At 54.4% G+C, this 46,413-nt stretch carries 39 protein-coding genes; 15 read left to right on the top strand and 24 right to left on the bottom strand.

The genetic code is table 11. From position 1 onward, the window contains the following. A partial coding sequence (locus AAF465_13440) for an SDR family oxidoreductase (GenBank protein ID MEM7083728.1) occupies positions 1-383 on the top strand: 383 nt, incomplete at its 5' end. A 645-nt stretch (positions 384-1,028) separates the two neighbouring features. Here the strand turns inward: AAF465_13440 and AAF465_13435 are convergent. Then, entirely contained in the window at positions 1,029-3,188 is a 2,160-nt protein-coding gene (locus tag AAF465_13435) for a hypothetical protein (protein MEM7083727.1), read from the bottom strand. Positions 3,189-3,241: 53 nt separating this feature from the next. Here AAF465_13435 and AAF465_13430 point away from each other — a divergent pair, with 53 nt between their 5' ends. Then, positions 3,242-3,556, top strand: a complete 315-nt coding sequence (locus AAF465_13430; GenBank protein ID MEM7083726.1) for a hypothetical protein — start codon at positions 3,242-3,244, stop codon at positions 3,554-3,556. Positions 3,557-4,018: 462 nt separating this feature from the next. Here AAF465_13430 and lapB read toward each other — a convergent pair whose 3' ends face one another. The 8 genes from lapB to gyrA all read right to left on the bottom strand — a co-directional run bounded on the left by lapB (position 4,019) and on the right by gyrA (position 13,767). Next, positions 4,019-5,218, bottom strand: a complete 1,200-nt coding sequence (gene lapB / locus AAF465_13425) for a lipopolysaccharide assembly protein LapB (protein ID MEM7083725.1) — start codon at positions 5,216-5,218, stop codon at positions 4,019-4,021. Further along, positions 5,208-5,504, bottom strand: coding sequence for a hypothetical protein (locus tag AAF465_13420; GenBank protein MEM7083724.1), 297 nt, complete (start codon positions 5,502-5,504; stop codon positions 5,208-5,210). The genes lapB and AAF465_13420 overlap by 11 nt, the downstream gene beginning before the upstream one ends. A 125-nt stretch (positions 5,505-5,629) precedes the next feature. Continuing rightward, a complete protein-coding gene (locus AAF465_13415; protein MEM7083723.1) occupies positions 5,630-5,932 on the bottom strand; it encodes an integration host factor subunit beta in 303 nt (100 codons plus the stop codon). 108 nt (positions 5,933-6,040) lie between these two features. Beyond that, positions 6,041-7,714 carry a 30S ribosomal protein S1 gene (gene rpsA, locus AAF465_13410; protein ID MEM7083722.1) on the bottom strand — a complete coding sequence of 558 codons (1,674 nt, stop codon included), beginning with the start codon at positions 7,712-7,714 and terminating at the stop codon, positions 6,041-6,043. 194 nt (positions 7,715-7,908) lie between these two features. Continuing rightward, complete coding sequence (gene cmk / locus AAF465_13405; GenBank protein ID MEM7083721.1) at positions 7,909-8,613, bottom strand: (d)CMP kinase; 705 nt, start codon at positions 8,611-8,613, stop codon at positions 7,909-7,911. Beyond that, positions 8,613-9,953: a 3-phosphoshikimate 1-carboxyvinyltransferase gene (gene aroA / locus AAF465_13400; protein MEM7083720.1), complete on the bottom strand. Its 1,341-nt coding sequence runs from the start codon at positions 9,951-9,953 to the stop codon at positions 8,613-8,615. Before aroA ends, cmk begins: the two co-directional genes overlap by 1 nt. A gap of 131 nt (positions 9,954-10,084) precedes the next feature. Further along, entirely contained in the window at positions 10,085-11,176 is a 1,092-nt protein-coding gene (gene pheA, locus AAF465_13395; protein MEM7083719.1) for a prephenate dehydratase, read from the bottom strand. Positions 11,177-11,181: 5 nt separating this feature from the next. Continuing rightward, a complete protein-coding gene (gyrA, locus tag AAF465_13390) occupies positions 11,182-13,767 on the bottom strand; it encodes a DNA gyrase subunit A (GenBank protein MEM7083718.1) in 2,586 nt (861 codons plus the stop codon). A 580-nt stretch (positions 13,768-14,347) separates the two neighbouring features. Between gyrA and ubiG the strand changes: the two genes are divergently transcribed. The 5 genes from ubiG (at position 14,348) to AAF465_13365 (ending at position 19,034) form a co-directional block, all read left to right on the top strand. Further along, a complete protein-coding gene (ubiG, locus tag AAF465_13385; GenBank protein ID MEM7083717.1) occupies positions 14,348-15,061 on the top strand; it encodes a bifunctional 2-polyprenyl-6-hydroxyphenol methylase/3-demethylubiquinol 3-O-methyltransferase UbiG in 714 nt (237 codons plus the stop codon). A 5-nt stretch (positions 15,062-15,066) separates the two neighbouring features. Beyond that, positions 15,067-15,753 (top strand): HAD-IA family hydrolase, encoded by a 687-nt coding sequence (locus AAF465_13380; GenBank protein MEM7083716.1) that lies wholly within the window; start codon positions 15,067-15,069, stop codon positions 15,751-15,753. Between the two features lie 290 nt (positions 15,754-16,043). Continuing rightward, positions 16,044-17,471, top strand: a complete 1,428-nt coding sequence (locus AAF465_13375; GenBank protein MEM7083715.1) for a DNA recombination protein RmuC — start codon at positions 16,044-16,046, stop codon at positions 17,469-17,471. 6 nt (positions 17,472-17,477) lie between these two features. Next, a complete protein-coding gene (locus AAF465_13370) occupies positions 17,478-18,257 on the top strand; it encodes a hypothetical protein (protein ID MEM7083714.1) in 780 nt (259 codons plus the stop codon). 15 nt (positions 18,258-18,272) lie between these two features. Further along, positions 18,273-19,034 carry a YciK family oxidoreductase gene (locus AAF465_13365; GenBank protein MEM7083713.1) on the top strand — a complete coding sequence of 254 codons (762 nt, stop codon included), beginning with the start codon at positions 18,273-18,275 and terminating at the stop codon, positions 19,032-19,034. Between the two features lie 109 nt (positions 19,035-19,143). Here AAF465_13365 and rluB read toward each other — a convergent pair whose 3' ends face one another. The 4 genes from rluB to AAF465_13345 form a co-directional block, all read right to left on the bottom strand. Further along, the gene (gene rluB, locus AAF465_13360) at positions 19,144-19,953 is read right to left on the bottom strand and encodes a 23S rRNA pseudouridine(2605) synthase RluB (protein ID MEM7083712.1); all 810 of its coding nucleotides are present in this window, start codon (positions 19,951-19,953) and stop codon (positions 19,144-19,146) included. An 8-nt stretch (positions 19,954-19,961) separates the two neighbouring features. Continuing rightward, entirely contained in the window at positions 19,962-20,795 is an 834-nt protein-coding gene (gene scpB / locus AAF465_13355) for an SMC-Scp complex subunit ScpB (GenBank protein ID MEM7083711.1), read from the bottom strand. Between the two features lie 21 nt (positions 20,796-20,816). Further along, complete coding sequence (locus AAF465_13350) at positions 20,817-21,611, bottom strand: ScpA family protein (protein ID MEM7083710.1); 795 nt, start codon at positions 21,609-21,611, stop codon at positions 20,817-20,819. Between the two features lie 950 nt (positions 21,612-22,561). Continuing rightward, positions 22,562-23,188, bottom strand: coding sequence for an L-threonylcarbamoyladenylate synthase (locus tag AAF465_13345; GenBank protein MEM7083709.1), 627 nt, complete (start codon positions 23,186-23,188; stop codon positions 22,562-22,564). A gap of 107 nt (positions 23,189-23,295) precedes the next feature. On the opposite strand from AAF465_13345, the gene AAF465_13340 reads away from it, so the two are divergent. The 4 genes from AAF465_13340 to AAF465_13325 all read left to right on the top strand — a co-directional run bounded on the left by AAF465_13340 (position 23,296) and on the right by AAF465_13325 (position 26,527). Continuing rightward, complete coding sequence (locus AAF465_13340) at positions 23,296-23,883, top strand: septation protein IspZ (GenBank protein MEM7083708.1); 588 nt, start codon at positions 23,296-23,298, stop codon at positions 23,881-23,883. Positions 23,884-23,908: 25 nt separating this feature from the next. Further along, on the top strand, positions 23,909-24,178 hold the full coding sequence (locus AAF465_13335; protein MEM7083707.1) for a BolA family protein: 270 nt from the start codon (positions 23,909-23,911) through the stop codon (positions 24,176-24,178). A gap of 46 nt (positions 24,179-24,224) precedes the next feature. After that, a complete protein-coding gene (locus tag AAF465_13330; GenBank protein MEM7083706.1) occupies positions 24,225-25,022 on the top strand; it encodes a peptidylprolyl isomerase in 798 nt (265 codons plus the stop codon). Between the two features lie 587 nt (positions 25,023-25,609). After that, positions 25,610-26,527, top strand: coding sequence for a DUF6502 family protein (locus AAF465_13325; GenBank protein ID MEM7083705.1), 918 nt, complete (start codon positions 25,610-25,612; stop codon positions 26,525-26,527). Positions 26,528-27,208: 681 nt separating this feature from the next. On the opposite strand, the gene AAF465_13320 is transcribed toward AAF465_13325, so the two are convergent. From AAF465_13320 to smc, 4 genes are all read right to left on the bottom strand, one after another. Beyond that, the gene (locus AAF465_13320; protein MEM7083704.1) at positions 27,209-28,021 is read right to left on the bottom strand and encodes a DUF6502 family protein; all 813 of its coding nucleotides are present in this window, start codon (positions 28,019-28,021) and stop codon (positions 27,209-27,211) included. A gap of 48 nt (positions 28,022-28,069) precedes the next feature. Beyond that, on the bottom strand, positions 28,070-30,106 hold the full coding sequence (gene ligA / locus AAF465_13315) for an NAD-dependent DNA ligase LigA (GenBank protein ID MEM7083703.1): 2,037 nt from the start codon (positions 30,104-30,106) through the stop codon (positions 28,070-28,072). A gap of 45 nt (positions 30,107-30,151) precedes the next feature. After that, entirely contained in the window at positions 30,152-30,952 is an 801-nt protein-coding gene (zipA, locus tag AAF465_13310; GenBank protein ID MEM7083702.1) for a cell division protein ZipA, read from the bottom strand. Positions 30,953-31,184: 232 nt separating this feature from the next. Then, positions 31,185-34,685, bottom strand: a complete 3,501-nt coding sequence (gene smc, locus AAF465_13305; protein ID MEM7083701.1) for a chromosome segregation protein SMC — start codon at positions 34,683-34,685, stop codon at positions 31,185-31,187. 113 nt (positions 34,686-34,798) lie between these two features. Between smc and queF the strand changes: the two genes are divergently transcribed. The 4 genes from queF to phaR all read left to right on the top strand — a co-directional run bounded on the left by queF (position 34,799) and on the right by phaR (position 37,665). Further along, on the top strand, positions 34,799-35,224 hold the full coding sequence (gene queF, locus AAF465_13300) for a preQ(1) synthase (GenBank protein ID MEM7083700.1): 426 nt from the start codon (positions 34,799-34,801) through the stop codon (positions 35,222-35,224). A 126-nt stretch (positions 35,225-35,350) separates the two neighbouring features. Then, positions 35,351-36,103 (top strand): RNA polymerase-binding protein DksA, encoded by a 753-nt coding sequence (dksA, locus tag AAF465_13295; protein ID MEM7083699.1) that lies wholly within the window; start codon positions 35,351-35,353, stop codon positions 36,101-36,103. Positions 36,104-36,124: 21 nt separating this feature from the next. Further along, positions 36,125-37,045 (top strand): tRNA glutamyl-Q(34) synthetase GluQRS, encoded by a 921-nt coding sequence (gene gluQRS / locus AAF465_13290; protein MEM7083698.1) that lies wholly within the window; start codon positions 36,125-36,127, stop codon positions 37,043-37,045. A gap of 137 nt (positions 37,046-37,182) precedes the next feature. Continuing rightward, positions 37,183-37,665 (top strand): polyhydroxyalkanoate synthesis repressor PhaR, encoded by a 483-nt coding sequence (phaR, locus tag AAF465_13285; protein ID MEM7083697.1) that lies wholly within the window; start codon positions 37,183-37,185, stop codon positions 37,663-37,665. A 128-nt stretch (positions 37,666-37,793) separates the two neighbouring features. On the opposite strand, the gene pnp is transcribed toward phaR, so the two are convergent. The 7 genes from pnp to rimP all read right to left on the bottom strand — a co-directional run bounded on the left by pnp (position 37,794) and on the right by rimP (position 46,295). Continuing rightward, a complete protein-coding gene (gene pnp, locus AAF465_13280) occupies positions 37,794-39,884 on the bottom strand; it encodes a polyribonucleotide nucleotidyltransferase (protein ID MEM7083696.1) in 2,091 nt (696 codons plus the stop codon). A 205-nt stretch (positions 39,885-40,089) separates the two neighbouring features. Then, positions 40,090-40,359: a 30S ribosomal protein S15 gene (gene rpsO / locus AAF465_13275; protein MEM7083695.1), complete on the bottom strand. Its 270-nt coding sequence runs from the start codon at positions 40,357-40,359 to the stop codon at positions 40,090-40,092. Between the two features lie 130 nt (positions 40,360-40,489). Next, on the bottom strand, positions 40,490-41,395 hold the full coding sequence (truB, locus tag AAF465_13270; GenBank protein MEM7083694.1) for a tRNA pseudouridine(55) synthase TruB: 906 nt from the start codon (positions 41,393-41,395) through the stop codon (positions 40,490-40,492). 15 nt (positions 41,396-41,410) lie between these two features. Next, positions 41,411-41,806 (bottom strand): 30S ribosome-binding factor RbfA, encoded by a 396-nt coding sequence (rbfA, locus tag AAF465_13265; protein ID MEM7083693.1) that lies wholly within the window; start codon positions 41,804-41,806, stop codon positions 41,411-41,413. 14 nt (positions 41,807-41,820) lie between these two features. Continuing rightward, complete coding sequence (gene infB / locus AAF465_13260) at positions 41,821-44,304, bottom strand: translation initiation factor IF-2 (GenBank protein ID MEM7083692.1); 2,484 nt, start codon at positions 44,302-44,304, stop codon at positions 41,821-41,823. A gap of 17 nt (positions 44,305-44,321) precedes the next feature. Further along, complete coding sequence (nusA, locus tag AAF465_13255; GenBank protein ID MEM7083691.1) at positions 44,322-45,818, bottom strand: transcription termination factor NusA; 1,497 nt, start codon at positions 45,816-45,818, stop codon at positions 44,322-44,324. 15 nt (positions 45,819-45,833) lie between these two features. Continuing rightward, complete coding sequence (gene rimP / locus AAF465_13250; GenBank protein MEM7083690.1) at positions 45,834-46,295, bottom strand: ribosome maturation factor RimP; 462 nt, start codon at positions 46,293-46,295, stop codon at positions 45,834-45,836. Positions 46,296-46,413: the final 118 nt, after the last annotated feature.

Genomic DNA, 46,413 nt, shown 5'->3' with positions numbered 1-46,413 from the left:
TCAGTAAGTATGCCGATGGCTTGCCGCTGTACCGGCAGGAACAGCGTCTGAAGCGTATTGGTGTGGAATTACCACGCTCAACGCTTGCTAGCTGGATGGTTAAGGCAGGATACCTCGTGCAACCGATCATCAACCTGATGCCACGCGGTATTCGCGTAAACGCCATCAGCCCCGGACCCATCGAAACGCCCATTTACGGAAAACTTGGATTGCCAGAAGAACAGGTACAGGAAATGGGTGCCGCAATGGTGGCGCAGGTACCGCTGGCGCGATTCGGACAGGCGAGTGAAATAGCCGATGCAGCCGTGTTTTTGGCGTCCAATGACAGCTCATACGTTACAGGTGTTGATCTGCCGGTGGACGGTGGGATTGCTCAGGTTTAGATACACGTCAGAGCGATTACCGTCTAACCATTGCTTGTACAGTGTCACTAATTTTTCCGCCTGTAGAACATCACAGGCGGCATTTTTAATGGCTGAATATCGGTAATCACGTAAAGTACCGATGCTCCATACTCTATCAGTGCTCGTTAACCATGAGCTAAAACGCGCCTGAATGACAAAACGCATTAATACATTGTTACTCAAGCCTCCCTATCTTGCAGATTTTGACCAATAAATATCTCGCCCAGTTAGGGAAGATTCGCTTCAACTTCGTTATAGCAATCAACCAGTAGTTTCCAGCTATTAAGCGCTCTCCCCAAGATCATAAAGTAATAGTTGCCTTTCGTTACATACAACAGTCTGTTCGTGTCGCTAATTGATTTATTATTTGAAAGCGACCAATACTATATGGAAATCCACGGCAATAGTTGGTTGCCGTAATTTCGATCCATTCACCGACACTTTCCTCGTCGGACTTTCGCGTATGATATGGCAATTGTGCGACATACTGACTTCCTAGTACCCCCAGATAAATTCTCACCGGCCACAGCGGAACCCATTTACTTTCGGCCCATAGCTTTAAGATTGGGAGTAATCTTTGGAAACTCAGTCCGTATTAAACAACCACAACATCAAAATCTGGTTTCACAATTTAACCAACTTGATTGCATCTGCAATCAAGTTACCCGTACCTGCATTTTCAATGACAATAGTAATCCTGCCATTTACCGGCGGAACACTGTTGAATAAAAGCTCCCACTTACCGGATTCATCTTCGATATCCTCCGGAACCACACGCTGATCAACGATCACCGGCATTGGAGCAGCTACGGTACCGGGATATACCAGAGAGTATCGCGCTTTGTCAGTTCGATTTTGGTGCGCCGGCCATGTTGTATAAACGGCATAGTTTCCCGCGGGAACGCTGAACTGCCATGTGGCGTTAGGCTTAACCAATAAGCTTCCCGCCTGCTCGACATCGTCATCAAAGAACCCTTCCACTAGATAGTCTGAATTCGTAAATCTCGTCCAACCCAAGCTCGGGTCACTGCTGGATGGTGAAGAACTATAACCCGGATCTCCATTATCAATAATGTACTCGGTAGGCGACCAGATCATTACGGCATCAGCGATGGTCTGCTTATCTGAGTCGTGTAGAAGCTCTACTGTGAGGTTGTTGGAGCCTGGTGGAACGGTAAAGAGTGTGTCATGCACATACCATCCCGTTTTAGGGGGTAGCTGCGTTTGATCAACAGAAAACGAACCTAGTGTTTGAGTGCCAGATCGCACGGTATATGTTGCATTTTGATTTCGGTTAGAAAATGCGGTCCATGAAACCGCCACTTTGTAGGTATCCGGCGAAACATCGAACGTCCAGTTAGCTGTTTCGATAGTTGAAGTATTGGCAACCGTCACATCACCGCCAAATCCCTGCCGGACGAAACCGGTCCAGCCCGAGGATGCTGAAAAACCCGTTGATCCATTGTCGATGGTCTGAATGTTCAGTCGTGGCTCACCATTTGGCTTCTCAAGTAAAGGAATCAAATTCCGGGCACGCCATTTGTCAGTGTCGTGTTGAGCCCCCGTATCGACGTAATTACCATCGTCCACGTATCCACACTCGAGGCGCTCGTCGGCTGATGGGAATCCATGCCCGCAGAATGTCGAATTGTGCGTACCATAGTAGCTCCCACCAATACTCGAGATGCGTGCAGTTAGAGGCCGAATGTAGGTGCGGTATCTAAGCCCGTCAAAACAACAAGTATCGAATACGTTCGAATACTGAACGTGGCTGCGGTTAAGCCCCACTCCCGCTAACCCATAGAGGTCAAGATAAGAAAGGTCCTTGTATAAAACTGTGCCCATTTCCATCTGCTCACCATCACCTTGATCAAGATTATTGCAAGGCGGTTCCCTCAAATACAATGGAAGAGTCCCAACTACCTGCATGCTTGTTCTGACGCGTCGATCCAGGGCTGCGTAGGCAGTTGAAGTCCAACCTCCGCCCGAGGCGCCAAGCATAGTAATATCAACCGGCGAGTTGTCGGGGTCTAGTTCAATGTAATTTAGGGCCACAGTGATCGGCTCCATGAAGTGACGCATCGCGTCGATCCCAGGATTCGTAGCGGCGTCAAACATCGCATTGTGCAGATCTGTATGAAGAGGCCCTGATCCACCCAGAACAGGACCTTGATTAGGAGGCATAAATGGTGAGGGCACGAACAAGACGCTATAACCTCTCCCCCCTAGATTTCTTATCATTTGGCCTAAAAGCGCATCGGGATGACCCAAAGAAGTTCCCGGATCGCCATCAATAGTCCCATGGCCCATATTGATTACAATCAAACGCCGGTTGGGTGATCTCGGCCTAAAGAAAAACGCGTGCGCGATATACCCACCACCAGTGTCAATGACCAAATCCTGAACTCTAACGTCAACATCAAGCTCGTTAAGGAAATGAACGGGCAAGTTCGAATTAAATGGCTCAACATTGTTGACAACGCTAGCAGGCTGCTTCAACACCGGCAGACCATCATTACCCCACACGAAATTTACCAAAGTCGCTCGATTAACGGAGATATCACCATATGAGTCGAAGTGCATGAGTTTAAGAGGATCCCTCTCGGGATTATCCTGTCCTCCTATAGACGGTAGGTAATCTGCAATAATCCCGTGAGCAGCATCTGGTCGATCACACGTCACGATACCCGAGGTATCAGCGCTAGCCGGCATAAGTGGCCACACCGTTAAGGTCACCATCGACAGTGAGAGGATCCGGCAAGTAATCATTTTTGCCCAGCTCATTCTTGACATGCTAATTAACCTCGCTTCTAAGGAGAATCGCTAACCGAATCTCGATGAAAATTACTGCTGAATCAGGGAAATATCCTCCGAATCCTTGGTCGTCCTGGGTATTGGTGCACATCAGCCGCACAAACCTCAAGCGCCGCCCTAGCCGTGTGTATCTAGTAAGCCTTTTCGATCATACGTCAGTGTTTCTTGAAAGAACAACACGGCCTATTTGTCGTCGAGTGAGTTGGCTTTTGCCCCAAGTAAGCAGAAACTCAAAAAAGCGCGATGATTTTCGCGGAACGGTGTTCGTCAATAACGAAGATTGCTTTTCATGGAAATCAGGTTTGAAGCCATTGAAAAAGAAAAACAGCCCGGCATAACCGTGACTCAGACCGCCAGAGAAATTGGTATAAACTCCAATATAATTGGATACAGTAAGAATGCACTGGCAGAATCAAGTTCCAAGGCCTTGCCAGACACTAGCAAGTCGCGTGACTAGGATATTACCGCACTGAAACGAGAACTGGCCGCCACTAAATAAAAAGGGCGGACTGTCGCTTTATACGATTCGGCATCGTACTTTGTAAAAGTTAGGAATGAAGTTTGAGATGACCGGACGCCGCAGCTAGAGCTAACATTTACGAATGATTTGCCGTCGACTGGGCAAGCCGACGAGCGGTTACCCGGGCTGGGTTAAACGGCCACCGAGTCCTTGCACGATTTGTAATATCGTCACCGTTAAAATCTCCTTCAACCGCTATCTATAGTCTTTCCGGCGGGACAACCGGCTGATTGACGGAAATTGACGCTAGCACGACTTAGAAAAAACCCTTCGTTCACTGTCAAACAACCCGCCGCGCATGAAAGTCGACCAATCGCATAATCGGTCGGGTGCTATCCCAGTCTTTGCACCCTGGACATTGCCAATACAGCATGTTGCCTGCATAGCCACACGCCATACACTCGTACTTGGCGCGACTGCGAATCAATTCTGACAGCACTTCGGCAAGTGTATCGAGCTGCTGGCGAGTCAGTGATTCATCGGCCGCTTCGCTCATCACCACATCGCGCAATTTACTAGCAAAGGAGTCGTTGCGAAGGAGATCACGCACCGCGCGCTGCAGCACAGGGTTATCCCACTCGTTGTGGGCAAGCGCGGCCAAGGCCATAGCTTCGCGCAGTTTCGTGTTTTTGTTTAAGAGCGATTGCAGTACTTTGTTGGTGTTGTCGTCGCTGCCGCTCGCTCGCAAACAGCGCAGCAGCATGGGCAACACTTCGATGATAAAACTCTCGTCGTGTTCGACAATCCAGCGGCACAGTTTAATCGCGGCCTTATAGTCTTTTAAATGCTCGGCCACATGCGCGCGCATGAACGCGCTGCGCACTAGCTGTGTGCCGCTGCTGCGTGATTTGCGCAAGTAAGCGCGAGCAGAATCGTAATCACCGGAATCGATGGCCTGCTGGGCAAGTTCGCAATACGCATGCGCCACACCGCCATCATCATCCTCCGGCGCCGGCACCCCGAGTTTTTTTCGAATCTCGATCGATTGGGTCCAATCTTTTTGTTGCTCGTAGATGCTGATGAGACTTTGAAGTGCCGCTTTCTTTTGCCCGGGTACCGCGCTCAGCTGCAAGAACAGCTTCTCGGCCCGATCAAATAGGCCCGCCTTTTGGAAATCTTTGCCCAACGCAAACAGCGCCTGATCGCGCTGCTTTTTCGCTAGGTTGGGTCGGGCAATGATGTTCTGATGAATGCGAATCGCCCGATCCACTTCGCCGCGCCGGCGAAACAGGCTCCCTAGAGCAAAGTGTGTTTCCACCGTTTCATTGTCCACCTCGGTCATACGAATGAACACTTCGATGGCCTTATCGGGCTGCTCGTTGAGGAGGTAGGTCACCCCTTTGAAGTAGTCCGGACTGACAGTCGGGCCCTTCTTCTTTACCACCTCAACCGGGCGCGCAAATCGCCGAGCCGTCCAAGCGCCGCCGGCTGCGGCAAGCACGAGGAGTAGAAAGAGAAAGACTAAGTTATCACCCGGCATCTTGCATGGGCAGGCTGCGGAGGTTCTTGAGCTCCACTTCGGCCATCTTGATGCTCTTCTTGAGCTTGCGTTTTTCGTTGGCCGATTTGATGAGATAGAGACTCGCCGTCGCAATGCCCAGCATCCAACCGATAATAAGCGTTACCGTAAAGGCCAACGCGGTGACGACCTCGTATTGCTGAACAATGAGATCCAGCTCGATCTTGCCAGGGTTTTTGTTGGCAAACATGGCTGACGCCAGCACCACCACAATAGCCAAAACAACAAAAATTATGCCGCGAAACATGGCGTACCCTTTATGTGGCGTCAGTAGACCGTAAGTGAACTAAAGGATAGTAGCCGCGCGCGCCTTCATCAAGCGCCCAGCGACCGTTGCGCAACAGGAATGTTGCGGTATCTAAAGGAGAAAACTCAGTTTTTGATCGGCAGATGGCGGTTGGCGTTGACACGCTCCCGCAGGTCCTTGCCTGGCTTGAAGTGGGGCACATGCTTGCCCGCCAGCGCCACCGGCTCGCCCGTTTTGGGGTTGCGACCGAGGCGAGGCGGACGAAAATGCAGTGAAAAACTGCCAAATCCGCGAATTTCGATGCGTTTTCCCTGGGCCAGCGCGTCGCTCATGAGTTCAAGCAGATGCTTGACCGCGAGCTCCACATCCTTTGAAGGGAGATGCTTTTGCTTGCGTGCGATGGCTTCAATTAGTTCCGATTTAGTCATTGTTCAGCCTGTGTAAAAACGCTCAGTCGACGGTAAAAAACCGCCACGAATCATTAAGATAACCGCCAATCTATAGATTTACTATAGATTGGCGGCCGTTTCCAGTGCTTAGTCGTCTTTTCCGGTAATTTGCTCTTTGAGCAGATCGCCCAGACTCGTGCCGCCAGAGGCTGCCGACTGGTACTCCTGCACCGCTTCAGCTTCTTCGTGGGCCTCTTTGGCTTTCACGGACAGCGAAATTCGGCGGTTCTTGCGATCGACACCGACAAATCGCGATGTGATCTCTTCACCGACTTTCACCACTTGACGAGCATCTTCGACGCGATCTTGCGACATCTCCGACGCACGCATGTAGCCGTCAATACCGTTGCCCAGATCGATTGAGGCGCCGCGAGCGTCAACCTCGGTCACCGTGCCGGTCACCATACTGCCTTTCGGATTCTCGGCCATGTACATGGAGAACGGATCCTGGTCCATTTGCTTGATGCCAAGCGAGATACGCTCGCGCTCAGGGTCAATGGCAAGCACCGTGGCTTCCACATCCTGACCTTTGCTGTAGTTCCGCACGGCTTCTTCGCCAGGTAGATCCCACGAAAGGTCAGACAAATGCACCAGGCCATCGATGTCACCTTCCAGGCCGATAAAGATACCGAAGTCGGTGATCGACTTAATCTTGCCGGTGACTTTGTCGCCCTTCTTAAACTCAACCGCAAACTCGGCCCATGGGTTGGACTTGCATTGCTTTATGCCCAACGAAATGCGGCGGCGCTCTTCGTCAATCTCAAGCACCATCACTTCCACTTCGTCACCGATCTGTACAACTTTAGACGGGTTAACGTTCTTATTGGTCCAGTCCATTTCAGAGACATGCACGAGACCTTCAACGCCTTCTTCGATCTCAACAAAACAACCGTAGTCGGCAATGTTCGTCACTTTACCGAACAGACGAGTGTTTTGCGGGTAGCGACGCGCCAGTGCTTCCCAAGGGTCTGCACCGAGCTGTTTCATACCGAGCGACACGCGCGTGCGCTCGCGATCAAACTTGAGCACCTTCACTTCGACTTCGTCGCCCACATTCACGACTTCCGATGGATGCTTAACGCGCTTCCAGGCCATGTCGGTGATGTGCAACAGCCCATCAATGCCGCCCAAGTCAACAAACGCACCGTAGTCGGTCAGGTTCTTAACGATACCCTTCGCCACGGCACCTTCTTGCAGCGAATCGAGCAGCTGCTCGCGCTCAACGCTGTACTCGTCTTCAACCACTGCACGACGCGACACCACCACATTGTTGCGGCGCTGATCGAGCTTGATCACTTTAAATTCGAGAACTTTGCCTTCCAGATAACCTGGATCGCGGACCGGACGAACATCAACCAATGAGCCGGGCAAAAACGCGCGAACATTGTCGATTTCAACCGTGAATCCGCCTTTGACGCGACCGTTAATCACGCCATTGACAATCTCGCCCTGCTCGAATGCGGCTTCAAGCCGAGTCAAGGTACGGGCGCGCTTGGCTTTTTCGCGCGATAGACGCGTCTCGCCAAAACCGTCTTCAAACGAGTCGAGCGCGACTTCGACAACGTCACCGACGTTGACTTCCAGCTCTCCTAACTCGTTTTGAAACTGCGATACAGGAATGACCGCTTCTGATTTCAATCCCGCGTTGACAATTACAACGTCGGAATTCACCGCCACTACGTCGGCGTTAAGGATAGTCCCCGATTTCATCTGGTGACTAGCAATACTCTCTTCAAATAACTCAGCAAAACTCTCTGACATTTCAATAAACCCAAGGGCGCAAGGCCCAACCAAAAAAAAACCGCAGGAAATTTCCTATTCCCGACGGGCATGAAAACTAGTCGCTCCGTCCGTAAGCAACCGTTGTAATTCGAAAAAGCGCTCAGGCTCCCGATCGTTTAACGTCCTGTGCGCGCCTTTACGCACACGTTGTTTAAGCGACCCCCACACGTCGACTACTCGTCGGCGTTGACCCATTGGTTCGCCAACTCCAACACCTGTGCGACCACCTCGTCGACGGGTGTGGATGTCGTATCGATCATCATCGCGTCGGGGGCCGGTCGCAGCGGCGCCACCTCGCGATTCGCATCGCGGTGATCGCGCTCGGCGATATCCTCCAAAAGGGCGGGTAGGCTAACATCAAGTCCCTTGTCTATCAACTGCTTATACCGCCTTTCTGCGCGCTCAGCGGCGCTGGCGGTTAGAAATATCTTCAGCTCGGCATCCGGGAAAATGACCGTCCCCATATCCCGGCCATCCGCCACTAAACCCGGTGCTTGGCGAAAGCCTCGCTGAGCGGCCACCAGCGCCTCTCGTACCGCCGGCACCGCCGCCACTTTGGACGCGAGATTGCCGCAATGCTCAGTGCGAATCTTCGATGTAACATCCTGATTATCAAGCTCAATCTTCTCTTCGCCGCCCGGGGATGCGACAAAATTAATGGCCAGGTCAGCCACCATCGCAGCCAGCGACTCAGACTCGTCAAACGCCACACCACGCTGCAGCGCAGCAAGACCGACCACGCGATACAGCGCGCCACTGTCCAGCAGGTGCCAGCCCAATCGACTCGCCACCATATGGCTCACGGTGCCCTTCCCTGACCCGCTAGGGCCATCAATCGCTAAAACCGGGGCCGCTGATTCACGTGCTGTCTGGCTCATTAAATCTCCTCAAGCGCGAGGCCAAGTCCTTGCATGAGTTGGGCAAATCCGGGAAAGGATGTGCCCACATTGGTGACATCATAAACCGTTAAGGGTTCGGTTGACCGCGCCCCCGCCACCGCAAACGCCATCGCAATACGGTGATCGTCGTGACTGTGAATGTCTCCGCCCGACAGCGGACCGCCGGTAATCTCAATCCCGTCATCCGATTCGATCAGGCGCACCCCCAGCGCCTCCAGACCTCGGGCCATCGTGCCCAAACGATCGCTTTCTTTGACCTTCAATTCACCCACACCGGTCACCCGCGTCGTTCCTGCTGCGGATGCGGCGGCAATAAAGATCACTGGAAACTCGTCGATCGCACTTGGAACCCATGCCGAAGGTACGTCAATTGCAGTTAAATTCGCCGATTTTACGCGAAGATCGCACACTGGCTCGCCGTGAATATCACGCTCGTTTAGGCGTTCGATCGATGCGCCCATCGCCTCGAGAATGCGAATGATCCCGGTACGGGTCGGATTGACCCCCACGTGTTCAATGAGCAATTCCGATCCAGGAATCAGGGTCGCCGCAACCAGCAGAAACGCCGCCGACGAAATGTCGCCCGGCACATCCACCTCAATACCTTGCAACTGGGCGGGCCCGGTGAGGCGCGCCGTGTTGCCCTTAACCGCCACTGGGCAACCGAAGGCGGGCAACATTCGCTCAGTATGGTCGCGGCTGCGCTCAGGTTCGGTCACCGTGGTCGGGTGACTCGCACCGAGCCCGGCCAACAGCACCGATGACTTCACCTGCGCGCTCGCAACCGGTAAGTGGTAGTCGATGCCGATCACTTCGGCACCCGACTGGATAACCACCGGCGGTTTGCCATCGCGCGTGTCAATTTGCGCACCCATCATGCGCAGGGGCGCGGCAATACGCTCCATTGGCCGGCTCATTAAGGAGCGATCCCCCACCAACGACGCACTCACCCCTTGCCCAACCAGCAGTCCGGCCAGCAATCGCATCCCCGTGCCCGAATTACCCACATCCAGTGGCTCAGTGGTGCTGATCAGCCCACCTTGACCAACGCCATGCACCGTCCACACCCGCTGCCCGTCCACCGTCTCCGTTTCGATCCTCACACCTAGCTTGCGCAAGACGCGCGCCGTGTTGAGGCAATCTTCGCCTTCGAGCAAACCGCGAATTCGCGTCACGCCGCTCGCAATTGCACCAAACATTAATGCCCGATGAGAGATCGATTTATCACCGGGCACCCTAACGGTTCCACGCAATGGCGCGCTGCCGGTAATTCGATAACACGGCACCGTCGAGAGGTGATCAGAGGGAGGACTGGTCATACGTCACCTACGAACTCTTTGAAAAGGAATGAGTGCAGACACCGGGGCGCCAGCGATCGTCTTGGCGCCGAACGCACCACCGACTGTGTTTATCGCCATAAACCGCGTGCACGGGCATGCTGGCGCCCGGACTACAGGATCGCCTTGGGGTAGGAACCGATCACGCGCATCACCACCGCGGTTTGCTGCAGTTGTTCCAGCGCACCCGCAAGCTGTTCATCCCGAGCGTGGCCATCCACATCCACAAAAAACACATAGTCGGAATCGGAGCGATTGCTCGGCCGCGATTCGATGCGGTTCATGTTGACCTGATGGGCGGTCAGGGTTTGCAGCAGTTCTTGCAACGCGCCCGGCGTGTGACTCGACGACATGAGCAACGACGTTTTATCGCTGCCGCTCGGCGCAAACAAATCTCGTCCGATCACCAAAAAGCGTGTGCGGTTGTCGGGCCGATCTTCAACATTGCGAGCGAGTACATTGAGTTGATACACGCGTGACGCGGCGTAACCGGCGATCGCAGCGCCCGAGGCATCGTCGCGCGCACGCCGCGCCGCACTCGTGTTACTGGCCATCGATACCAATTCGGCATTGGGTAACATCTCTTTGAGCCAATCGCGACATTGGGTCAGCGATTGCTGATTGGCATACACGCGCTCAATGCCCTCTAGCGACGCACCCCGCGCGAGGAGATGCTGCTCAAGCAACATCTCGACCTCCCCGCAAATGAGCAGCGGCGACGAAATAAACATATCGAGCGTGTGACTAATCGCGCCATCGGAAAAGTCCTCAAGCGGAACGATGCCAAAATCGGCCACCGCCGATTCCACCTCACGAAACACCTCATCCATGGTCGCCAGTGAAATGGCATTCACCGAATGACCGAAGTGCTTGGTGACGGCCGCCTGCGTGAGCGTGCCCTCAGGACCCAAATACGCCACTTTGAGCGGCTCTTGCTGCGCCAAACAGGCCGACATAATTTCGCGAAAAAGACGCACAATTTCTTCGTCAGCCAAGGGCCCATCATTGCGATCAATCACCTGACGCAGCACCTGCGCCTCGCGTTCGGGTCGGTAGTATTCGGCCGTGGATCGGCCCGCCGCTTTGGTGGCACCCACCTGCTGAGCAATTTGAGCACGCTCGCTGATGAGCGCTTGAATTTGCTCATCGAGGCGATCAATGGTCTCGCGTATGGTCGATAGATCGGGCAGTGGTTTGTTAGCCATAGCCCCTACTCTGCATCATCGTCGTCGCTGTCGTCATCCTCGACGGCGGCCACACCCACCAATTTGTCGTCGCTGCCAATGCGAATGAGGCGCACGCCCTGCGTATTACGTCCAATCACCGAAATTCCCTCTACCGGTGTGCGCACCAACGTGCCGTTGGCACTGATGAGCATTGCTTGATCGTCGTTGTGCACCATCAGCGCACCGACGACTTCACCATTGCGCGCACTGGTTTGAATGGCGATCACGCCTTGACCACCACGACCCTGCGTCGAATACTCATCGATTTCGGTGCGCTTGCCGTAGCCGTTTTCGGTCGCCGTCAAAATCAGCGGCCGATCGACCGGCGCATCGTCAGCACTCTGGAGTTTCGGCCCTTCGCTGATCATCGCAACGACCGACGCACCATCTGGTAGCTTGATGCCACGCACACCAGCCGCGGTGCGCCCCATTGGCCGCACGTCACGCTCATTAAAGCGAATGGCCTTACCTGTAGTGGCGAACAAAAACACATCCTGATCACCGTCGGTTACCATTGCATCAACCAGGTGATCACCGTCTTTGAGACCCAGCGCGATAATGCCATTGGCGCGTGGTCGCGAAAATGCTGAAAGCGGGGTCTTCTTCACAGTGCCATGCGCGGTACCCATAAAGATGAACTTATCGTCTTCATACTCGCGAATCGGCAGCACGGCGGTTACGCGCTCATCGGTTTCCAGCGGCAACAAATTCACCAGCGGCTTGCCGCGTGAACCGCGACTGGCCTGCGGTAACTGATAGACCTTGAGCCAAAAGGCCTTACCGCGCGACGTAAAACACAGCAACGTATTGTGGGTGTTGGCGATAAACAGCTTGTCGATAAAGTCCTCGTCTTTTACGGCCGTGGCACTTTTGCCTCGCCCGCCGCGACGCTGCGCCCGATAACTGGTCAGCGGTTGTGCTTTGGCGTATCCCGCGTGCGAGAACGTCACGACCACGTCCTCTTCAACGATCAGATCTTCGTCCGTCAAATCTTCGTAGTTGTGCACGATCTCCGTACGCCGCTCGTCGACAAATTGCTCTCGGCTCTCCAGCAACTCTTCACGGATCACGTTCGTCAAGCGATCGGGGTCAGACAAGATGTCAAGTAAATCTTCAATTTTATCGAGTATTTCTTTGTATTCTTTAACTATTTTCTCTTGCTCAAGCCCCGTCAAACGATGGAGCTGCAGATCAAGAATCGCCTTGGCCTGCACCGCCGACAGCTGGTAGCGACCGTCGATTAGGCCCCATTCTCCGGCCACACCGTCCGGTCGGGTGGCGTCTGCGCCGGCACGCTCAAGCATGCCGGTGACCACACCCGGCTCCCAGCGACGCGCCGCGAGGGCCTCGCGCGCCTCCGCCGGAGACGAGGACTGCTTGATCAACGCGATGATCTCGTCGATGTTCGCCAGGGCAACAGCAAGCCCTTCGAGCACATGCGCCCGATCGCGCGCCTTACCCAAATCATGAATCGTGCGTCGGGTGACGACCTCACGGCGATGGCGCAAAAACGCATCGAGCACCTCTTTGAGGTTCATCAAACGAGGCTGACCGTCGTTGAGTGCGACCATGTTGATGCCAAACACCGACTGCAGCATCGTTTGCTTGTACAGGTTATTGAGGACGACATCGGGGTTTTCGTTGCGGCGCAGCTCGATCACCATGCGCATTCCGTCCTTATCGGACTCGTCACGCAACTCGGTGATGCCGTCGATTTTCTTGTCACGCACTAATTCGGCAATCTTTTCGAGCAACCGAGCCTTGTTCACCTGATACGGCAACTCGGTCACAATGATCGCCTGCTTGTCTTTTTTGGCAAGATCTTCGATGTGCGTGCGGGCTCGCAGATAGATACGCCCGCGCCCGGTCAGATACGCGCTTCGAATACCCGACGCCCCGTTTATGATCGCGGCCGTCGGAAAATCCGGCCCCGGCAGATGCTCCATCAGCTCCTGCACGGTGAGGTCGCCGTTCTCCAACAGCGCCACACACGCATCGATCACCTCGCCGATGTTGTGGGGAGGAATATTGGTGGCCATCCCCACCGCGATTCCCGCGGAACCATTCACAAGCAAATTAGGGATGCGCGATGGCAGTACCGCAGGCTCGGTCTCCGATTCGTCATAGTTCGGGATGAAATCGACGGTGGATTTCTCGATGTCGGCCAGCAGCTGGTGCGCAATGCGCGCCATACGCACTTCGGTGTATCGCATGGCGGCCGGCGAATCACCATCCACCGACCCAAAGTTACCCTGCCCGTCGACCATCATGTAGCGCATCGAGAAAGGCTGAGCCATGCGCACGATGGTGTCGTAAACCGACGTGTCACCATGAGGGTGATATTTACCGATCACGTCACCGACCACGCGCGCGGATTTTTTGTACGCTTTGTTGTAGTCGTTGCCCAGCTCTCGCATGGCATACAGCACGCGACGATGAACGGGCTTCAACCCGTCACGCACATCCGGCAAGGCTCTACCAACAATCACGCTCATGGCGTAATCGAGGTACGATTTTTTCATCTCATCTTCGAGATTGACCTGAATAATTTCCTGGCCCTGATCAGTCATAGACGCTGCTTATCCCGGGTGTGTTGGGTCACGATGTACGACGCGTGTTCGCCGCTTCTCAAACGCGGTTTCATGAGTTAACAATCCGGTGAAAATACCCGGCAGAAGGGCCCCGCAACGTCGCGCTCGTGGCCACCTGAAGCGCCTGCGATTTACGCGACGAATCAGCGCGGCGCAAGACCTGACTGCGCGGACAATTCAACCTCAAAAAACCACCTCAAATCAGCGGTTTTACCCCCTAAAAATTAAGCTCGGATTTTAGCACATAACCTGCCGTATTTGCTAACAAAACAAGCAAAAAAGAAGGGCTTCTAATCGGTGCATTTTTACCGCGCTGGCATCGCCCCCTAATCGCCGTCCCAGACGGTCTATTTGGGGCCGATAATGGGCACGAAAATAGCGCGGACGAGCACGGCAAAAGCCGTCGCTTTCCCGACCCACCAACCCAGGCCGTTCGGAACGACCAAGTGTGCCAAGCATCACACGGCGACAACGTACATTCTGGCCGGTCAAGACAGGTGATTAGCCCGGCTCATTCATGGATAATGTGGATCCCAGCCGCCACACCGAGATCGCCTGAATGAACACCAATGTCGACGCGGATGAAATTCGCAAGTTCGAAGAGCTCGCCGAGCGATGGTGGGACCCAGAATCGGAATTCAAGCCTTTACACGCCATCAATCCGCTGCGCTTGGGCTATATCCAAGCGCGCACGCCGCTGGATGGCTTACGTGTTATCGATATTGGCTGTGGCGGCGGCCTATTGAGCGAAGCAATGGCGCACCAAGGCGCCGATGTCACCGGTATCGACATGGGCGCGACGCCACTTGAGGTGGCCAAACGGCACGCGGAGTCGAGCGACGTCTCCGTGCGCTACCTGCAAACGCCCGCAGAAGCCATCGCGGAAACCGAAGCCGGTCAATACGATGTGGTCACCTGTCTTGAAATGCTCGAGCACGTACCGGATCCAGCGGCGGTGGTCGCCGCGTGCGCTCGTTTGCTCAAACCAGGCGGCGCCGCCTACTTCAGCACTATTAATCGAACCGCCAAAGGGTATTTGCTGGCCGTAATTGGCGCCGAATATGTGCTGAATCTTCTACCGCGTGGTACCCACGACTACGCCAAGTTTATTCGCCCCTCGGAGCTTGAGGATGCGGCGCGACAGGCAGGCTTGACGTTGAAACACCTCACCGGACTGCACTACAACCCATTAACTCGAGTGTATCGGCTCGGGCCGGGTGTGGACGTCAACTACCTCATGCACTGTACGCTCGATGCGCCGACCAGCCCCTAAACACCATGCCTGAGGGCCGCTACCGAGCCGTGCTGCTCGATTTTGATGGCACCTATGCCGATACCGCGCTGGACATGATCGCGGCGCTCAACGCCGTTCGCGCCGAGCATGCGCAAACACCGGTGCCGATCGACACAGCGCGCCCGTTCGTGAGTCACGGCGCCACCGCGTTGGTGAATCTGGGATTCCCCGGCAGTACCCCCGCTGAAAAGGCCCGACACATTACGGCGTTTTTGGCCGCCTACGCGCGCAACGTCGCTGAGCACACCACACTATACGACGGCATGGCGCAGTGGATCGCGGCGCTTGAGAAGGCGGGTGTTCGATGGGGTATCGTGACCAACAAACCCGAAGGTCTCACTCACAATGTGTTCGCCACACTCGCGCCAGTGCATCCACCTCACTGCGTAGTGGCCGGCGATACCTTGATCAAACGCAAGCCGCATCCAATGCCAGCACTGCACGCGGCTGCTTTACTCCGTGTCCCGGCCCACCAGTGCCTCTTCGTGGGCGATGCGCCGGCGGATGTACTGGCCGGCCAGTCCGCGGGCATGCACACTGTGGTCGCCGGTTATGGCTATGTGCGACCGTTTGACAATCCGGTCGATTGGCATGCTGACGCCGTGGTCGACTCTGTTGCGGCACTGGCGGCGTACACCGAGCCACTACTGGGCCTGACCTCAACTCTCTGAGCGCGCACCTTGCATCGTGTGGAGCGCTGACGCCCGTTCGCTCATCACCTTCTGCGTGGGCACGCCCCACCTCTGAGTGTACGGTCATTCAACGGACAAAACGCCACTGACTTGCAACCAGCCGAGCGCACACCCCAGGCCACGACGCCGTCGCCTTTCGTTTCGCGCGACACAGCGCCAACACATGCGGTATCGTTGTCACACCACCGCATCGCAACGGTGCGGACCCACGCCTCGACGGCCGACAAGCACATCGCCACATTGACTATGTACAACCAAACAATTCGCGCATGACGTTAACGCAAGAACAACTGTTTCTAATCGGTGCCGGCATCGCCGCGGGTTTCGTGCTGGGCGTGCTGGTCGCGGCCTTGGTCGCGATGCGTAGGCTCGGGCATGCCCGCCTCGAGTCGGCGGTGCTCGAAAGCGAACTCAAAAGTGAGCAGGCTTTGTCGGATGAACGAGAGGCCGCTTTCTTAGCCTCCACTGAGCAACTCAAAGCGACGTTCGATCAGCTCGCCAATCGCTCTCTTAAAGACAATAGCGAGTCGTTTTTGCGACTCGCCCAAGAAAACCTAGGCAAATTTCAAACCAAAGCGGAGTCCGAACTCGGCGCGCGTCAAAAGGCCGTTGAGAACCTGATTGCGCCAGTGGCCAAGGCGTTGAGCGACACGCGCGAACAAATCGCCAAAGTCGAGCACGAGCGGGCCCGCGCGTTTGGCGGCATCAATCAGCAGCTCGAGTTGATGAATAACGAACAACGCACCCTGCGCAGCGAAACCGCCAATTTGGTCAACGCACTTAAGCGGCCTGAAGTACGCGGTCGCTGGGGCGAGATCACACTCAAACGACTCGTTGAACTCGCTGGCATGGTCGAACATTGCGATTTCACTGAGCAGGCGCACACCACTACGCCCGACGGCGCCGTCCGCCCCGACATGCTCGTGCGTCTCCCGGAAAATCGGCTGCTGGTGGTGGATGTAAAGACTCCGCTTGACGCCTATCTGGCTGCCGTTGAAGCGACCGACGACGAGACCAAACAGCAGTCCCTGACTCGACATGCCCGCCAGGTCAAAGAGCGCATACGCGAGCTGTCGTCGAAAGCCTATTGGAAACAATTTTCGACGAGCCCCGATTTTATCATCCTGTTTTTGCCCGGTGATCAGTTCCTATCCGCCGCACTCAATGTCGATAACGCGATCCTCGATGACGCGCTTGCGCAAAAGGTGATCCTCGCCACACCGTCTAACTTAATGGCGCTACTGAAAACGGTGTCTTACGGCTGGCGACAGGTGCAGCTGGCCAAAAATGCGGAGACGATCAGCCAGCTTGCCGAGACGCTGCACCAGCGTGTTGGGGTGTTTACCGACCACATGAACAAAATGGGCAAGACGTTGGGCCAAAGCGTTGAGGCCTACAACAAAGCCGTCGGCTCCCTCGAAAAAAACGTGCTGCCGGGCGCGCGCAAGTTTACCGAGCTCGGTATTCGCCACGCGCGACCGATTGCGGAACTGGATCCGATTGAGAAAACCACGCGGGCGCTGAGCCTGACACAAAAAGATATAGAGCAGATCGATGCACGTCGCGATTTGGCAACCCGCGATGACACCGTCGACCAAGCCGACGAGGCGGGCTCTGCCCCGTCCACTCGACGCGCCGCGCGAACACTCACACCGCCGCATCAATCATCGGACACCACACGCCGCTCCGACCGTTAGCCCATCGTGAGTAGACCACTCGAAGAAGCAGACACACCGATCGATCAGCTGTTTGAACAATCGGTTGTCAATGGGTCCGCCAAATTTTGGGCGGCACACTTTAGCGCCGCTCGATTCCGCCCCGGCGTTAAAGCCGCCTTGTGTTTTGCACACGCCATGGACTTGTTGACCACCGTCGGCGCCGAAGTCATCGCCGAAAAAAGCGTGTGGTGGCATGAAGAACTCAACGGCACCCTGCCCGCCCGACATCCGATAACCAAGGCGTTGATGGGGTCGGTATCGGCGACCGCGACGCCCGACTGTGGACAAGCCATTGCACAGACTATGCACGAACATCTGCACGGCGCGCTGATGACCCAACAGCGAACCGCGATGAGCAGCACCGAGATTTGGCACCAGTACGCCGAATTGCGCTTTGGCACGTTTCACGCCTTACTGTCGCTCGTCAGTGGCGCCTCCGTCAGCGAGGCGAATCAGGTCGCTGACTGGACGGCGTTGTTCTACGCGCTGTTGGTTTCAAATCATCCCCAATTCTTTGACGACAGTCGTGTGCTCACCCCGTCCAACGCGCTGGCGCGCACCAACGATTCAAACCACGCTTTGAAACAGTGCTTGAGTGCAATGCCACCTATGCCGGCCGCCAATCGAATTTTGATCGAACACGATCGCCGCTGGTGGCAGACCGGACTGACCGAGGCCCCACCTTCTCATAGTGGCGCGCCGCTTGGATTGCGCAGCATGCTTGCAAGCTGGCGTTTTGCACGTCAAGCTTCGCGCAGTGTCTGATTCGGAGCGCCCACTATGACGATCCATTCATTGCCTGACTATGTGCCACAAAACGACTGTCTTGCAGACCGCGTGCTGCTCATCACCGGCGCCAGCGACGGCATCGGCGCGGCGCTTGCGCGACGTTGCGCACAGCTCGGTGCGACGGTCATTCTAAATGGTCGCGACAAGAACAAGCTTAATGACGTGTACGATGCAATTGTCGCGGATGGCGGCGCAACGCCGGCGCTGTTGCCGCTCGACTTCAAACGCGCCAAGCTCGATCACTACGAAGAACTGGCCAACGTCATCGAAGGCGAGTTTGGTCGACTCGATGGATTGGCTCACATCGCTGGCATTTTGGGTAATAACTCTCCGATCGCGCACTACACTCCGATGACCTGGCATGACGTCATTCACATCAACCTCAACGCAGTATTTCTACTAACACGGGCCTGCATACCACTTTTGGAAAAATCCGCGGATGCCGCCATTGTGTTTGCGTCGAGCTCAGTTGGACGCAAAGGCCGGGCCCATTGGGGCGCCTACGCGGTATCAAAGTTCGGCGTAGAAGGCCTGATGCAAATCGTGGCGGATGAACACGATCGTCCGGACGGCATTCGCTCCAATAGCGTCAACCCCGGCGCCACGCGCACCGGCATGCGCGCGGCCGCTTATCCAGCTGAAGACAAATCGCGGTTGCTGACCCCCGACGAAGTACTCGCACCGTTTATCTATTGCCTTGGACCCGACAGCCAGGGGACTACCGGCAAGACGTTTGACGCGCAGCCCAAATAACGCCGTTTTTTATGGCGCGGCCATCCGCTAATCGGAAATCGTGATCGCCCGAGAACTTGCTCAGGTTCGCCAGCGACGAACTTGCCTTCGAGTAGGTATGAACCCGTCGCTAACGACGAAACATGCGGCGTGAACGTTTCTTACCCCCGCGTTTTTTAGTGTGAGTCGCGCCGGAAGGCTTACTGGACAGCCCGGCCAGCTCATAGAGTCGAGCGACTTCGGCGTCGCTGAGCAAACGGGTTTGGCCGGTGCGCAAGGTACGATCCAAATTGACGTTACCAAACCGCACTCGAATCAGTCGATTCACTTTGCAGTCGACCGCTTCCCACAGGCGTCGCACTTCGCGTTGGCGTCCTTCGGTCAGCACCACCCGGAACCAGCGATTGGCGCCCTCTCCACCGCCCTCTTTGATGCGCTTAAACCGCGCCATGCCGTCCTCGAGTTTCACACCTTGAGTAAGACGCTTTAAAACATCGGCGGTGACATTGCCTAAGACCCGTACCGCATACTCGCGCTGCAAGCCACTAGAAGGATGCATGAGGCGATTGGCCAGTTCGCCATCGGTTGTAAACAGCAACAATCCACACGTATTGATATCGAGTCGCCCGACCACAATCCAACGCCCTTGCGCCGGCGCGGGCAAATTATCAAACACCGAAGGTCGACCGTGTGGATCGCGTTGGCCGGTAATCTCGCCAACGGGTTTGTGGTAGACAAGTACCTGCTTGTTGTTCGATTCGACTTTGACGTCCACGCGTTGGCCGTCAACCATAATCCGATCGGTTGCCGACACTTTTTGCCCAAGATGACCAGGTTGGCCATTGACGACAATCCGTCCTTCTTGAATCATCCGCTCAACTTGACGACGCGAACCGACTCCAGCATTCGCAAGCGTTTTTTGGATGCGCTCGCCCGACACGGTAATTGTTAGACAGTGACGGTCTGCGGCGTCTCTACCGCGTCGTCTTCGCCACCCTCGTCCAACTCATCCTGTTGATCCAGTTCATCGAGTTCCTCGAGTTCGTCATCCTCAAAGTCGTCGTCAAGCTGGGGAGCCTCCGCACTGGACAGGTTCGACGGGGTCGTTTCGTCGTCCACTTCGGCGACAAATTCTTCGTCAGCACCCTCTTCGAGCTCGGCGCCCGCATCACCACCATCGGCCGTGTGCATGTCATCGACCTCGTCGCCGTCTTCATAAGGTGGTGTGCCAAAGTCGAGTTCGGCGTTCATGTTGTCGATATCTTTAAGCTCCGCCAGACTGGGCAGCTCATCCAACGACTTCAAGTTGAAGTAATCCAGAAATTCTTTTGACGTGCCAAACATCGCCGGTCGCCCTGGCACATCGCGATGACCCACGATGCGCACCCAGCCACGCTCAAGCAAAGTTCGTATGATGTTGGTGCTCACGCTCACGCCACGTACGTCTTCAATGTCTCCACGCGTAATGGGCTGTCGATATGCGATCAGTGCGAGCGTTTCCATCAGTGCGCGCGAGTAGCGAGGCGGCTTGCGGTCATTGAGTCGACCCAACCACTCACCCATCTGGTGGCGTACCTGAATACGATACCCACTCGCCACTTCAATGAGCTCAATACCTCGTTCCTCGTAGTCGCTCGAAAGCGACGCGATGATTTCCTTCATCACTTTTCGCTCGGGACGCTCATCTTCGCTGAACAGCCTAAGCAGTTCATTCATCGACATCGGCCGCCCAGCCGCGAACAGTGAAGCTTCAACAACGTTTCTTATGATTTTTTGGTCCATCGTGGTTCTCTTTGTCTCAATCTAGCCGCCGCTTTCAGCGGTACTTTCAGTGCTGCTTCGTAGATGAATCGGGGCAAACGGTTCGCTCTGAACGAGTTCGACCAACGATTCTTTGACCAACTCGAGAATCGCTAAAAACGTCACCACCACACCCATACGGCCCTCGGTCACGTCGAAGAAATCTCTGAAGTCATGAAATTCGTTGTTGCTCAGGCGACTCAACACGTCACTCATTTTCTCGCGTACCGACAACGGTTCGGCGTCTACCTGATGGTGTTTATACATCTCGGCGCGCTGAATGACCTCCTGCAGGGCGATGAGCACCTCCCGCAGGTCCACATCCGGCACGAGCTCTTCTGCCGGCTCCTCATGCACCACGTCCGCTGTAGCCGCGAAATTATCGCGCTCCATGCGCGGCAGCTTATCGATATCTTCCGCGGCCTTTTTGTACCGCTCGTACTCCTGAAGACGGCGAACCAGCTCAGCGCGCGGATCTTCTTCGTCGCCCTCCTCTTCATTCGCTCGGGGGAGCAACATGCGCGATATGATTTCCGCGAGCATCGCCGCCATCACCAGGTATTCACCCGCCAATTCAAGCTGAAGCTCGTGCATCAGATCGATGTATTCGGTGTACTGCCGGGTAATCTCAGCAATCGGCACATCGAGAATATCGAGGTTCTGGCGCTTGATAAGGTAAAGAAGCAGATCCAGCGGGCCCTCGAACGCCTCCAAAAAGATCTTGAGCGCGTGCGGTGGGATGTACAGATCCTGCGGCAGCTGTGTATACGGTTCGCCCTCAACAACCGCGAAAGGCATTTCGCCTTGAACAGGTCGACGCCCTTCTCCGCCTTCACCCGCACCATCAATGACCTCAAGCTGAGGCCCTAACTCCGCGGTTTCCGTAGTGCGTTGGCTACCAGTCGAATCGTCAGACGTATTGGCCTGCGGATCGGCGTGTTCCGGCTGCTCGTCACCCTTCGCCTTTTCGATGGCGTCAGTCGGGGCGGTGGACGGCCCGTTGCTGCTGGCCGGTTCGTCTGCGCTGGATTCGTTGCTGTTTTGGCTATTACTCACGTATGCAAACTCTTACCTATCGACGCTTGGCTTGACTCGGTCACTGGAATCAACACAGCAACGGGAACGCGTAGACCGCACCCGATCAAAGTTCAGAACAGGAAATGACACTGTGTCGCCGACCAACGCCTCGCGTGTCGCCCAAACTCATGACAACGAGACTGACCACACACCGCCCCAATCGGGGTAAGTTTACCGAGGTCGGCGCGGGGATGCAGTAGTGGATTGCCGTCGGTTTTTACTTCGGCACAGAACCGGCGTTTGACCCAGGGTGTGCCAACGCATCGCGGACAGGTTGGCCACCCCCCTCTGCCGAAGATCGGTCGCTGATGTAGCTAATCTTTTGGCTTCAGTTTTGTCTTTAGCGCGTTGAAGATTCAATAAATGTTCATAGTATTCATCGGGACACCAATCGCGCAGAATGAACTGAGCCGTCATCGTCCTCCCTGACGTCGAGCAAACGGGCCGCGTGATCCACCGAACGTCGCCACAGCGCTGTGGCCGAGGCGGCACATCGGATCGCGGCACCCATGCTCGTTCATTCGAATCATTTGCGCATTTTTGTGATCCGCACTGACCGGGACTGCTACGCATCGACGACCGACGAGGGACGCCATGGGACGGTTTAGAAGAACGGAAACGCGCGGCAGATGCTCGCTACGCTCTGTGCGCCGCCGCAGTCGGCCATGCGGTTAGCCGTCGAACAAGCCGTCGATGGGCCCCTTGCCCTCGCGCACGACTTCAACATCGCGGCCGCTGAGGTCGAGGATGGTGGTATGGGCGATACCACACGCGCCGGCGTCGAGGATTACGTCCACCGAGTGGCCCCACGCTTCATCGATCTCAAAGGCATCGTTGAGCGGCATATCGGCACCCGGCAGTTCGACGGTGGTGCTGAGCAATGGCCCCTCTACCGCCGCCAGCAGCGCCTGGGCTACCGGGTGGTCGGGTACCCGGATACCGATGGTTTTGCGTTTCTTGGTTTGCAGGCGATTGGGCACCTCGCGGCTCGCCTTGAGAATAAACGTGTACGGCCCGGGGGTGTGGGACTTGAGCAATCGAAACGCCGTATTATCCACCTGAGCAAACTTGGCAAGATCCTTGAGATCTTTACAAATAAGCGTGTACAAATGCCGCTTTTCAAGCTGCTTGAGGCGGCGCATGCGCTCGACGCTCTGGGTATTGCCGGGCCGACACGCGAGCGCATAGCACGAGTCGGTCGGGAACACGACAATGCCGCCCCCCTGAATCATTTCCGCCGCCTGCCTCAGACGGTGGGGCTGGGGGTTGTCGGGGTGCACTTCAAGTAGCCTGGCCATGCCGTATTGTAAGCGCAAACACGCAAAAAAGCGGCCCTATCGAGTTCTTAGCCCCACTGCGTCGGCTGCGGTATGATGCGTGACGATTTTGCTACTGGTACCTGACAATGCAGATGGCGTTTGTGTTGATTCCCGCCGCGCTTTTTTTTGGTGCGTACAAACTTTACGACTTCTACGTGGCCACGGCAGTGCTCATGGCCACGGTCACCCTACTGACCATCATTGAATGGGTGCGCACACGAGAAGCCAACAAACTGCATCTGGTGAGCACTGTGCTGCTTGTGGTGCTGGGCACCGTCACCTTGGTTCTGCGGGACCCAGAGTTTTTGCAGTGGAAATTCAGCGTCTACCATTGGATCGTAGCCGCCGTGCTTCTTTGGACACAGCTTTTTCGTAAGAAAACTGGGGTACAAAGTTTCTTTGAAACCATCGGCTCGTTATCCGCGGGGGACGACGACGGTGTCGATCTTGGCAAGCTGCCCGAGCACAAATACCGCGTGAGCAACATGGCGAGCATCGCCTATTTCGCATCTGTGGGGTTTATTAACCTCTATGTGGCGTTTCGCATGAGCGAAGCGGCGTGGGTGAACTGGAAAGTCTTCGGCATCGTCATTTTGAACTTTGTTTTCATGATCAGTCTGATGGTTTACCTATTTAAGGGCGAGTTTTCCAACTCTTCCTCTTCCTCCGAATAACACCAACGAGATACGCAGCGAGCCCATGAACGCCGAACGCATTGAACGAATGAAAGCGCTCCTCCAGGAGGCGCTCACCGTTGATTCGCTCGAGATTATCGACGATTCGCACAAACATGCCGGCCACGCTGGCGCGAAGGACGGCCACGGGCATTTCACGCTCAAAATTACGGCCACAGAGTTTGATGGCCTAACGACCATTAAGCGCCACCGACTGATCTACGAGGTTCTGGGCGACATGATGAAAACCGATATCCATGCGCTGCGAATCTTGGCCACTCCACCGGCCGACTGACTCCGTATTTCCATCTTTTTATTACACACTCAAAGAGAGACCACTCATGAAACACATTTCTATCCTGCTGCTCGGCCTCATGGCGATCGCTTGTGCGCCGACCGGCGATAAGAGCGACGACAACGTACCCGCCCCTACCGGCACCGTGATTGCGACCGTTGACGGACAGCCCATCTATGACGAGATGATGGATTTCTACCGCAAGGCGCGTTTCGGCGATCGAGAAACGACCGACGATGAAAACGAACTCATTCTCAATGACCTCACTCAGCTCTACGCCATGGTTGAGGAAGCGAAGCGGCAAGGAATCGACCAAGATCCCGACATCAGCATGCGCATAAAAATGCAGGGCATGAGCCTTATGGCCCAACGCGTCATGCAGCAATTTCGCGAAGATAACCCGATTACCGATGAACAGGTTCAGGCAGCGTTTGAAACAAGTGAAAATGATAATGAATTCAAAGCACGACACATACTAGTTAAAGAAGAGTCAGAGGCTGTGGATCTCATTAATCAGCTCGACGCCGGCGCTGATTTCGCCACACTAGCCGAAGAATTTTCTACCGGCCCCTCCGCCTCACGCGGTGGCGACCTAGGCTGGTTTCCCGCCGCTCAAATGGTCAAGCCATTTGGTGACGCTCTTCCTGGTATCGAACCCGGTAACTACGGTAAAACTCCCGTTCAAACGCAGTTTGGTTGGCACGTCATCTTGGTCGAAGACACACGGGCAGTACCCTTTGAGTCGGTCAGCGATAAATTACGCGAGCAATTAGCGACAGATCAGGTCAATGACTTCCTCGAATCAGTCAAAGCAAAAGCGCAAATTGTCGATAAACGGACGTAAAAAGCCCGTATAAACCCTGGGATAGTGAAATTTTTACTGCCCATAAGTAATTGATACTTAAAGAGTAATTATATCATTTGAGGATTCGTGAACTGGTTCACAGAGGGTTAAGGCAAGGTTGCGTATAAATACACCTGAGCCTGCTCTTTGTACCCAGACAGGCTCATAAACCTCAGAATCCCCCAAACGATGAGGCGAACTCAAGCCGGCAAGGATGCCGGCTTTTTTTATTTGCGCACATTGCGTGTAAATACCCTAAATTCGGGTGCGAACCATTCTTATCTTGCGATCGTTGCAATTCTTCAGAAACGATTAACCAAATAAGGGTTAGTCCTAATCCTCTTTCGGTTCCACACCGCGTAACATAATCCAACGCAGTGTTAAACGAATTTTAATTACGTTTCCAATCAACGCACTAACGATTGTTACTAATTTAAATTTGACATAGTTACCCCATAATGCTGAAATCTCCGGCCCATTTTTGGGGACAGTTCGCATCCGGATTCCCCATATTTCACGGCCATTTACGAATAACTCGTTAGCTTAAATATCGGGTAGGGAAATTTATCCCTTGACGTTATTTATCAATGGGATATATTTCCCATTACTATTATGTGAATTCAACGACGCATTCGGAAAAAACAAGAAAATTGGCCACGAACAGCCAGACAGAATCAAACGATGCGGACGTAAAACAGGGACTGCTAGCGGCATATCGTCGCTTCATGGGACCGCTAGTTCGGATCCTTATCAGAAACGGAATTTCATTTGACGAGTTCGCAGATGAATTAAAGGGCGTTTTTGTGGAAATCGCTCATGACGATTTCCCCATCGACGGACGCAATCCATCGGGTACGCGGATTGCGATTTTGACAGGACTGACGCGGAAGGAAGTTAAGCGGCAGTTAGAGAGGCTCGAATCAGGCGAACAAAATTCAAGCGGAGACCCCAACCGCGTTATGCGGGTTCTAAACGGTTGGCATGTTGATCCGGAGTTCACGGGACCTTATGGACTGCCCCACGAGCTCTATTTCGATAGTCCGCAGGGAAAAACGCCGAGCTTTTCGGAATTGGTAAGGCGCTACAGCGGGGACATGTCCCCGCGAGCGATGCTGGACGAGCTTTTAAGGTCTGAGGCTGTTGAAGAACTGCCAGACAAGACTTTAAGAGCACTTACAAGGACGCACGTTACATCGAGGCTAGATCCGCAATTTGTGGCTCGCTTGGCAACCATTATTGGAAGCCTTGCCGAGACTCTGGATCACAACCTTATGAGTGAAACAACCAATGAACCTAAAAGGTTCGAAAGAAACGTATTTACAGAAATCGGGGTTAATACAAAAGTTCTAGACGATTTCAATTTGCTGATGAGAGACAAGGGTCAGCGCTTTATTGAAACGATTGAACAGTTTTTAACCGCAAATGAGGGTGTTGACCTAGACGAACAAAACAAAGCCGAAATTAAGGTTGGCGTCGAAGTCTACATGTACATCGAAAAGGAATAGAAATTCAGAGGGAGCTTTTTTTGGGGGATATCCATGTATTTAAAAGCGAAGTATCTATTAAGTGTTCTTTCTGTAGGGCTGATAGTCACTACTAACGCAGCTGACCCAACTTCTAGCCAGGTTGGTGCTGTACAAAATCGAGTTTCCGGAGCGGCAGTATCTGGACATCAGCTGAAAGCTATTTCAGGTGACACCGGCGTATTGGCTCTAAGTTCTGGATCTGGTGTAAGAAGTCTCAGTGGAGGTTCAGGCGTAAAAGCCTTGAGCGCAGGTTCAGGCACCAAAAGCCTGAGCGGAGGATCTGGCGTAAAAGCACTAAGTTCAGGTTCTGGAGTCAAGAGCCTCAGCGGTGGCTCAGGGGTTACAAGCCTGAGTGGTGGCAGCGGAATCGAAAGCTTGAGCGGTGGTTCTGGAGTCTTGAGCTTGTCAGGTGGGTCTGGCGTTGATCGAATAAGTGGTGGTTCCGGGATTAATAGCCTAAGCGGCGGCTCTGGCATAGCCAGTATGAGCGGCGGAAGCGGAACGCAAAGCATGAGCGGCGGCTCTGGCATCCGCAGCTTGAGCGGAGGAAGCGGGCTGGTTGATAGATAGCGTTCTCGCGCTCTTCAACTCTCAAGCTATGCGAAAATGGCCGATCATAAGTGATCGGCCATTTTCTTTCTACTACAGGTCGTAGAAGGTTTAGATTCTAATTTCAGTATAGTCGAATGCATAAATCCCCACGCCGGTGAATCCCTGATTGGGCGAGGCAGAGATCTTACAGTCCCCAACGTTTTCGTCTAGCCACTCGTTAAACTGAATAACAAGCTCTGGAAGTTTTAAGGTGCAGAAAGACTGGAATTTTGCGAACTCTTCTTTAGACATATGAGGAACACGCGCCCTTCTTTCAAAAAGCTTGTCTTTTCTTTCCGAACACTCTGGAAACAAATTTTTGTAAATTGTATCGGCATATCCATGAACGCTAGCAGCGCAGTCTAATATTGATCCACTAGTCGTTTTCTGCGCATCGACATTCTCTCGAGAGATAGGGTAGAAGAACCCTTTATCATCGATCTCAATCTGCTCCGATTTTTTTATTAATTTAACAACCGTAGAGAATGGAAGATCAACTTTTGCACCTGCTATTAGTGTCTTTACATCAAGACCACTCTCAGAAACAATCGGCAAATGTAACGGCTCGCCTTTTTCATCGAGATGCTCCCACCAGTTGTCAATTACAACCGCTACTGCTAGTTTGTCCGTCGGCTCTGATAGATCGCTCGTTTCTATATCGATAAAGTCTCCGACCTTCTTTCTTGATATTCCCGTCATTGCAGCAATTGCAGAAACACTAACTTTATTGTTTTCATCATCAAGCACACAGTCGATATATACTTTTTGCGCGATTGAAGTAAATGTTTTGAAGGATACTCCAAGTTTCAATAGAATCTTTATCACTGGTTGAATCATCATATAGCAAGCCTTTACCGAGACTATTTCACGCTTCAAGCCCATTTACTTGCCCCATTAAGAAATTAAACGAAAATTTAGTTTTGTTTGAGATTACGAATACAGCAAATCCAATAACTCTGTTTCAGACAGAATAATGGTGCCGAGTTTTTCCGCTTTGGCGAGTTTGGAACCTGCTTTTTCGCCAGCTACGAGAAAATCGGTGTTTTTGCTGACACTTCCAGTTACTTTACCGCCTGCGGCTAGGATTCTGGCTTTGGCTTCGTCGCGCTTCATTTCTTTGAGGGTACCGGTAATGACAAACGTTTTGCCACTGATGGCCGTATTGTCATTGGCTGGCGTTGAGCGCTGAGGGTCAGGCCACTTCATGCCCAATCGAATGAGCTCTTTAACAAGCGCAACATTGGCGTCCGCATCGAAAAAGTGTCGGACACGTTGGGCAACGATGGGGCCGACATCCGGCACCTCAATCAGTGCCTCTTCTGTAGCCGACATGATGCGATCAAGATCGCCAAAGTGATCGGCCAAGGCCGCAGCAGTACTCTCCCCTACTTCACGAATACCGAGCCCAAATAGGAAACGAGCCAGCGTTGTGTTCTTGCTCTTTTCGATACTCTCGAGCAACTTCCGCGCTGATTTTTCCCCCATTCGATCAAGACTGACTAGCTGGCCTTGCTCCAGTTTGAAGAGGCCATCAATAGAGGTAACGAATTGGTGATCGACCAGCGCGTCGACTAATTTGTCACCCAATCCGTCAATATCAAGCGCACGACGAGAGCCAAAATGCCATAACCCCTGTTTAAACTGCGCTGGACATACTTGGGGACCACCCGTGCAGCGGTAGACCGCTTCACCCTCTTCGCGATTCACCGGCGACTGACATTCCGGACATCGCTCAGGCATGACGATCGCTTGGGTTTTCTTAGGTCGTTTACTGGCGACAACTGAGACGACTTCGGGTATCACATCGCCTGCACGACGAACAATCACGGTGTCACCAATTCGCACATCTTTGCGCGCCACTTCATCCATATTGTGCAAGGTCGCATTGCTGACCGTAACGCCGCCAACAAACACGGGGTCGAGTCTCGCAACGGGCGTTAGCGCACCGGTGCGACCTACCTGAAACTCGACATCCAGCACGGTGGTTACCTCTTCCTGAGCGGGAAACTTGTGGGCCACCGCCCAACGCGGAGCACGCGATACGAATCCGAGTGTCTCTTGCAGCGTCAAGTGATTAACCTTGTACACAACGCCATCGATTTCGTAAGGCAGCGTCGAGCGTCGAGCTAAGATCGAGGCGTGAAAGGCTAAACACCCCTCCGCACCTTGGACAACTTGATTCTCCGGGCACACCCGGAATCCCCATTCTGACAGCTGCTTGAGCACGTCGCTGTGTTTGTCCGGCATGGTCCATCCGGCGACATCACCAACTGAATAGACGTAAATCGTTAGCGGACGCTTGGCGGTTTCGCGAGGATCTAGCTGGCGTAAGCTGCCCGCTGCGGCGTTACGAGGGTTTTTAAAGGGCTTTTGATCATCTTTTAAGAGCCGAGTGTTCATTTCTTCGAAACCGGCCAACGGCATATACACTTCGCCACGCACCTCGAGTTCATTAGGCGTATTGTCCGGCAATTGCAGTGGAACGGACTTCAGCGTGCGGATATTGTGCGTGATGTCCTCACCGGTTTGACCGTCACCTCGCGTGGCGGCCTGTACAAATTGTTTATTCTCATAGCGTAAGCTGACGGCCAGACCGTCGAGTTTGGGCTCGGCAGCAAATTCAATGTCGGACGGTGCCTCATGGTCTTTTTTGAGCCGTTCAATTAATCGGTGCTCGAAGTCATGCACATCTTCATCGCTAAATGCGTTACCCAATGACAGCATCGGAACTCGATGCGTAACCTGTTCGAACCCATCGACGGGCGCCCCCCCCACTCGCTGCGTAGGTGACTGGGCATCAATCAGCTCGGGGTATTTTGCCTCAAGTGCAACCAACTCGTGAAACAGACGGTCGTACTCCACATCCGGCAGATCGGGATCGTCTAGTACGTGGTATTGATGATTTGCACGATCAAGTTGTTCGCGCAGACGCTTGGCTTGTCGTCGAACGGCAGCGGATACGGTCATGGTGCGTCTGTGGTTAACCGCATTGACAAGTGTGCGGCACCAGCATTACTCGACGGGTTCGGCGGAGAGGCCGTGCTGGTAATTAATGATGTCTTCGCGAAGGTGACTCGCACTTTGCCGGCTGAGAACAGTGCCTTGAGAATCGAGCAGTTGCCCGCCAAGCGTCGCCGCCAATCGGCGACCCGTCGCCACCATATCCGCGAATGCCGCTACCGCGTCCTCAGGCCCCGGCAACACCAAGAAAAGACTGGCACCTTTAAAATGTTGCGTGTCGAGATTTTCAAGACTGAAGGTGCCCGGTTTGATCATGTTGGCCAAACTAAACTGAGACTGTGGACGTCCACCCTCGTCCTCTGCATAGCGGTGAAAGATATCAAACTGGCCATATTCCAGGCCCTCTGCCTGAAGCGCCCCAACAAACTCAACGCCATCAAACATCGCCTCGGTCTTTGGAATAAGGTGTAACGCAATAACTTTGTCGGGCAGCGGCTCCGGCTCGCGTTCGGGTTCTGGCAGTGCGTCCTCGGATGGCATTTCTTCCGACGCGGACGGCGTGATCACACCGTCATCAACCAGAGTGGGCGATGGACGCGAGGCTTCATCTAGTACCTCATCTAATGATGGCGTGTCGTAAACGCCCTCATCCTGCTCTGGCACCGGATCGGGTTCAGAATATACAGGGACTGACGGTTTAATCTCATCGCCCGACGACTGATCAAGCGTAGGCTCATGCCGCACCAAATCGTTCTCGAACGGCTCCTCATCCTGATTTTTTCGGCCAAATAGATAGATCAACGCCAGGATCACTAATCCTATGCCAAGAAGAATCCAGCGAAGCTCGTTCATATCAGACCATTGCCTTACATTGGAAGTGAATATGACGCGTGTTGCACAGAAGTCGTATCATGACTTTGGTTAATCACCGCTAACACATCCATACTCGACGCCACTAACCCGCTCTCGAATCGTTAGACCGAACAGTTGATGTCCGGCTACCGTAACGCCGCCGACCGCGCGTCGTTAAAAGACTGACAACTCATTGTTTGTGTAACGCAACGACATCACATGTCGGACTGCGTTACACCGCCTGAGCCATCTCCACGGCTTCCGCCACATCCACCGCGACCGGGCGAGATACGCCCGCTTCTTGCATCGTTACACCGATAAGCTGTTCGGCCAATGCAATCGTGGTCTTGTTGTGTGTGATGAAAATGAACTGCACTTTGTCCTGCATCTCGCGCAGAATGTTACAAAACCGTGCAACATTGGCATCATCAAGTGGCGCGTCCACCTCATCGAGCATGCAAAACGGTGCGGGGTTCAGCTCGAAAATCGAGAAAACCAACGACACCGCGGTGAGCGCTTTCTCACCACCCGACAGCAAATGGATACTGGCGTTGCGTTTCCCCGGGGGTTGCGCCATGACCGTCACGCCCGCCGTCAGCAAATCCGAGTCATTCAATTCTAGATAGGCGTGTCCGCCACCGAACAATTTTGGAAACAGCTTCTTGAAGCCATCATTCACCTTATCGAAGGTTTCTTTGAAACGTGTGCGGGTCTCAACATCGATCTTGCGAATCGCCGCTTCAAGAATGTCGAGAGCCTCAACTAGATCGGCGTGCTGCGCGTCCAAGTATTCTTTGCGCTCCGACTGCTCTTTGAATTCATCGATGGCCGCCAGGTTTATGGCACCGAGACGCGCAATTTTTTTGGCCATCTTTTCAGTCTTTTCTTGCCATACTTCCGGTTCGGCCTCTTCGGGCAGTCCAGACCGTACCTCGGCCATATCACGCCCTGTTTCAGCAAACCGCTCGGCGATTGTGTCGCGCCGAACTTTGATCTCCTGAGCAGAAATGCGCACTTGCTGTACCGCTTCACGACGCTCGGTCACGTCTTGTTCGCGATGCTGTCGTTTTTGCTCGGTTTCGCGCAGTGATTGGTTCGTCGCTTCAAGTGTTTTGCGTACCTCGCCCAACTCGCTTTCAACTTCTAACCGCTTTTCAAGTAGCCCATTGAGCGATTCTTGTTGCGTCGCCATGGGAGCCTCACCCTCTGCAAGCTGCTGCATGAGTTCCGTGCGTCGCTCGGTCAAACGCGCCAACTGCTCACGCAGTCGCCGCAGGTTCTCTTGCGCTGAATCGCGGGTACTGCGACGTGACTCAACTTTAACCTCGATGTTGTGCGCCGCCGTCCGATCGCGCTCGTAACTTGAGCGGGTGCTATCCAGCTCCTCTCGAACACCACTTTCCTGTGCTTTTAACCGCTGCAAACGATCCTCTGACTCACTTAACGCGGCGTCGGCGGTATCCAATGCCGCTCGTGATTCGATAATGCGCCCATCAATCGTGGTGATCGACTCCGCCAGATCCGTCGCGTCAACATCCAACGCTTCAATGCGCGCATTCATGTCATCAAGCCGTGAGCGGCGGGCGTCGATTTGCGCGACAAGGTCGACATGTTCGCGGTGAATGCTATTCACGGCGTGCTGGCGCTCGTCACGCTCGCTGTCCAACCGCTTAAGCTCACTCCGCGCGTGCTCATGTTGTTCTTCAAGCTGCTGCGCTTTACGTTGAAGCTCCTCAAGCGTAGCGCGTACCTCCCGCAGCTCTGTTTCTCGAGCCAGCACACCGGCCCCGGCGTCCTTCTGACGGTTCACACGCAACCAATGTCGAGTCAGCCAAATACCGTCGGGTGTCACCACCGACTCACCGGTCGTCAGACGGTCGCGGAGCGACAAGGCGTCGCTTAAATCACGAGCGACTCGGACCGACGACAACAGCGCCTCGACACCGGTACCCACGCGGACTTTCTGCGCGAGGCTATCGGGCTTTGTCTCGACGGCTTGATGTCGATCAACAAACTGCACGTTTAGGTCTTCAACGTTGCCGATCACCGCTGCCACGCTGTCCATGCCATCGACACAAACCGCCTCGAGGTAATCACCCAGAACCGTCTCAACCGCCAACTCCCATCCGGGCTCGACGCTCAATTCTTGTGCCACACGCGGCTGCGCGTCGAGTCGCTGGCTCTCGAGCCAGCGACTAACCTTGCCTTCACCACCACCGAGTGCAGCCTGCTGCAGTGCCTCGAGTGATGCTAGACGACCTTTGTGCTGCTGAAGTGTGGCACGCGTCTCGTCAAGCTCTCGGGTGAGCGCTACATCGCGTTCGCGTGTCTTTTGTATGTGTTCGCTGCTGACGTGCAATGCTTCTTGCGCCTGCGTGAGGCTGACTTTGAGACCACTTTCGTTGCCATCCAACGAACTCAGTTCGGCAACAATGTCGGCCACCGACAACGCGGCGCGTTCGATCGACACCCGCTCCTGCCGCGAGACCAGTCCTTTAAGCTGCTGATCCATCTGTTCGATACGCGTGCTTTCCACACGCGTGCGTTGCACCGCCTCGCTGTTTTCTGCGCTGACAGATTGCCATTGTGCTTGCCAGGTGTTCATACGCGATTCGGCATCGCGCCAGCTCGCTTCCGATGTTTGGCTAAGCTGAGTTAGACGTTCCCACTCAGGCTCCATCGCAGCCAGATCGGTGGCCAGCTCTTTGAGCTGTTCTTCGTCGCTCTGAATCTCGACCTCAAATTCTTTGATGCCCTGCTCAGACTTGTCCACATCCTGTTGCTGGCGATGCTTGAGATCCTTCGCGTGCTGGATGTCTTGCTCGAGTCGAGCTATTTCTGAGCCTACTTTATAATAGCGTTCCTGCACGGCATTGAATGCATCGCCTTGTTCACCGCTTTCGCTTCGCAGCTTTTCGATTTCCGCTTCGACCGACCGCAGTTCGGCCACGGCCGCTTCCAGCGCCATTTCTTTTTCATGAGTCAGCTTCGCTTCAGCCGTACGGCGATCTTCCATTTCCGCATAACGCAGGGCCAGAAGTTCCGCCTCGAGTAAGCGCGCCTCCTCTTGGAAGGTTTTATACTTTTCAGCGACATTGGCTTGGCGCTGAAGGTGTTTAAGCTGCTTATCGACTTCCTCTCGAAGATCATTTAATCGATCGAGGTTGTCGCGCGTATGACGGATGCGATTGTTGGTTTCACGACGGCGATCTTTATATTTGGAAATGCCCGCCGCTTCTTCTAAATACACACGCATATCGTCGGGCTTCGCCTCGACAAAGCGAGAGATCATGCCCTGTTCGATAATCGAATAGCTGCGCGGACCTAACCCCGTTCCCAGGAACACGTGCGTAATGTCCTTGCGGCGGCAGCGCGTATTGTTCAGAAAATACGTCGACGTACCGTCACGGCTCATGGTGCGCTTGATCGACACTTCCGCATAACCTGCGTACTGCCCACCAATTTTGCCGTCGGCGTTATCAAACACCAATTCAATCGTTGCGGACCCGACAGGCTTACGAGAACTCGAGCCATTGAATATGACGTCGGTAATCGCGTCGCCTCGGAGGTTTTTCGCCGAGCTCTCACCCATCACCCAACGCACCGCATCGATAACGTTTGATTTGCCACACCCGTTTGGGCCGACAACGCCGACCAGATTGCTGGGTAGAGTGACAGTGGTGGGATCAACGAACGTCTTGAAGCCGGCGAGCTTTATCTTGCTCAATCGCATTAAACAGGTTCCAGATCGTGGTCGAAACAATCGCTGTAGTGTAAAGTAATCGCCTTATTCCTGTCATCAGAAATTCGCGTCGAATTGTGTCGACGCGCGGAGGCAAAACAGTCGTGACTATCTTTCCAGGTGAAGCGTTAGGTGCCGGCGGAACAGCACCACCCTCTCGGGAACTCGAGACGTTTCCGAACCCTTCAGACGAGCGTGATTATACCATCCGAATGCGAATTCCGGAGTTCACTTGCGTGTGTCCGAAAACAGGGCAACCCGACTTCGCCACGCTCCACTTAGAGTATGTTCCCGATAAACTTTGTATCGAGCTGAAATCCCTAAAGCTTTATCTGTGGAGCTACCGAGACGAGGGCGCGTTTCACGAGGCAGTGACCAACCAGATCCTCAACGACTTGGCCGCCGCGTGCGCACCGAAGTTCATGCGACTGACCGCTGAGTTCTATGTTCGGGGCGGCATCTACACCACCGTGGTGGCCAGCCAGCAGCACCCCGACTGGACACCGCCAGACCCAGTCCAACTTCGCTGATTTTATTAGCTTTTTTCGCATTCTTTTGCCCCTCATTTTTGACCGAAAATTGTTGTATACATTTGGAAATATCGCTATATAATTGAGCGTTTTTCCGGCACGGCAGACCTTAGGAAGGGGTGGAAAATGGCGACGAAAAAGAAAGTAGCCAAGAAGACGACCAAGAAGAAAACGACCAAAAAAGTCGCGGCGAAAAAGACCACCGCCAAGAAAGCCACCGCGAAAAAAACGACCAAGAAAGTAGCAAAGAAAACTGCTAAGAAAAAAGTGACAAAGAAAAAGGTCGTTGAAAAAAAGGCCACGGCCAAAAAAGCGACTGCCAAGAAAACAGCGACTAAAAAGACCACGGCGAAGAAGGCCGCTACCAAGAAAGCGGTGGCAAAGAAAACCGTGGCAAAGAAAACCGTAGCAAAGAAACCAGCCGCCAAAAAGCCAGCGGCTCGTCGCACTACCGGTGCCGCATTGCTCGCGCCTGCCAAAGTGAAGCCTTACCAGGCAGCGCGTAACGAAGACTTCATGAACAACAAACAGCGTGATCATTTCCGCACGATTCTGCGTGCGTGGAAGACCGAGCTGATGGAAGAAGTCGATCGTACCGTGCACCACATGAAAGATGAGGCCGCCAATTTCCCCGACCCTAACGATCGTGCGACACAAGAAAGTGAGTTCAGTCTCGAACTTCGTACACGCGATCGCGAACGCAAACTAATCAAGAAAATTGATGAGGCCCTCGCAATGGTCGGCACCGGCGACTACGGTTACTGCGAAGCATGCGGTATCGAAATTAGCATTCGACGGCTCGAGGCGCGACCGACTGCCACGTTGTGCATCGATTGCAAAACCCTCGACGAGATTCGCGAGCGCCAACTCGGCGGCTAAGCACGCACTCACCCGCCGCTGGTGTCCGCCGCAACTGTTGCTCCAACAACGCCGTACCGGGGCCGGTTTGCCCCTTCACCCACCGGGCCTTTGCACATGGGTTCACTGCTGGCCGCCTGCGCCAGCTATCTTCGCGCGCGCCAAGCCCAAGGTGAGTGGCTACTCCGCATTGAGAATATCGACCCACCCCGCGAGATGCCGGGTGCATCCGATTCCTTTCTACACACATTAGAGGCCGTCGGGTTCGAATGGCACGGCTCGGTTGTCTACCAACGTGACAGGATCGAACGCTATCGCAGTGTGGTCGATGCACTAAACCAACAACAAACCGCCTATCGCTGCCGCTGCAGTCGACGCGACATTCAACAAGCGATCGCCGCTCAAAATGGCCCCGAGTCGGTGTATCCGGGCACCTGCCTTGGCCAACCACCGAACCCCGATGAATCGTGCAATCATCGGCTTAACGCCGGCACCGATACGCTGTTTTTCTCGGATGCGCTACAAGGTGAACAATGCATTACGTTTGGTCGCGACCAAGGCGATTTTGTAATTTGGCGAAAAGACGATTTACCCAGCTATCAGCTTGCGGTCACGGTTGACGACCTCGATCAGGGCATTACCGAAGTGGTGAGAGGGATCGATTTGTTGCACGAAACCGCCGGACAAATCGTACTGCGTCGACACCTCAGTGAGACGCAACCCGACTGGATGCATATCCCTGTCATCGTGAATTCGTCAGGCGAAAAGCTCTCCAAACAAACGGCGGCGCCGTCACTTCAAACGCGTCGAGCAGCGCAGCATTTGTGCGACGCATTGGCACTTCTAGGGCTCGGCATTCCCTCCGCGCTGCGGCGCGCTGCAGTGCGTGATATCTGGTCTTATGCAATTGAGCACTGGGAACCTAATCAATTGTCTGGAAAAGAAAAAGTCACATTAGAATGAGTCAATAGCGGTACAAATTGCAAAGCAACATCGCCGCCAGTTACACTACCTCCATTACACAAATTGTCGCAGTGCGGTCTGACCAACACCGCAGAGTGCAGCATTCTCATCGCCTCTATTCACAGGGTTCAAAGTTTATGAGCGAATCACGAATTATTAAAAAATATCCAAACCGACGCTTGTACGACACCGAAGAAAGCCGTTACATCACACTTGCCGACATTCGAAACCTCGTGCTCGAAAAGGTCGATTTTGTCGTCATAGACAAAAAGTCCCAGGCAGACATCACGCACAGCATTTTGCTGCAGGTGATCAGCGAACAAGAAGCCAGCGGGGAGCCCATATTCAGCCGCGATTTTCTGTCCCAAATTATTCGCTCCTATGGTGGCAACATGCAAGGCATGGTCAGCAGCTATATGGAACAGAGCCTCAAACTCTTCATGGGACAGCAGCAACAGATACGCTCCCGACTCAAAAACGTCGTTGGCGTCGACCCGATCAGTGTTGTGACCGATATCGCCAAGAAAAATTTGTCGTTTTGGAAATCGGCTCAAGAAGAACTCCTCAAGACCTTCACCGGTCCGCAAGAATCCGAGCGCAAGCGGGACGAACGCGACTGATTCTTCCGTTGACCAACCATAAAAAAACCGGGCGAAGCCCGGTTTTTTTTTCCAAGACAGACGGCATCGCCTGCTTGAGCATCACCACAACGATCAACGCTCGTGGCAAACAGTCAGCGCGATGCTGATCATTCCTCGGCGTCGAGGTTTCTCATACTCAACCGAATTCGACCTTGACGATCCACCTCAAGCACTTTCACTTTAATCTCGTCGCCTTCAGCGAGTTTGTCGCTGACCTTCTCGACGCGCTCTTCGGAAATCTGCGAAATGTGCACCAAACCGTCTTTGCCCGGTAAGATCGTCACGAACGCACCAAAGTCCATTAGACGAGCGACTTTGCCATCGTAGATCTTACCCACTTCGACTTCCGCTGTGATGAGCTTAATGCGGCGTTCCGCCTCTCGACCTGACGCGCCCTCAACAGACGCTATTCGAACCGTACCGTCGTTATCAATGTCGATCGTTGCACCCGTCTCTTCGGTGATGGCGCGAATCACCGCACCCCCTTTACCGATCACATCCCGAATCTTCTCAGGATCGATCTTCATCGAGATAATGGTGGGTGCCCAATCTGACATTTCAGCGCGAGGCTCAGCGATAACCTGCTTCATATTGTCAAGAATATGCAGACGAGCGTCCCGTGACTGGGCCAATGCGGTAGACATGATGTCCTGGGTGATACCTTGAATCTTAATGTCCATCTGAAGTGCGGTAATACCGTCGTCCGTACCGGCTACTTTAAAGTCCATGTCGCCCAGGTGGTCTTCATCGCCCAAGATGTCTGTCAGCACTTGATGCCGATCGCCATCTTTCACCAAGCCCATTGCCACGCCGGCCACCGGCGCTTTGGTCGGCACACCCGCATCCATTAGCGCCAAACTTGTACCACAAACCGACGCCATAGAACTTGAACCGTTCGATTCAGTGATTTCAGACACCACCCGAATCACATAGGGAAACGCTTCCATATCCGGCATGACCGCAGCAATGCCGCGCTTGGCTAGTTTGCCGTGGCCAATTTCGCGACGCTTCGGCCCAGACATAAAACCGGTCTCCCCGACACAAAACGGCGGAAAGTTATAATGAAGCATAAAGGGCTCTTTGTACTCGCCTTCCAATGCATCAATAATCTGCGCATCTCGACCGGTACCGAGCGTGGTGGCAACAATCGCCTGCGTCTCGCCGCGGGTAAATAGTGCCGAGCCATGTGTTCGCGGCAGTACGCCAACACGAACATTAATCGGCCGAACGGTGGTCGTGTCGCGACCATCAATCCGAGGCTGTCCGTCCAACACGCGGTTTCGAACAATGTCGCTTTCCAACGACTTGAGCATGCCGCCTACTTCGTCGGCGCTGTACTCTGGCTCATCGCCACCGGCCAACGCGTCCATCACGGCCGCCTTGGTTTCATGGACTTTGTCCTGACGCGCCATCTTTTCAGAGATGTCGTAGGCGGCGGACAGGCCTTCGGTGGCCTTGGCTGCCACTAATTCCTTGAGCGCCGTATTTTCTTCTGGTGCTTCCCAGCCCCAAGACTCCGTACCGACTTTAGCCACCAATTCGTTAATGTTCGCAATCGCTACCTGCATCTGCTCGTGACCGTAAACCACGGCACCCAGCATAACGTCTTCAGACAAAATGTTTGCCTCGGACTCGACCATCAGCACAGCGCCTTCGGTGCCGGCAACCACCAAATCAAGATCGGAATCTGCCAGCCACGTGCGCGTTGGGTTGAGTGCATAGTCACCGTCTTTATAGCCCACTCGAGCAGCAGAAATTGGACCTGCAAACGGCATACCAGAAATAGCCAGTGCCGCCGAGCACCCAATCATCGCCGGAATATCAGCGTCCACTTCGGGATCGAGCGACATGACGGTCGCAATCACTTGTACTTCGTTTTTAAACCCTTTTGGAAACAACGGTCGTATGGGTCGGTCGATGAGGCGCGAGATCAGCGTCTCCTTTTCCGATGGCCGTCCTTCGCGTTTAAAAAAGCCACCTGGTATTTTACCGGCGGCATACGTTTTCTCTTGATAGTTCACGGTCAGCGGGAAGAACGATCGACCTGGATCAGCTTCGCGTCTACCGACTGCGGTAACGAGCAGCGCCGTGTCGCCAACCGACACCACCACCGCACCACTAGCTTGACGGGCAATCTCGCCCGTTTCGATCGTGACCTTCTGGTCACCGTACATGAATTCTTGCTTATGAATAGTCACAACTAACCGCCCCTAAACCCCTTGGTTTGTAACGATGGATTAAAGTACCCGGACGAGCAGCATGTTGAATAAAGCTCAGTCATCACCGTCTCTACCGACCGCGATGACGCTATTGGCTAATAACTTGGTTTAGAATCGACACAACGCTTAGCGTCATGCGCGATTCTCCCCTGAACGTTTTTCAACACGCTGCTGTCGAGGAGAATTATCGGCGCAAGCCCAGTTCCTTAATGAGGTCCTGGTAGCGTTTAAGATCTTTCTTTTTGAGGTAGTCCAGCAACTTGCGGCGCTGGTTAACCATTTTAAGAAGGCCACGTCGAGAATGGTGGTCTTTTTTATTGTGGGCAAAGTGCGAGGTCAGTCCGTTGATACGGGCTGACAGCAGCGCCACTTGCACTTCGGGACTGCCGGTATCGGCGGTGCCACGTGAATGCTTTTCGATGATTCCTACTTTTTGCTCGGTTGAAAGCGGCATGTCGGTCTTTCCTCTAAATCTCTCTATTTAAACCCTTTTTGGCAGCGCGCATTGTACCCGCAGCCACCCTGTGGTAACAAGCCATTTTGGGCAAAATTCGAGCAAATATTTGGCCTTTTTGAGGGCGTATTTAGTGGAAAAGCTTCCGTGGTGCCACCCGCCCATCCGGCAGCATTTTCCCAAGGCCAACAAAGCCCTTACCCTCAACGTAAACGCGGACATCCCCGCGTGACGGCGCATCGGGGGCCTGCACCGACTGCCCGTTTAACAAATAAAACCCGGTATCCGAATCCAGCTGAACGCGCGGCCAATCCTGCAGTGCCCGATCAATGGGCAAAAGCCACTGGTCCGCGCTCTCAGGCCCGTGTTCATCTACCACCGTCTCGATTTGCTCGAGCGTCACCAGTTCCGCGGCCGAGAACGGGCCAGCGGCCGTACGGCGCAGGACGATGACATGGGCCAGCGCGCCCAGCGCCTCGGCAATATCCTCAACCAGCGTGCGAATATACGTGCCCTTGGAGCACTGCACGCGAAGCGCCATCTGGCCCTCGGTCGACGATAATCGCTCTAGCGAGAGCACGGTGATCGCTCGAGGAGGTCGCTCGACCACTTTGCCCTCGCGAGCGAGCTTATACAGACGCCGACCCTCATGTTTGAGCGCCGAATACATGGGTGGGATCTGTTGTTGAGGGCCTAAGAACTGTGGCAAGACGGCATCGATCTGATCCATCGTTGGTCGTGCATCACTGGTCTCTACCGCCTCACCCTCGGCGTCGGCGGTATCGGTTCGCGTGCCAAACGCAGCCTTTACTTCATAGGTTTTGTGAGCGTTGAGTAGGTAACCGGAGACTTTTGTGGCGTGGCCAAAGCACAGGGGCAATAAGCCACTCGCCAACGGATCCAAACTACCTGTGTGGCCGGCTTTACTGGCGAAAAGAAGGCTTTTGGCTCGTTGAAGCGCCCGGTTCGAGGTCAGACCACTCGGCTTGTCGAGTAGCAAAATACCGTTGACACTACGCCCTTTGCGACGCCCCATGAGACGGTCCTGTACTTAGTCGATCGACTCGTCGTCTGAGCCAGAAGGCCGACGCGCATCGTCCTGAGATACCGCCCGGTCGATCATTGCGCTCATCGCGCGGCCGCGCAGTTCGATATCGTCCTTGAAAAAGCGTAGCTCGGGAGTGGTGCGCAACCGTATCTCTCGCCCAACCCGACTGCGGATAAAACCAGCGGCCTTTTGCAGCACATCGGCCAACTCATCCAGATCCGCCGTATCGTCAAGCGACGTAAAGTAGATTTTTGCCACGGTTAGGTCGCGACTGAGCTGAAGATCAGTGATCGTAACCAGCTTGACGCGCGGGTCGTGAACCTCATCGCGCACGACCTCGCTCACCATGCGATGGAGAAGCTCGGAAACACGTTCGCTGCGATGAAACTCTTTGGGCATGCCAAACGCCGCGTCTAAATTTCGCGCGCGACCTCGATGCGTTCGAAACACTCGATTTGATCGTTCACGCGCACATCGTTGTAGTTCTTCACGCCGATACCGCATTCGGTGCCCGAACGTACTTCGTTGACGTTATCTTTAAAGCGGCGCAGCGACTCCAGTTCGCCTTCATAAATCACCACGTTGTCGCGCAACACTCGAATCGGAAAGCTGCGGCGCACATAGCCTTCAGACACGATACATCCCGCCACCTGTCCAAGTTTCGGCGATGAAAACACCTCTTTAACCTCGGCCAAACCGACAATTTGTTCCTTGATCTCGGGCGCCATCTTACCGCTGATGGCTCGTTTCACTTCATCGATCGCTTCATAAATGATGCTGTAGTAATGAAGATCAACACCCGATTCTTTGATCACTGTGCGCGCAGCAGTATCGGCACGCGTATTGAAACCAATAATGATCGCATTCGACGCAGCCGCGAGATTGACATCAGACTCCGTGATCCCACCGACAGCGCTGAGTACCACCTTCACTTCAACATCTTCCTGCGAGAGCCGCATCAGTGCATCGCGCAAGGCCTCCGCACTGCCCTGTACGTCCGCCTTAATGACCAGGTTGACGCTCTCACGTTCGCCCTGTGTCATCTGCGAGAACACATCTTCAAGGCGCGATGCGCTTTGCTTGGCCAGTTTCTGGTCACGCATTTTATCTTGACGATGTTGTGCCACTTCGCGTGCCTTGCGGTCGTCGGCCAGCGTCAAGATGTCATCACCCGCATTGGGTGTGCCCGATAACCCAAGCACAACCGCCGGCGTGGACGGGCCGGCCTCTTTGATCGGCTTACCCAACTCATCAAACATCGCACGCACACGACCAAATTCGGTTCCGGCAAGTAGCGTGTCGCCCACTTTGAGCATGCCGCGGCTGACGAGTACGGTGGCTACGGCCCCGCGCCCTTTTTCAAGTGACGATTCGAGCACAACACCCGCCGCCGGACCGTCGGCAGTGGCCGTTAGTTCCAATAGTTCCGCCTGCAATGAAATGTTCTCTAACAAATCATCAATGCCCTGACCCGTTTTAGCCGAGACGGGCACAAACATGGTGTCGCCACCCCAATCTTCCGGGATCACCTCATGTTGCGACATCTCGTTTTTAACTCGCTCCATGTCAGATTCTTCGCGATCCATTTTGTTGACGGCGACAATCACCGGCACGCCGGCCGCTTTGGAGTGTTTGATCGCCTCAATAGTCTGCGGTTTTACTCCGTCATCGCCTGCCACAACCAAGATAACCAAGTCCGTTACCTGGGCGCCGCGCGCGCGCATGGCCGTAAACGCTTCGTGTCCGGGCGTATCCAAAAAGGCAATATCGCCCTTGCTGGTTTTTACGCGGTAGGCACCAATATGCTGCGTGATACCCCCCGCTTCGCCGTCGGCCACTTTGGCGCGTCGAATATAGTCAAGCAGCGATGTCTTACCGTGGTCTACGTGACCCATCACCGTCACCACCGGCGCGCGCTCAACTTCATCGCCCACCGCCTGGCTGGCTTCAACAACCTGGTCTTCCAGCACGTTGTCGCTCACGATCGACACCGTGTGGCCCATCTCCTCAACGACAAGCTGTGCGGTATCCTGATCGATCACCTGGTTAATGGTAACCATCGCGCCCATGCCCATCATGGTTTTAATCACTTCGTTCGCTTTTACTGCCATTTTTTGAGCGAGTTCGGCGACCGTAATGGTCTCGCCCAACTGCACCTCACGCACAACGGGCGCCGTGGGTCGTTCGAAACTTTGTGATTCGGCGCTAACGGCAATCGGACGACGACGCACCGGCTTCTTCGGCCGGCGACGACCGCTCTTGTCCCGCGCAACATGCAATTCCTTGCGGCCGTACTTGGTATTGCGGTCTTCGGTTTTACGCGCCTTGCGTTGTGCGTCTTGCTGCTTGCGTCGTTCTTCTTCAACACGACGCCGCTCTTCGGCCTCAGCTTTGCTACGCGCTTCGCGTTCCGCGCGTTCCGCGCGCTCAGTACGCTCACGCTCCAAACGCTGCTCTTCGGCTAGGCGTCGCTCTTCGGCCTCGCGGTGGCGCTGCTCTTTCGCTTCTTTTTCGGCATTGGCCGCGTCGCTTTGCTTCTGTCTCTCTGCGTCGAGCTCTTCTTGCTTGGCCTTCGCTTCTTCTTCCAGCACACCACGGTTGATGTACGTGCGCTTACGGCGAACCTCTACATTGACCGTTCGGGCGCGCCCCTGCCCACCCGACAATTTGAGTTCGCTTTGCTGCTTGCGCTTGAGCGTGATTTTCTTCGGCGCAGCGCTCTCTCCCTTGCGACCATGGGACTTACGCAAATGCGTCAGAAGCTGCATTTTGTCGTCTTCGCTGATGGTGTCTTGGGCGCCGTCCACGGAGATCCCCGCTTCGGCCATCTGCTCGAGCAGCTTGTCGACCGACACCTTCAGTACATCCGCAAATTGTGTGACCGTTACATCAGCCATAATCTACTCCACGTCGACTATTCGACGTCCTCAAACCAGTGTGCGCGTGCAGCCATAATTAGTTCAGCTGCGCGTTCGGGGGTTAGCGATTCCACGTCTTCAAGATCGTCCACAGCTTGTTCGGCGAGATCTTCGCGCGTCACCACCCCTTTACTTGCCAATACGTAAGCCAACGCGTCGTCCATGCCTTCGAGCTCTAGCAAATCGCTCGCAGGCTGCGCATCGCCGATCTGCTCTTCACTCACAATCGCTTGAGTCAGCAACACATCACGAGCGCGACTTCGAAGCTCATTGACAATGTCTTCGTCAAATTCCTCAATCGAAACCAGCTCGGCCGTCGGCACATAGGCCACTTCCTCAATGCTCGAAAAGCCTTCTTGAACAAGAATAGCGGCAACCTCTTCGTCCACATCCAAACGCTTTGTGAACAGTTCAACCAGCGCTTGCATCTCCGATTCGGATTTTTCTTCCGCGTCGGCCTCAGTCATGACTTTAAGGTCCCATTGCGTGAGATCACTGGCCAAACGGATATTCTGGCCGCCCTTGCCGATCGCAAGCGAGAGGCGATCTTCTTCCACCGCAATGTCCATCGAGTGTTTTTCTTCGTCCATAACGATCGATAACACTTCGGCCGGAGACATGGCATTAATCACAAACTGAGCGGGGTTTTCGTCCCAGAGGATGATGTCTACTCGCTCGCCGGCCAACTCATTAGATACCGCCTGAACTCGAGAACCTCGCATACCCACGCACGCGCCCACCGGATCGATACGATTATCATTGGTGCGCACGGCAATCTTGGCACGATTGCCAGGATCACGTGCCGCGCCCAAAATATCGATTAAGCCTTGCCCCACTTCGGGCACTTCGATCTTAAAGAGCTCAACCAAGAACTCCGGCGATGTGCGCGTCATGAACAGCTGCGGACCGCGAATCTCCGATCGCACCTCACGCAGCAGACCTTTAACACGATCGTTGGTGCGAATGGCTTCACGCGGAATCAGATTTTCGCGCGGAATAAATCCCTCGGCGTTTCCGCCAAGATCAATGTAGGCACCGTTGCGATCGACGCGTTTGACAATACCACTCAACAGCTCGCCTTCGCGGTCTTTGAATAACTCAACGACTTGCGCACGTTCTGCCTCGCGCACTTTCTGAACGATGACCTGTTTGGCGGTTTGCGCCGCGATGCGACCAAACTCCACCGATTCCATGGGTTCTTCGACATATTCGCCAGGCGCCGTGTCGGCGTTGTACTCCACCGCGTCCTCAAGCCGTAGCTCACGGTCGGGCGTTTCGAGCTCGGTGGAGTCATCGGCAAACACCAGCCAGCGGCGGAAAGTTTCGTAGCCGCCTGTTTCGCGATCGATCGCCACACGCACGTCGATGTCCTCGCCGTGCCGTTTGCGCGTAGCCGAAGCCAACGCCATTTCGATTGCCTCGAAAATGATCTCCTTGTCGACGCCTTTCTCATTCGATACTGCGTCTGCGACTAACAGGATTTCTTTGTTCATGCCAACACCATTGCGTTATGCGTCATACACCGGCACCAGCCGGGTTTTCTCAATATTGTCGCGACGAAACACCATTGTCTCGCCATCCACCTCGAGCGTGATCGATGATTCATCGGTGGCATGCAACACGCCACTGACTTTGCGCCGATTCTGCTCGGGCCGCTTCAGCCGCACATTGACGGCAAAGCCCAAAAACTGTTCGTAGTGCGCCAGCGTGCGCAAGATGCGATCAAGGCCCGGCGACGACACTTCCAGGTCATACTCAGTTTTGATCGGATCTTCCACATCCAACACACCGCTGACCTGGTGGCTCACCGCCTGACAATCGTCGAGCGTGATGCCCTCCGGGCCATCGATATACAACCGCAACAATCCGTGGCGCGCGCTGCTATTAAACTCTAGATCAACAAGCTCATACCCTAAGGCTTCTACCGTAGGCTCAAGCAAATCAATCAGTTGTCGCGCCCTTCGGCTCATTCGTTCTGCCTCCAGAGACAAAAAAAGGGCCATGCGGCCCCCCTCTAGTCAGTAGATCCGAGGACGTTGTTGTTTGCTCTATTTCTTGCCGGCGTCTCGGTTTTACGTAGCATTCCTC

Source organism: Pseudomonadota bacterium, from assembly GCA_039028935.1.
Lineage (GTDB): Bacteria > Pseudomonadota > Gammaproteobacteria > Steroidobacterales > SZUA-146 > SZUA-146.
Note: the sequence above shows the minus strand (reverse complement) of the source record. Positions and strands in the feature narration are given on the sequence as shown.

What these genes read in the sequence shown, in the direction of transcription:
- truB (MEM7083694.1), bottom strand. Translation starts at nt 41,395, where the DNA reads ATGGGGCGTCGCAAAGGGCGTAGTGTCAACGGTATTTTGCTACTCGAC.
- dksA (MEM7083699.1), top strand. Translation starts at nt 35,351, where the DNA reads ATGGCGACGAAAAAGAAAGTAGCCAAGAAGACGACCAAGAAGAAAACG.
- AAF465_13365 (MEM7083713.1), top strand. Translation starts at nt 18,273, where the DNA reads ATGACGATCCATTCATTGCCTGACTATGTGCCACAAAACGACTGTCTT.
- ubiG (MEM7083717.1), top strand. Translation starts at nt 14,348, where the DNA reads ATGAACACCAATGTCGACGCGGATGAAATTCGCAAGTTCGAAGAGCTC.
- gyrA (MEM7083718.1), bottom strand. Translation starts at nt 13,767, where the DNA reads ATGACTGATCAGGGCCAGGAAATTATTCAGGTCAATCTCGAAGATGAG.
- zipA (MEM7083702.1), bottom strand. Translation starts at nt 30,952, where the DNA reads ATGAACGAGCTTCGCTGGATTCTTCTTGGCATAGGATTAGTGATCCTG.
- rimP (MEM7083690.1), bottom strand. Translation starts at nt 46,295, where the DNA reads ATGAGCCGAAGGGCGCGACAACTGATTGATTTGCTTGAGCCTACGGTA.
- AAF465_13430 (MEM7083726.1), top strand. Translation starts at nt 3,242, where the DNA reads ATGAAAATTACTGCTGAATCAGGGAAATATCCTCCGAATCCTTGGTCG.
- AAF465_13375 (MEM7083715.1), top strand. Translation starts at nt 16,044, where the DNA reads ATGACGTTAACGCAAGAACAACTGTTTCTAATCGGTGCCGGCATCGCC.
- AAF465_13435 (MEM7083727.1), bottom strand. Translation starts at nt 3,188, where the DNA reads ATGAGCTGGGCAAAAATGATTACTTGCCGGATCCTCTCACTGTCGATG.
- scpB (MEM7083711.1), bottom strand. Translation starts at nt 20,795, where the DNA reads ATGGACCAAAAAATCATAAGAAACGTTGTTGAAGCTTCACTGTTCGCG.
- nusA (MEM7083691.1), bottom strand. Translation starts at nt 45,818, where the DNA reads ATGAACAAAGAAATCCTGTTAGTCGCAGACGCAGTATCGAATGAGAAA.
- phaR (MEM7083697.1), top strand. Translation starts at nt 37,183, where the DNA reads ATGAGCGAATCACGAATTATTAAAAAATATCCAAACCGACGCTTGTAC.
- rpsO (MEM7083695.1), bottom strand. Translation starts at nt 40,359, where the DNA reads ATGCCGCTTTCAACCGAGCAAAAAGTAGGAATCATCGAAAAGCATTCA.
- AAF465_13415 (MEM7083723.1), bottom strand. Translation starts at nt 5,932, where the DNA reads ATGACTAAATCGGAACTAATTGAAGCCATCGCACGCAAGCAAAAGCAT.
- AAF465_13335 (MEM7083707.1), top strand. Translation starts at nt 23,909, where the DNA reads ATGAACGCCGAACGCATTGAACGAATGAAAGCGCTCCTCCAGGAGGCG.
- cmk (MEM7083721.1), bottom strand. Translation starts at nt 8,613, where the DNA reads ATGAGCCAGACAGCACGTGAATCAGCGGCCCCGGTTTTAGCGATTGAT.
- AAF465_13330 (MEM7083706.1), top strand. Translation starts at nt 24,225, where the DNA reads ATGAAACACATTTCTATCCTGCTGCTCGGCCTCATGGCGATCGCTTGT.
- lapB (MEM7083725.1), bottom strand. Translation starts at nt 5,218, where the DNA reads ATGCCGGGTGATAACTTAGTCTTTCTCTTTCTACTCCTCGTGCTTGCC.
- infB (MEM7083692.1), bottom strand. Translation starts at nt 44,304, where the DNA reads ATGGCTGATGTAACGGTCACACAATTTGCGGATGTACTGAAGGTGTCG.
- AAF465_13320 (MEM7083704.1), bottom strand. Translation starts at nt 28,021, where the DNA reads ATGGGCTTGAAGCGTGAAATAGTCTCGGTAAAGGCTTGCTATATGATG.
- aroA (MEM7083720.1), bottom strand. Translation starts at nt 9,953, where the DNA reads ATGACCAGTCCTCCCTCTGATCACCTCTCGACGGTGCCGTGTTATCGA.
- AAF465_13350 (MEM7083710.1), bottom strand. Translation starts at nt 21,611, where the DNA reads ATGCCTTTCGCGGTTGTTGAGGGCGAACCGTATACACAGCTGCCGCAG.
- pheA (MEM7083719.1), bottom strand. Translation starts at nt 11,176, where the DNA reads ATGGCTAACAAACCACTGCCCGATCTATCGACCATACGCGAGACCATT.
- ligA (MEM7083703.1), bottom strand. Translation starts at nt 30,106, where the DNA reads ATGACCGTATCCGCTGCCGTTCGACGACAAGCCAAGCGTCTGCGCGAA.
- AAF465_13340 (MEM7083708.1), top strand. Translation starts at nt 23,296, where the DNA reads ATGCAGATGGCGTTTGTGTTGATTCCCGCCGCGCTTTTTTTTGGTGCG.
- rbfA (MEM7083693.1), bottom strand. Translation starts at nt 41,806, where the DNA reads ATGCCCAAAGAGTTTCATCGCAGCGAACGTGTTTCCGAGCTTCTCCAT.
- AAF465_13325 (MEM7083705.1), top strand. Translation starts at nt 25,610, where the DNA reads ATGGGATATATTTCCCATTACTATTATGTGAATTCAACGACGCATTCG.
- smc (MEM7083701.1), bottom strand. Translation starts at nt 34,685, where the DNA reads ATGCGATTGAGCAAGATAAAGCTCGCCGGCTTCAAGACGTTCGTTGAT.
- AAF465_13345 (MEM7083709.1), bottom strand. Translation starts at nt 23,188, where the DNA reads ATGGCCAGGCTACTTGAAGTGCACCCCGACAACCCCCAGCCCCACCGT.
- AAF465_13380 (MEM7083716.1), top strand. Translation starts at nt 15,067, where the DNA reads ATGCCTGAGGGCCGCTACCGAGCCGTGCTGCTCGATTTTGATGGCACC.
- rpsA (MEM7083722.1), bottom strand. Translation starts at nt 7,714, where the DNA reads ATGTCAGAGAGTTTTGCTGAGTTATTTGAAGAGAGTATTGCTAGTCAC.
- AAF465_13420 (MEM7083724.1), bottom strand. Translation starts at nt 5,504, where the DNA reads ATGTTTCGCGGCATAATTTTTGTTGTTTTGGCTATTGTGGTGGTGCTG.